Consider the following 42,147-nt stretch of genomic DNA (forward strand, 5'->3'; position numbering starts at 1 on the left):
CAAACAAAAGTGATAAATAGTATGGAAAATATTTTATCTCTCTAAAGCGAGGGTGTTTAAAAAGTATGCCTTTAGGGCTCTTCTTTGACAAAAACAAAGAAGAGCCCCTCGTTTGGTATAGCGGTTATATAAATCAAAAAATGCGGAAAAGAACGATTCTTTTTATAAGCATGATCGTATTATATGATCCAATGATTCTTACTATAAACCTAAAAAGTGTTCCCGAAAATTACTTATTTATCCCAGAATTCACTGCTTGGACGTCCTGCACGCTTGGTTAATTCGTCCCGGAGCGCGAAGTAGGCTGGCTTAGGCCGATAGCTTTCATCGAACGGAGTCGCGGCCCCCTGACCCGTGAACCAGCCGGGCACCCAGGAATGCGCGTCCGTAAAGCCCCACACTGTAAATGATTCACAACCCTTCACCCGCAGACAAGTGTCCATAAGACGCCCAAAGTAATCCTTTTGCTCAGCAAGCTTCTCATCTGTTACAGGTAGAGGCATGCGAACATCAACCTCGGTAAGAGATACCTTAAGCCCAAGATCGGTAAACCTCTGCAAGTTTTGCTGCATGTTTTCCGGGAACCCGTACTGTATGCCGAGATGTGACTGGAATCCTACACCGTCAATAGGCACACCACGCTCTTTGAGATCTTTGACCAGTTTATACATGGCATCGCTCTTAGGGCCTGTCCCCTCAATGTTGTAGTCATTGATGTACAACTTGGCATGCGGATCTGCCTCGTGCGCCCATTGTAAAGACTTGGCTATATAGTCAGGGCCCATGGCACGCAACCAAATGCTGTCGCGCAGGGTACCATCCTCGTTAAACGGTTCATTGACGACGTCCCAGGCCTGCACTCTGCCCTTAAAATGCTTCATAACATCAATTATATGCTTGTGCAGTATCTGCTCAAGCTCTTCATTGGTGAAGTTGCCGCCAGTAAGCCATTGAGGCAGCTGGTTATGCCATACCAGCGTATGACCGCGTACGACCTGACCATGACGGCGTGCAAAATTCACGAGTTGATCGGACGCAGTGAAATTAAGCTGTCCCCTTGTCGGTTCGATCGCTTCCCACTTCATCTCATTCTCTGGTGTAACGCTGTTAAACTCTCGAGCCAGCACCTTACGGTATTGCTGTTCATTGGTGAGCACGTTCACGTCAACAGCAGTTCCGACCTTGACCACACGCCGCTTTGCATAGTCCCGCAGGCCTGAGTCATGCTTACCCTTAACACCTTTATTCTCCATGGCCGCAATGGTGGTCGGACTGGCCATAATTGACAGAAGCAGAGCGGATGCAAGCAGAAATGAATGCGCTTTCTTTATCATGCATAAACCCCCTGTATTGATTTTTTACATATTAAGTGTAGCACCAAAAAAAGCAGAGGTAAGGTCACGGCCTTTGGATAAAATACCAAAATTTTTAGATAAGTATGCCCGGCCTTCACAGATTGCCGAACCAGGGGTTTTTTAACAAAATACTAACCATTCCATCACAGGCCAAATCAAAAGAAAAACCCCGATTCGCGAGATTGAAGAAAAATCGGGGTCTCTTTTATAAGCCCAAGTACTGAATCGTTTCTCCATTGACACTCTATTTTTGCTGTTTCCAGTAGTTTGATTGCAAATACCTATAGAGCCTTCTCTACAATGTGGTTTCCAGGAACAGCTCTTTTAAGCTTTGAGTCAAATCAGGGGTGACAGACAGGATCCCCTGCGCAAATAGAGATTCTTTGACCGCATCCTGCCCCGTTGTCCATGGGATAACATTTAATACGTAAACCAGCACAACAAAGAGCAGAAACGCTTGCAACAGGGCAAGCAGCAATCCTCCGGACCGGTTAAACAGGCGGACAACCGGAAGCTTCGCTGCCTGATTGATCAACGTTGCGGCAATCGAAAGGAGAAACTTGCACCCGACCAGCAAAAGGATAAACGCCAGTCCCGAATAGAGCAGTTTATCAATCGGCAGTAATGCCATCCAGCCACTGCTCACCGAGTCGGGCAGCGGCAGGATTTCACTTAAAACAGGTGCCAACTCATCGGTAAATTGATAAGCCGCCCAGATCCCGATAAAGAAACCGAGTAGAGAAGCGGCTTGTAAAATCAATCCCCGCTGGTATCCCCGGATGCACAAACCAATGAGCAGGAGTAAAAGAATAAGATCAAACAGATTCATCAAATCCTCCTCACGGCTGTTCATCTTCGACAAGATGCAAAATTTCATCAAATTCTTGTTTCAGCTTCAAATAGTCATCAGCAATATTTACTGCGGATAATACGGCCAGCCGGGTTGTATCCAGCTTGGGGTTCTTATCGGCAATTTGCCTCATTTTTTCATCGACATGACTGGCTACTTGCCTCATATGGCCAGGGCTTGCTTTCCCGATAATATGATACTGTTGCCCGTAGATCTCTACAGCTAATTTGTTCATGTCAGCGCCTCCTTCACGTGGTGAATGTATCACATTCCAACCCGCTCTTCAGGCGCACCACCCATTCGCAAAGGATCAGCGAAAAACATTCTTATTGTCTCAGTTTTGCTCCCAGGACGTCCTCCAGATAATTGACCACATGCCCATGAATTTCATGGACTTCTTCATCGGTCAGGGTTCGGTCCATCGCACGGTAAACGAGTGAATAGGCGATACTCTTCTTACCTTCTCCTACTTGTGCACCTGTAAAAACATCGAAGAGGGTTACAGACTCTAGTAATTCTCCGGCAACCTCACGAATTCCTTCCTCTACTTCCCCAACTGCCACATCTTTATCAACAACCATTGCCAGGTCACGGGTAACAGCAGGGAAACGCGGAATCGGCTGATAGGCCGTTTCGTCATTTACTGCGTCAAATAACTTGGCCAGGTCCAGTTGGAAAACAACACAGTCAGCTAAATCATGCTTTTGCGCCAGTTTCGGGTGGAGCTGACCCAGAAGGCCAATCACTTCACCATCAAGAACCATTTCAGCAGTACGGCCCGGGTGGAATCCCTTCGGGGCGGCTTCCCGATATTCCACATCCTCTACTCCCAGCCGGGCAAACAACGCCTCCAAAACCCCCTTGGCAGTATAAAAATCTTCAGCAGGGGAGCGTTTTTTCTTCCAGATCGTAGAATCCGGACCTCCTGTGAAAAGCCCCCCCAGTTCCAGACGCTCATCCGGCAATGCGGTCAATTTCTTTTCTTCGGTCAGATAGGTACGCCCAACTTCAAAGATGGCCACTCTGGAGATTCCGTGATTAACGTTGTATGCAGCCACTTCCAGCAGATGGGGCAACAAGCTAGTCCGCAGAACAGCACGTTCATTGCTCATCGGGTTAGCCAGGCCAATCGGCTGGGCGGATGAATGAAGTGACTCTATCTCCCGGTCCGCTTCCGGGGAAGTTAAACTATAAGTGACTGCCTCATGCATCCCCAGATTGCGCAGCATGTGACGGGTAATTCGGCGCAATTTTTGTTCACGGGTAAGCCCCCCCGGAGGTTGCTGTCCCCACGGCAATGTAGTCGGGATCCGGTCATAGCCAAAGATGCGTGCCACTTCTTCAATCAGATCTACCTCAAGCGCAAGATCGGGGCGGCGTGTTGGAACTTGAACATCGTAGACCCCTTCATTGGACTGCACCGGGAAATTAAGGCGGCGGAAGATGTCTAATACTTCATCCTCCTCGATTTGCACGCCTAATAGATTAACAAGCCGGTCATGGCGCAGGGAAATGACTACATCATCCACTTCGCCAATTCTTTCCTCAGTGATATCAGATCCTACTTCCCCTCCAGCAATTTGCTGCAACAGCTGAACAGCACGGGCCAAAGCAGGAATAATCCGTTCCGGGTCTACTCCTTTTTCAAAGCGGTTGCTCGCCTCAGAACGAAGGCCAAGCTTGCGTGCCGCTTTCCGGGTGATAAGGGGATCGAAAAAGGCGGATTCAATAAGTACAGAAGTCGTTTTTTCTGTAACTTCCGAGGACTCCCCGCCCATAATTCCGGCGATCCCGAGCGGCTGTTTTCCATCGGTAATCAACAGGGTTTCATCATCACAGGTACGGGTCACTCCGTCCAGGGTAACCAGGGACTCACCGGGATGTGCGCGGCGGACTAGAATATTACCGTCTGAAATCTGGTTATAGTCAAAGGCATGAAGCGGTTGTCCTGTCTCAATCATGACATAATTAGTTACATCTACAATGTTGTTGATAGGACGGATCCCGGCAGAGATCAACCGGTTTTGCATCCATTGAGGAGATGGCCCGATTTTAAGATTGTGAACCACTTGTGCCGCATAAAACGGACAATCCTCTTCCGATTCCAGGGTGATTTTCACGGGTGTAACATCATCATAAACAGATTGGATGAGCACGTCCGGCAAGCGAAGTTCCCGGTCAAAAATCGCGGCGATCTCATAGGCAACGCCAATCATGCTTAAACAATCGGAACGGTTTGGTGTTAATTGAAGTTCAATCACCTGGTCATTCATACCCAGGTAATTTTTCACATCTTCACCTACCGGGGCATCTGAACCCAAAACGAGAATTCCCTCGGTTTGCTCTTTCATCAGTACTTTATCCGGTAATCCCAATTCCTTGGCAGAGCAGATCATCCCATTGGACTCTACTCCTCTTATCCTCGCTTTTTTGATCCTCCCGCCGGGCAACTTCGCTCCCACCAGCGCAACGGGAACCCGCTGCCCTTTGGCCACATTGGCCGCACCACAGACGATCTGGAGTTGTTGTCCTTTGCCGACATGAACCATACATACATTCAAACGATCTGCTTCCGGATGGCGTTCCACTGACAGCACTTCTCCCACGACCACTCCGGAAACGCCGGCATCCCGGGTGTAGATCACTTCAACTTCAATCCCTGTCCGGTTTAACTCTTCACCAATATCTTCCGGGGAAATCCCCTCCAAATCTACGTATTGTGATAGCCATTCATATGATACTAACATGGTGTCAACTCCCCTCTCACACAGACCTGAACTGGCGTAAGAAACGCAAGTCGTTGTTATAGAAATGGCGGATATCTTCAATCCCGTACTTTAACATCGCGATCCGCTCAACTCCCATTCCAAATGCAAAGCCGGTGTAACGCTCCGGATTGTAACCCGCTTTTTCCAATACGCGAGGATGGACCATACCGGCTCCCAGAATTTCAATCCAACCTCTTTCCGGGTCATAGATATCCACTTCGACACTGGGCTCCGTAAATGGGAAATAGCTGGGACGCAAACGCATCTCCGTGCCCTCGCCGAAAATTTTCTCAATAAATGAAAGCAATACTCCGTTTAATTCGCTCATCGACACACCCCGGTCGACGACTAATCCCTCAATCTGTGTAAATTGGTGGGAGTGGGTTGCATCATCATCATCACGACGGTATACCTTACCCGGACAAATAATGCGAACCGGTACATATCCCTCTTTGGCTTCCAGGGTTCTCACCTGCACCGGGGAGGTATGGGTCCGCAATAGCATTTCAGGTGTGAAATAGAAGGAATCTTGCATATCACGGGCAGGATGATCTTTCAAAAAGTTAAGTGCTTCAAAATTGTAATAATCTGTTTCTATTTCGGGACCCTCCGCTACTTCAAAGCCCATTCCGACAAAGATATCCTCAATCTGCTCGATAATCAGGTTGAGCGGGTGCACAGACCCGACAGGGTGTGTAATTCCCGGCAGAGTCACATCAATCTTCTCTAAATGGAGCTTCTCCGAAAGCGCCTTCTCTTCAAAAGATGCTTCCCGTTCAGAAATCAACTCTTCCAGTTGGCCGCGAATGTCGTTGGCCAGGCTGCCGATGACGGGACGCTCTTCAGGGGACAGTTTTCCCATCCCCCGCAAAATGCCGGTTAATTCGCCTTTCTTTCCCAAATACTTCACTTTCAACTCCCGCAAGCTTTCGAGATCAGCCACTGTCTCAATCGCTTCGGTCGCTTCTTCCTTTAACGCCTGTAATCGCTCCCGCATCACAAACGCTCCTTTCTTCTTTATATGAAAGTGGGCTGTTTCAACCAATCATAAACGTTTTTAAGTATAAAATAAAAAAATCCCACGCCCTAAAGGGACGAGAGATTCGCGGTACCACCCTTTTTGAAAAGCAAAAATATCTATGGTTGCTTTTCCACTTCAATCGGATAACGGCCGAAAACCGATTCCCCCTAATGGTTGGTTGTACAACGTTCAAGGGACAGCTCCAGAGCGAACTTGGGCAGCCGGTTCCTTAGAGGTGCTTCCAGTCCCGGGCACCCCCTCCCTGAAAGGGCGTACTGCTTACTCTTCTCTATCATAGCACTTGACATATAGAAATTATTTCATATTATAGCCAATATCATTCAGACTTGCAACCATTACATATGCGGATATTGCTGTCGCAACCTTTCATATAACAGAACGGCACTTGTAATGGACACATTTAATGATTCCGTTCTCCCAGGCATCGGGATCTGGATTTCTGCATCAATAAATGAAGCAAAAGCCGGGTCAACTCCTCGCCCCTCGTTGCCGAGCAAAACGGCAGATCTGGCCGGAAACGGGTACTGAAAATGATACATTCCTGCACGCGGGGAAGTGCCGACGATGGTAACTCCTGATTCCTTTAACAGTGGAAGAGCCTGCTGAAGATCCATCCCCAGCATCGGCAACCGAAACAGAGATCCCATCGCTGCCCGGACCACTTTGGAATTAAAAGGGTCAACGGTCCCTTTTCCCAACCATAATCCTTTTACACCGGCTGCTTCTGCCGTTCTTATGATCGTCCCCAGGTTTCCCGGATCTTGAATGCTATCAAGAACCAAATAGGTGGCGGGTTGGTCCTGATCCTGCAAAAGTTCTTCTGTCGACCATACAGGCATTTCTATAACAGCTGCAATCCCCTGCGGCGTATCTGTTTCTGCCACAGATGCGAACAACGAAGGAGTTAACTCATATATCGGTACTTGTACGGGAAGCCCGCTTAAAATTTGCATCGCTTTCTCTTTATTGGCTGCGTCGACAATCAAGTTGCGAAACGAAACCCCTGCCTTCAAAGCTTCAGAGATGAGATGTTCTCCTTCAATCAAAAGGGATTGATAAGCGGCCCTCCCTTTTTTGGATTGCAGCTTTTTCCATTTCTTCAGCTGTTCATTTTTGAGTGAAGTAATTGGTATAAATCTATCCATCCCTGTCCGCCTTTTGCTGAAGTTTTTTCAGGTCATCATTGTGTCCGATCACAACCAGCATATCACCTTCATGGATGATATCCGTAGAGGCCGGAGCAATATTAAACTTTTCACCACTCTTAATCGCCATGACATTGCAGCCAAAACGCGCGCGAATATCCAGCTCTTGCAATGTTTTTCCATGAAAGAAATCCCGGGCAATAATTTCCACAATGCTGTAATCTTTGGAGAGCTCTACATAATCAAGGATATTGGGAGAGATTAAATTGTGGACAACACGAATCCCCATATCCCGTTCCGGGAAGACAACCCGGTCTGCACCAATCTTATAAAGGACTTTTCCGTGCAACTCACTTTGGGCCTTTACCACGATTTTATTGACGCCCATTTCCTTCAAGATCAAAGTGGTCATAATACTTGCCTGAATATCATCCCCAATTGCGACCACGATCACATCAAAGTTACGAATTCCCAACGCTTTCAGGGCATTTTCATCTGTGGAATCGGCTTCGATGGCATGGGTAACAATCTGTGATATATCTTGAACACGCTGGGGATTACGGTCTACAGCCAGCACTTCATACCCCATCGAGCTCAGCGTTTTGGCCACGCTTCCACCAAACCGTCCCAACCCGATAATGGCAAACGTTTTACTCAAGCGAAAGACACCTCCAACATCATGCAACATCTTCCTCAGCTAACCCATTTTAAGAATAAAGTATATTTCTCAGTACAACCTATTAGGGAAAGGAGGTAGCAGACATGAATATTAATATCCGCAATGCAGTCATTAACAACATTCATAACATGAACACACAAGAACTGCAAGATTTAGTTCAAGACTCCATCAAAGGGGATGAAAAATTACTTCCGGGGCTTGGCGTCCTGTTTGAGGTGATCTGGGAGAACAGCCCTCAGTCGGAACGAAATCAAATGATCCAAACACTGCAGCAAAATATCGCCGCCAATCCGAAACCATCCCCCTTTGCTTAATCTCATGAACAAAAAGATACACCGATGTCCCTTGATCGGTGTATCAGGTGTTTTATTTTACCCTATCAGCCGATTTTTACTATATTTCTCATTTCCAATGTATGTAATGTAATGGGAAAATAAACAAAGCCTGTTTATTTTACTGGAAAACAGGCCTTGTTTATATTTATGTTGGAGAGTGTTTGTCTGTACTCCCTTAAAACCCGACTCCGGGACCAAATCCGGGGCCAAAGCCAAGCCCGGCTCCCAATCCGAAGCCGCCCCACCAAAAGAAAATAAAAAACAGGAAGAGAATAACCAGTACAGCAATGACAGCCCACCAGCCGGACCCGCCAAACAGGCCAAACAGGCCCGGGAGGACACTAACTTTATTCATATTTCAGCTCCTTTCATCTGTCCCTTCCCTTATAATGTATGTGGCAAATAACAAGCGGGTTGGACAAATGTAATAACAAGGAGCCTAATTACGCTTGTGTGCCTGAGTTCTGATTACGCCCCAGCCACAGAAACAAAGAGATCAATATAAATGCAACCAGTGCCAAAAATGGGATGGTGATAAATCCAAGCCAGTTTATATACATCCCGGAACAGGGAACTCCCGTTTTACAGGGAGCCAGCGATGCCAATCCCGGAACTTTTTGCTGTAAGTAATGAAAAAGTGAAATACCGCCGCCGATGATTGAAAGAGGCAGGGTATATGGAATAATCGCTCTGTCATTGCGATAGGAAGCGATCCCCAGCAAAATGATGAGCGGATACATCAAAATTCGCTGATACCAGCACAACGAACAGGGGATAAAGCCCATCACCTCACTGAAATAAAGGCTTCCTCCCGTTGCCAGTAATGAGACAACCCAGGCAAAATAAAGTCCAAACTGCTGAAAGAGGTTCGCCGGTATCATTTTTTCTTCAACTCTTCATCAATCATTTTTTTAAGTTCCTCATAGCCAGAGATTTCTCCCACATTTTTGCCGTTGATAAAGAGTGCGGGAACACCTTCTATTTTTAAGGATCTGGCCATTTGGTTATCCTCCAGCACCGCTTTTTCATATGTCTTATTGTTGAGGTCTTGGCTCAGCTTATTGATATCTATATTCGGGACGTTTTTTTTCACCAGTTCCGTCAAAAACTCCGGGGTCGCCCAAACATCTGCTTCATTTCCCTGGTGTGTGTATATCGCCTCATAAAACTTCCAGAAGGCATCCTTATTTTGATGGTAAACAGCTTCCCCGGCCATGCCAGCCGTCACGGAGTCCTCCCCGATAAACTGATAATTGGTAAAAAACATCTGAACTTTCCCCGTATCAATATAATCTTTCTTTAACTGGGGGTAAATCTCATCATGAAAATATTTACAGGCCGGACACTTAAAATCACCAAATTCCATCAACTTAACGGGAGCATTGGGATTACCTGTACCGGGCTGCCCCTCATAAGAAATCTTTTGTACCGTTGCCTGATTTGCTGAATCATTTTTCCCGTCCGACCCTGGTTGAAAAAGGGCAAAAAACCCGAGTCCAATTGCCGCAAGGATCACAGTAGCCATGGTAATCGTGCTGATCAGATTTTGTTTCGCCTGCTGTTGTGCACGTTCTTTTTTATTTTTTGACACCGTTTCTCACTCCCATTTCGTCAAAGAAAAAACGAGGACAAATCATATAAGTTTATCATTTAATCAATAAAATCATATCAATTCGTGCATCAAATTTCATCCTTTATTTTTGAAGGAATGGTCGGGAGGTTCAGCGAGGAGTCAGATATGCAGATCGTCTCCCATAAATCTTTCAAATAAAGTTAATGATACTCCAGGAGCTACTTCTACTTCACCAACTTCGCTAAAGCCAAAGCGGCGATACAGATTCTTCGCCGGTGTATTTTTCGCTCCTGTGCTGACTACGGCTTTCTTCATATCCTGCTCCTGCTTCAGCAAACAGGTGATTAAGGCACTGGCAACCCCTTTTCTAAAAAAGGCGGGAGAAACAGCCAGCCGGTGGATATCAAGAGTTTTTCCATCTTTGACATAGGAAATAAAGCCTGCTAACTGGTCTGTAAAAAAATATCCCAAAAAGGTTTCATTGCATTGCATTAAACTTTCCAGTGTGTCGTGCAGAGGAGGAATCCCCTGAAAGCCAATTAAATCTGCTTCAACCTGGTATGAGAGTTTTTGAACCTTTAACACTTTTTGTGCAACTGTTCTATCTTTTACATCAAGCAATTGAATCAATGGTTAATCTCCTCCCGGTGTGTTGAAAAATGGCTACGACATGAAAAGTAACTAGAATCCACAACATCTGATCAAAGCCATGAGGATTGATCGCAGTAATCTTATCATTCATGAACAGCGATCCCAGAAAATGCACCAGTGATATTTGGAATAGTCCCATATAGCTGCCAACATCTTCTCTGGGAACATCAAGTAAACACTTACCGTCTGAGAAGGAACTAACATAGCATCACAGATCGCCTGTACTGATTGTAAAAAAAGAAACTCGTACCAGTTCCTCACCATTAAATTCACAAACATTGACAGTTTAAGAAAAATCTATCCCGTAAAATAAAGTTTATATGCACCATACCGGCCGCTGATTCGTCCAAAAAATACGAGATCCGTGTCAAACAGAGAAAAAAAGAATGTTTCTCCATTGCAGAGTTACATAGTTAATTTGGAAATCACGCACAATATCAGGAAATGCGTTGGACAACATAGCCCCGCTCATGACACCCGGAAAAACACCTAAAGATACTAACTTCCCTCATTCCAGCCGATATTCACAGTTTCATGCTCCTGTTGCACCGACCCGGGCCTTGCCAATTTTATGCGTAAACTGCTGCTTACAAAATCTATTAAATCACTCTCAAACAAAGTTTCAATCTTGAAATTTTATTATTTTTATGCTTGAGATTATAGCATGACCAGAGGCTAAAGCCAGGCAATGTTGAATCGGTGGGTGCATCTGCATGTGCCGAAAAAAATTAACATCGAAAGATTAGAAGCCCTCTGTGTGAATTTCTGTTACTATATTGCATATTGGAAAGATAGAGATATACAGGAGGAGAAGCCAAATGTCTTCAGTAGCTCGAGCCCTGACGATTGCTGGTTCAGACAGCGGAGGAGGAGCGGGAATTCAAGCTGATTTGAAAACGTTCCAGGAGCTCCGCGTCTTTGGAATGAGTGCCCTCACAGCAGTAACTGCACAAAATACACTGGGAGTCACCGGCATCTATGAACTGGAATCGGAAGCAGTTGCCACACAGATTGATGCCGTTGCCACGGATATTGGTGTGGACGCCGTGAAAACCGGGATGATCGCCAATATTCAAATTATGAAAACCATCGCTGCCAAAATTGAAGAACATTCCATTCCCAATCTGGTCATTGATCCCGTGATGATCGCCAAAAGCGGGGATTCACTGTTAAACTCCGATGCCCGGCTGGCTTTAAAAAAGTATTTAATCCCCCTGGCCACTGTCGTCACCCCCAACCTGCCGGAAGCAGAGGTATTAACCGGTCTCACCCTTGACAGCTTAGATTCACGCAAACAGGCAGCCCGGTTGATTGTGAGCATGGGAGCCCGTTCGGTCGTCATCAAAGGCGGGCATCTGGCAGGCGAAGCAGCAGAAGATCTGTTTTATGACGGAAATGAGTTCTCCATCCTTTCCGCTCCCCGTATCGAAACACCACATACACATGGAACCGGATGCACCTTTTCCGCAGCCATCACCGCTCATTTAGCGAAAGGCACATCCCTCCCGGCAGCAGTCCAACAAGCAAAAACCTTTATAACTGCCGCGATCAGCCATCCTCTTCATCTGGGGAAAGGACATGGTCCAACCAATCACTGGGCGCATCGTTTACAGGAGGGGAAATCATGACTTTTACCAGAGATAACCTTTATCTCTACTTCATAATGGGAAGCCAGGATTGTCCGAATCACAACCCGGTTGAAGTGTTAAAACAAGCGATTCAGGGTGGAATCACCTGCTTTCAGTATCGTGAAAAAAACTCCGGACTGAATATGAGGGAAACCGTCCGGCTGGGAAAAGAGTTGCGGAACATCTGCCGCCAACATAAGATCCCATTTATCGTCAATGACCGGGTTGATCTCGCTCTTATTTTGGAGGCAACTGGTGTACATGTCGGACAAGAAGATCTCCCCGCGGCGGAAGTGCGCCGCATCATCGGTCCCTCCCGCATTCTTGGTGTATCGGCGGAAACTCCGGAAGAAGCAAAACATGCTTTTGCGGACGGTGCGGATTACATTGGAGTCGGCCCGATGTTTTCCACATCGTCAAAACCTGATGCGGGCCAGCCAATCGGTCCCGCAGCCATAAGCCGCATCCGGAATCATTTGCCCTTCGGCTCCCTCATCGTCGGGATTGGCGGAATCACTCCGAAGCGGGCCCCGGACGTACTTGCTGCCGGTGCCGATGGTGTTGCCGTTATCTCTGCAATCAGTAAAGATAAACAACCTGCTCACGCAGCACAAGCATTTTTACAAACCATGCGCAACTCCACAAAATTGTAAACCTTGTTTTTCTAACTCTTGTACAAAAGTGGTACAATAAGGTCGGAACGATACCAGTTCAGGTTGGAAACGGGTTATTTTGCCTGTCTGCCGGAACACTGAATAGCCCCTTTTGATCATGCCTGCCCGATTTTCTTCAGCTTACTTTGCTGTTAGGTTGATAGATCTGCTTGTAACAAGAGCATGTACTTTATTTATTTGCACGTATAAGGAGGATCTCCAGATGAAATATCGTTCTATGCCCGGCATTGACCGTCCTGTCTCCGAGGTAGGCTTTGGAGTCTGGTCTGTTGCCACCCCATGGTGGGGCGTCAAAGATGAAGAACTGGGAAAAAGATTGCTGCGAAGTGCCTACGAAGACTACGGAATCACCTTTTTTGACACCGCAGATGTATATGGGCAGGGAAAAGGTGAAACCATTCTGGCCGAAGCTTTAAGCGGCATTCGTGATAAAGTCGTCATCGCCACCAAATTCGGCTATGACATCTATGCCAAACGCGGGGACCGCCACGGGGGGCACAGCGAACTTCCTCAACGCTGGGATGCTGCATCCATCCGCAAATCGTGCGAAGAAAGCCTGCAACGCTTAAAAACAGATTACATTGATGTATATCAACTTCACAATGCCCGGATGGAAGCAATCCGGAGTGATGAAGTGAAGGAAACACTTGAACGCCTCAAAGAGGAAGGAAAGATCCTCTCTTACGGTGTGGCTCTCGGACCGGATATCGGATGGAGAGATGAAGGACTGGCCACCATTGTTGAGCGCAAAATGAATATGGCACAAATCATCAATAACTTAATTGAACAAGATCCGGCCCGTGAGCTGATCCGCGCCGCTGAAGAGCATGATTGCTCTTTAATTGCACGGGTTCCCCACGCTTCGGGGCTGTTGGACGGGACTTACGATCCGGACAAGCACTTTGACAAAACAGACCACCGGAACCACCGCCCTGTCAAATGGATGCAAGCAGGCCTACAGGCGGTACGCGAATGGAAGTTCCTCTATGAAGGAACCGATCGCACCATCGGGCAGGCAGCCATTCTTTTCTCGCTGGCCAGCCCGGCCATAAAATCTGTTCTGCCGAACATCACTAATAAAGACAACCTGCGCGAATTTGCCCAGGCACCTGACAAAACCCCATTGTCCGAAGCAGAGTTAAAGAAAATCGAGCAGCTATGGGAAGGCGGGCAAAAAACCGCTTTGAAACAGCCGTTTTCCAACAGTAAGTCCAAACCGACCCCTGTAGCGTCCAGATAATCCGGAAATGAAACGCCCGGCGTTCCTTCAGGAATGCCGGGTGTTGATCATATTCTAAAGCTGTTTCACGAAAAACCAATTCTGCAGGTTTATGTCATCAATCTCCTCCTGTACCCAAACAAATACCTATTAAGTAAGAAAATCATAAAATGATATACTAAGGTTGCCTAAATGTAAGTATTTACATCAACCTGTGTTAATGATAATATGTACAAAAAATTAAATGCAATGAAGAGAAGAGTAGATAAATTAATTCTTTTCAGAGAGCCCTGTCAGCTGAGAATGGGTAAGAATTATTTATTGAACCAAGCCTCTGAGCATCACATTGGAACCTGCCTGCAGAGGGGGATAATGTGACAGGAGCTCCTGTTATAGAGCCAGGGTATTCGTTCCTTTGCATGCTGTACCTGTTAAGGTTAATATGGTGACATATTAATAAACTGGGGTGGCACCACGACTACAAAATCTCGTCCCCAAGACATAAGTCTTGGCGGCGAGATTTTTTTATTGCATAAAAATATTTGTTAACATTGAATATCTGACCAGATAATAACTAAACAGCTTCACCTAAAGGAGGAAAACTATATGAGCTTAAAAAAGTTATTGGGATCTTGGAAATATCCTTCGATCCTACTATTTGGAATGGGGGTTTCTAATATTGGTGACTGGATTTATCTAATCGCACTTAATTTAATTGTGCTTGATATGACAGGCTCCCCTCTTGCAGTAGCTGCACTTTATATTCTCAAACCTTTAGCTGTCTTATTTACAAATGTCTGGGCTGGCAGCGTTATAGACCGTTCAAATAAGCGTAACCTAATGATAACCCTCGATCTATTTCGGGCTATATTTATCAGTTTATTACCTTTCTTTTCTTCAATTTGGTCTATGTATTTAGCCGTCTTTTTAATCAATATGGCGAGTTCTATGTTTGTCCCGACATCTATAACTTATATTACAAAATTAACACCCCCTGAACAAAGAAAACGTTTTAACTCCCTTCGCAGTTTAATTGAATCCGGAGGTTTTCTGATTGGTCCGGCGGTCGCGGGGATGCTGTTTTTAATTGGTACACCAATATTTGCAATCTACATAAATGCAATTGCCTTATTTTTGTCAGGATTCGTTACTCTGTTTATGCCTAACCTTGAAAAACAAACTTTTGCTGACACAACTGATCAAAAAATATCTTTGGAACTTTTAAAAAGTGATTGGAAAATTGTTTTAAACTTTAGTCATCGACATGCTTATATTATGTTAATCTACTTTTTATTTAGTTGTATGATGGTAATGGCAACAGCTGTAGATTCACTTGAAGCTGCTTTTGCAAAAAAAGTGCTATATTTATCAGATAGTGATTATGGATTTCTTGTAAGTATAGCCGGGGCAGGAATCGTTGCCGGGGCTATTGTTAACACGATTTTTACAAAAAAATTAGCAACTTCTGTGCTAATTGGATTCGGTTCTTTATTTGTTTCTGTTGGTTATATCATCTACGCCTTTTCAAGTTCCTTTTTTGTAGCAGCTTTGGGGTTCTTTGTCCTTTCCTTTTCTCTCGCTTTTGCAAATACAGGATTTCTTACATTTTATCAAAACAACATACCTGTTGAGGTCATGGGGAGAGTTGGCAGCATATACAGGTTAATTGAAGCGATATTAATCATGATTACAACTGTTATTTTTGGAGTTGCAGCTCAACTCATTTCGATTAAGTTTATTGTGATCATCGGGACATTCGTAATGTTGTTGATAACAATGATACTATGCACATTCAACTTTCAACCATCAAAGAAAAAATATTATCAAACTGCAATCACAGATTCCAAAGGGTTTTAAATATATTTAGAGTTTTCCTGAACGGGAAGCGATTATTGAACAGAAAGATCCCATATTGATATGAATATCTGTTCACAAGACTACGAATCTGCATGAAAACATTTAAGGTTTCGTAACTTATGGATGCGGATAACAATTTTAGAAGATATTCAGTTACACTAAATACAGATCGCACAATTTGATTCTTATGTATCTGCGAAAATGAAATGGGTTGGTGACTGATATGATTGAAGACTGGTTAAAAGAATCGAAGTATACAGTTGTTTTTACCGGGGCCGGGATGTCCACGGAAAGCGGCTTGCCCGATTTTCGTTCCTCGGGAGGACTATGGGCCGGCAAAGACCCCATGGTGATTGCCAGTACGTATGCGCTTCAGAACAATCGTGATGAGTTTACCGATTTCTATCGGTCACGAATCAAAGAACTTTTAAAGCATAAACCGCATGAGGGCCATGAGATTTTGGCACGCTGGGAAAAAGAAGGCTTCGTTCATGGAATCATCACGCAAAATGTAGACACCTATCACCAGAAAGCTGGGAGCCAACATGTGGCAGAGATTCACGGCAGCCTTGGAACCGTGCACTGTTCGATATGCGGAACATCCTATCCCTTTGAATCTTACCTTGCCCCAAATGGAACCCAATGTACATGCGGGGGATTCATCCGCCCATCTATCGTTTTGTTTGGCGAATCCTTGCCCGAGGAGGAATTAACGAAAGCAGAAGAAATGATCTCAAAGGCTGAACTGTGTATCGTACTGGGATCTTCCCTGCAGGTAAGTCCCGCTAATTACTTCCCCATCACCGCCAAAGAGAATGGCGCAAAATTAGCCATCATCAATATGGAACCTACTGAATTTGATGATTACGCCGATTTAGTCATTAACGGCAAGAAAATAGGATCTTTCCTAAAAGAAGTAGATGAAAAGTTAAGAGAAGATCAATAGAAGTTTCCTGCAAAAAATCAACAGCAGGGGATGATGCCCCTGCTGTTTTGACTGTGAACAATTGAGATTAAAACATCACTTCCAGCGGAATCGAAGGTGTTGGTTCAAAATGCACCAACTCCTCCGCCACGCGGTCGCCAAACTCTTCGGTGCTTACCGCCATTTGTCCGCTCAACGCGATATCCGGTGTGCGATGTCCGCGTCTCAACACGGTTCTTACAGCATTTTCAATGGATTGGGCGGCTTCTTCATAACCGAACGTGTGACGCAACATCATAGCGGCTGACAGGATGGTGGCACTGGGATTGGCGACTCCCTGGCCGGCAATGTCGGGAGCCGAGCCGTGAACGGGTTCATAAAGTCCCAGTGAACCTTCCCCCAGGCTTGCAGATGGCAACATTCCAATCGAACCGGTTAGAATCGCCGCTTCATCGCTTAAAATATCTCCAAACATATTTTCTGTCACAATCACATCAAATTCAGCAGGACGGCGGACCATCTGCATGGCACAGTTGTCGACCAGCATATGCTCCAGTTCAACATCGGGAAATTCTTTTGCTACCCGTTGTACGACGGAACGCCAGAGTCTTGAACTTTCCAGAACGTTCGCCTTGTCTACCGAGGTGAGGCGCTTGCTCCGCCCCCGGGCAATTTGGAAGGCAAGCCGCACGATCCGCTCAATTTCATGTTCATGGTAGATTAAGAGATCAGTTGCTACTTCTCCTTCTTCCGTTTTCACCCTCGTCTTCTCACCAAAGTAGATGCCGCCAGTCAATTCACGCACCACCACCAGATCTACCCCGGCGATGACTTCCGGACGCAAAGTTGAACTCTTCTCCATCCCTTCAAACAGGGTGACCGGACGCAAATTGGAGTAAAGACCCAATCCCTTGCGCAGGCCGAGCAATGCTTTTTCCGGTCTCAGGTCAGGGGGATTCTCATCCCACTGCGGCCCTCCGACCGCTCCGAGCAATACGGCATCGGAATTCTTACACAAATCCAGGGTTGATTGCGGCAAAGGGGTACCCACCCGGTCAATGGCTCCCCCACCCGCCATCGCAAATTCAAATTCAAAAGAATAGCCAAACACTTCTTCCACCTGGCGCAATACTTTTACTGCTTCATCAACAATTTCCGGACCAATCCCGTCCCCTGGCAATACAGCTATTTTCTTCACTCTGCTCATCGGCTCCCTCTCCTCTCCACATCCTGCTTACACAGTTACTTTTTTCTGCAGTTCCCCTTTCTGGTCCGCCTCTTTCCTTTTGACCAACCGGTTGACCGCATCAAGATAAGCTCTCGCACTCGCCTCCAGCACATCTGTGCTGACTCCTCTTCCTCTTACCGATATTTCATTTTGTTCCAGCCGGACATGCACTTCACCCAGGGCATCTTTTCCCTGTGTAACCGAATGAATGCGATAATCGACTAACTCCGCTTTCTCCCCTGTAATGCGGTCAATCGTTTTAAAGATGGCATCTACGGAGCCATTCCCGCAGGCCGCCTCCTCCAGCAGCTTTCCGTGAGATTGATGCCGGATCCGCAGTGAAGCGGTAGGCAGGGAGTGGCTTCCGTAGGAAATGTGAATCGATTCCAAAGTGTAAACTTCAGACGCTTCTCCCAGCTTTTCTTCGACCAGGGCGATCAGATCATCATCCGTGATTTCCTTTTTACGGTCTGCCAACTCTTTAAACCGGGCAAACAAAACATTGATCTGCTCATCTGATTGAGGATAGCCCAGCTGAGTCAACTTGTCACGGAAGGCGTGCCGTCCGGAATGCTTACCGAGAATCAGACGGCTTTCGGTAAGCCCGATCGTTTCCGGTGTCATAATTTCATAAGTTGATTTGTGCTTTAATACCCCATCCTGATGAATACCGGCTTCGTGCGCAAAAGCGTTGGCCCCTACGACTGCTTTATTCCCCGGTACGAACATCCCCGTCAGTTTGCTCACCAAACGACTGGTCCGGTCAATCTCTTTCAAGTTTAATGTTGTTTGCACCTGGTACAAAGATTCTCTCGTTTTAATGGCCATGGCAATCTCTTCGATAGCGGCGTTACCGGCTCTCTCTCCAATCCCGTTGATCGTCCCCTCTACTTGCTCCACTCCTGCCTGAATAGCAGCTAAACTGTTTGCCACAGCCATTCCCAAATCATCATGGCAATGGGCACTCAAACGAACCCGGTCCACATTTGGCACGCGCTTGCGCAACTCGACAAAGATATTGGCATACTCCTCAGGAGTCAGGTACCCCACCGTATCCGGCAGGTTAATTACATCAGCTCCGGCTTGAATTGCCCGGTCAGCCACCTCGCACAAGAAGTCAATTTCCGTTCTGCCGGCATCTTCGGCCGAAAACTCAACAACCGGAAAGAACCGCTTCGCATAGCGGATGGCTTCTTCTGCCCGTTCCAGTACTTGCTCCTTGCTCATACGTAATTTATACTGGCGATGGATGGGTGAAGTGGCCAAAAAGATATGCAGATAAGGTGATTCGGCTGCCTGGAGCGCCTCCCAGGCTTGATCGATATCCCCTTGAACCGAGCGGGACAAGCTGCAGACAGAGCTGTTTTTCACCGTTTTCGCAACTTCCCGGACCGCCTGCAAATCTCCGGGTGAGGAAGCGGCAAACCCGGCTTCTATTACATTGACACCCAGTCTTTCAAGCTGAGTTGCAATTTCCACCTTTTCGGACGCACTCAAGTTGACTCCCGGTGATTGTTCACCATCACGCAACGTGGTATCAAAAATGTAAATGGTTCGCATTACCGCTTCCTCCCCTTTTTATCATCTTTTACTGTTTGACTGGCTCTTTTTGCCCTTTGTTTACCCATACCATCATCTCTCTCAGCTTTGCTCCAACTTGCTCAATCTCATGCTCTTTCTCTTTCTTTCTCATGCTTTCAAATTCATGGCGGCCATTTTTGTTCTCCTCGATCCATCTGCGGGCAAATGTCCCGTCTTGAACCTCTTTCAAAATCTCTTTCATCGCTGCGCGGGCCGGTTCGGCGATGACGCGCCTGCCACTGACATAGTCGCCAAATTCAGCTGTATCGCTGACGGAGTAACGCATTCCACCTAAACCTTGTTCATACATCAAATCCACAATGAGCTTTAACTCATGCAAACACTCAAAATAAGCGATTTCCGGTTGATAGCCTGCTTCGATCAGTGTTTCAAATCCGCTTTTGACCAGCTGGCTCACTCCACCGCAAAGGACAGCCTGCTCACCAAACAAATCTGTTTCAGTTTCCTCTTTAAATGTGGTCTCAATAACTCCCGCCTTGGTGGCTCCAATTCCCTTACAGTAAGCGAGGGCCAGCTGATGGGCCTTACCGGAGGCATCCTGATGGACCGCAATCAGTGCTGGTACACCAAAGCCTTCCTGATACACACGCCGAACAAGATGGCCGGGAGATTTGGGAGCAACAAGAATCACATCGACAGAATTAGGCGGAACAATCTGATTAAAGTGAATATTGAAACCATGTGAGAAAAAGATGGCATCTCCCGGTTCCAGATTTGGCTCCACTTGCTCTTTGTATACTTTGGCCTGATGTTCGTCAGGCAATAAAATTTGTACAACCTGTGCCTGTTTCACAGCTTCATCCACTTCATAAACATCAAACCCGTCCTGTTCCGCCTGGTCCCACGATTTCCCTTTTCTTAAACCCACTACAACCTTGATACCGCTGTCCCGCAGATTTTGTGCCTGAGCGTGTCCCTGGCTTCCATATCCGATAATTGCAACTGTCTTACCTTGCAATAAAGATAGATCTGCATCCTGTTCATAAAACATTTTTGCCATTTTTCCATCCTCCAATTGTTGTCGTTTTTTATGAGCTTATTGCTTTCTGTCTGGACATTCCCCTGGCCAGAGCCGTCACACCGGTACGGGCGATCTCTTTGATTCCATAAGGGCGGAGAAGTTCAATCATTGCATCCAGTTTGGACCGTTCGCCGGTGGCTTGCACCATTAAGGAACTGGGGCCAACATCCACGATAGATGCGCGAAATGGTTCTACAATCCCGGAGATTTCTGTCCGGGAAGCAGGTGAGGCACCAACTTTAACCAGCAATAGTTCCCGTTCAACCACAGAGTCTGCACTCAAGTTTTGAACTTTGATGACATCGATTAATTTGTGTAACTGTTTGGATACTTGTTCCATGGTATGTTTGTCTCCATTGGTGACAATGACCATGCGGGATAAACCCGGCTCTTCTGACTCCCCTACGCTGATACTCTCGATGTTAAAGTTTCTCTGCCCGACAAGACTTGCAACCCTTGCAAGAACCCGCGGCTGGTTATTTACGAGTACAGACAAGATATGCCTCATGCTTCCTCATCTCCCATCAACATCTCATCCAGTCCTGCTCCCGGGGCAACCATCGGATATACATTTTCTTGAGGAGTTACCCAAAAATCAACCACAGCCGGTCCGGGATGCCGAAGGGCTTCCTGCCATACCTGAATGGCTTCCTCCTGTGTGCGGGCTCTCCAGGCTTTCACCCCGTAAGCATCTGCCAATTTCACAAAATCAGGACCGCCGGATAAGTCAACATCACAGTACCGCTCCTTATAAAACACTTCCTGCCACTGGCGGACCATGCCCAAACATTGATTATTGATAATAGCCACTTTTACCGGGATGTTCTCTAATGCAACCACAGCCAATTCCTGTGCGGTCATCTGAAATCCGCCATCACCTGTCACAGCAATCACCGTCCGGTCGGGTACACCCAGTTGCGCTCCGATGGCGGCCGGGAAACCAAAGCCCATCGTTCCCAATCCCCCGGAACTGAGCAACGAGCGGGAATAGGCGAAGCGATAGTATTGAGCTACCCACATTTGATGCTGCCCTACGTCTGTAGTAACAATCGCTTCCCCGTTGGTTGAATGATACAGATGCTGAATCACCCACTGTGGCTTCAGGCTTTCTTCGGATATCTTATACACCAGAGGATAGGTTTGCTTCCACTCATCGATCTGTTTCACCCAATCATCAGACTGGCTCTTTGGTACTTTTTCATTGACCACCTCCAGTACTTTCTTCACATCTCCCACGATCGGAATAAATGTTTCAACATTTTTTCCGATTTCTGCCGGATCAATGTCAATATGCGCAATTTTCGCTTTCGTCGCAAATTTATCAATGCGCCCCATCGTTACCCGATCATCAAAACGGGCACCGATTCCGATAAGAAGATCGCAGTTTAGCAAAGCATGGTTAGCCGCATAAGTGCCGTGCATCCCGGGCATTCCCATCCACAGGGGATGAGTGCCTGAAAAACCACCGATTCCCATCAAGGTAGTCGTCACGGGAATCTGGGCTTGTTCTGCGAAGCGGGACAGCTGTTCAGCTGCACCGGATGTAACTACTCCGCCCCCTGCCAGTATCACAGGCCGCTTCGCCTGAGCAATGGCATCGTACAACTTTTGAACCTGTAGGGGATGGGGATCAGTCGTAGGTTGAAAGCCCCGGATATACACCGATTCGGGATAGTGAAAAGATGCCCTGGCGTTGGATACATCTTTGGGGATATCGATCAGAACCGGACCCGGCCGTCCACCGGTGGCAATGGTAAACGCCTCTTTTACAATTCGCGGCAGTTCCCGCACATCTCGCACAAGATAGTTGTGCTTTGTGATCGGCATCGTAATCCCTGTGATATCCGCCTCCTGGAATGCGTCTGTTCCCAGTAAGTGTTGGGCTACATTTCCGGTAATACAGACCAGCGGAACGGAATCCATCATCGCGGTAGCAATCCCGGTGACAAGGTTGGTTGCTCCGGGTCCGGACGTGGCGATCACCACCCCGGGTTTACCGGTTGCGCGGGCATAGCCGTCAGCAGCGTGAATCGCTCCTTGTTCGTGTCGGGCTAACAGATGCTTCACCTGTCCATCGTAAAGGGAATCGTAGATGGGTAACACAGCTCCGCCCGGATAACCAAAAATCACCTCAACTCCTTCTGCCACCAAACAACGGAGTAAAATTTCAGAACCTGTGTACTCTTTCTCATCTGCCTTCATCTCCACTAACTGACTCGTCATGGTTTCCAACTGGGGAGCCACTCATACTCCTCCTCTTTCATTTGATATAAGCAAAAGAACCTTTTTCACCCCGTTTCCTGACATAAAGCCAGTACGATTGGGGCGAAAAAGGTTCGCGGTACCACCCAATTTCATCGACTCCTCACGGCAATCGACCTCAGCGAGTATGGAAAAACGTTGTAATGACCAAACGTTGCCACACCCTGTCGATAACGGCGACCACCGGCAGTGTACTACTCAGCGCTTCAGCGCCTTTGGACACCCAACTCCGAGGTGAGAAAATAGTAAACCTGCGGTTCCGGTCTCAGCATCCCCGGACTCTCTGTATCGCACAAGTATACTATCGGTCCTCATCATCGTCATAACATATTGAATTTTCTGTGTTATAGAAATAATATCACTAGGTTCTGGCCGCAACGTAAGCTGCAGGGTTAAACCAGCTCCATCGACTCTTGTTTTTTCCGACTGCTTTGCCTAGTATTCAACTGATTTCGTTAATCATTTCGATTATTTAGATGTAATTATAGACAGCTTCTTTTTGCTCTGTCAACAGATTTCAACCACTTTTTTATTACAAAATTGGAAGCGGTTCCAAAACAATCCGGTGCAAACTCCCCAACCTTCCGGGGAGTTTTTAAATCTTACTTATAGCTCTTTTAAGACAGCCCCCGTATTGGCGGAGGTCACCAGATGGGCATAACGCCTTAAAAATGCTCCCTCCACTTTTGTTTTGGGCTGTGTCCACTGCTCACGCCGAACTTGCAATTCCTCTTCAGAAACCTCAAGATGAATAGATCCTTGCACCAGGTCAATCTCAATCAGATCTCCCTGTTGAACAAGAGCAATTGGACCGCCTTCTGCTGCTTCCGGAGACACGTGACCGATACTGATTCCCCTTGTGGCACCGGAAAAGCGGCCGTCAGTGATCAGTGCCACATCCTTACCCAGGCCCATCCCCACAATGGCTGATGTGGGAGACAGCATTTCCGGCATCCCCGGTCCTCCCTTAGGGCCTTCATAGCGTATGATCACCACATCTCCGGCCTTCACTTTTCCCAGAGCGATGCCGGCGAGGGCTGAATCCTGCGACTCAAATACCACTGCAGGGCCGCGAAACACCTTCACAGACGGGTCTACCGCCCCTGTTTTGATGACCGCCCCGTCCGGAGCCAGGTTCCCGTAGAGAACCTGAAGCCCGCCTGTCTCGCTGTAAGCATTGTCCAGGCTGTGGATCACCTCAGGATCAAGGACTTCTGCTCTCTCGATATTTTCTCCCAGTGTTTTTAAGGTAACCGTCGGGCAGTCCAGATGCAGCAGGCCTTCCCGTTTGCTTAACTCTTTTAAGATCGCACTGATTCCGCCGGCACGATCCACATCTTCCATATGCCATTTCCCGGCAGGGCTCACTTTACAAAGATTGGGAACTTTTTTGGATAATTCATTGATCCGGGATAACGGATAATCTACACCCGCTTCATGAGCAATCGCCATCGTATGTAACACGGTATTGGTCGATCCGCCCATGGCCATATCAAGGGTAAATGCATTATCAAGTGACTTCTCAGTTACGATATCACGCGGCTTTAAATCGGCTTCAATCAGTTTTATGATCTGCTGTGCCGCTTTTTTCGCCAGCTCCTCTCTCTCCTTTGTCGCGGCCAGGATACTTCCGTTTCCGGGAAGAGCCAGGCCGAGAGCTTCTGCTAGACAGTTCATTGAGTTTGCCGTAAACATTCCCGAGCAGGAGCCACAGCTGGGACAACCAAACTCCTCCAGTGTCTGCAATTCTTGATCATCAATTTTTCCGGCTTGATAAGCCCCTACGCCTTCAAAAACGGATGACAGGTCCACTTTTTGTCCGGAAGGGGTTACCCCGGCCGCCATCGGGCCACCGCTGATAAAAATGGTGGGGATATTGACCCTCATGGCTCCCATCATCATACCGGGGGTGATCTTGTCACAGTTGGGAATACAGATCAAACCGTCAAACCAGTGAGCCAGGGCCACGGTTTCCACGGAGTCAGCGATAATCTCACGGCTGGGCAAAGAATACCTCATTCCGATATGTCCCATCGCGATCCCGTCATCAACTCCGATGGTATTAAATTCAAAAGGAATTCCCCCCGCTTCACGAACCGCTTTTTTTACTGTTTCCGCAAATTTGTTGAGGTGCATATGACCCGGAATAATTTCCACAAATGAATTGCAAATCCCGATAAACGGTTTATCAAAGTCTTCATTTTTTAAGCCGGCAGCCCGCAGCAAACTCCGATGGGGAGCACGGTCTACTCCTTTTTTAATTTGATCGCTCCGCAAGCTTTTGCACCTTCTCTCTTTATGATTGTCCAAATGTTTTTCGTATCAGTTTATATCAAAATAATGTAATTGTCACTTATTTTTTTGAATATTCCCCTTATGGAAATTTTTAACATCGGCATTTTCTTGTCAGAGAATATTTTCTAGTTGCACAAAGCCCTGCACAGGTATATAATCTTCCTTAACTATTTAACCTACTGAAACAACTAAGTAGTGACCATATAGAGGGAGATGAAAATGTCAGATCGCTTAGATCTTATAATGGAGTTAGAACAGACGTTTTTCAACCTGGGCCGCCACATGCGCAAAGAGTTAGGAAAAATCTGGGGTGATACCCTTACCGGAGCCGAATTTGGCGTATTAAAACAACTCCATTTAAAAAGCCCGCAAATCGTAACCGCACTTTCCCATGAATTTGAGGTATCTGTCAGCCATATTACCCACGTTGCCGATCAATTGGAGAAAAAAAACCTGGCCTGCCGAAAAAGATCCCAGTTAGACAAACGCGTTGTAGAGTTGCACATCACTGATGAAGGTAAACAATTGGTGGAAGAAACATCCAAGAAAAAAACAGAGTACTTCCGGCAAAAATTTGAAAACCTAACCACAGAAGAAATTAAAACCCTTCTTCAACTGTTGCAGAAAATCGTATAATTCTCGAAATCAGCTCATTTCCTCAGGGGGATGAGCCATCGTTTTATTTTAATGTTGAGGCAAAAGTCCAGAGGGGTGTAGAGTGGAACATTTAAGTCATAAACAAAAGACAACAATCATGATCGCAATCGTTGCTTCCATGCTATTCGCCGCGCTGAACCAGACCATTGTAGGGACCATCCTGCCGCGGATCATCTCCGAGCTGAAAGGGATGGAATACTTTTACTGGGTTTTTACCATTTACATGCTATCATCCAGTATTACGGCTATTCTGGTAGGAAAGCTTTCCGATATTTACGGGAGAAAACCCTTTTTGCTCGTCGGAATCGGCCTGTTTGTCCTCGGTTCATTTTTATGCGGAACATCTGCAAATATTTTTCAGTTAATTACCTACCGCGGCATTCAGGGGCTGGGGGGCGGAATGGTCATGTCTACTGCTTTTACAGCAGTCGGGGATCTATTCTCTCCCCGCGAACGAGGGCGATGGCAAGGATTAATGAGTGCCACCTTTGGATTAGCCAGCATCCTTGGGCCCATGCTCGGCGGCTACATTGTGGATCACATGGATTGGCACTGGTGTTTCTGGATCTTTTTGCCGTTTGGCATCATCACTTTTGCTTTGATCTGGAGATTGTTTCCACAGGCACCGCGAAAAGATAAACAACCGATTGATTACTTTGGCTCCCTCTTTTTAACATTGACGATGATTCCCATGTTGCTGGCATTTACATGGGCGGGCAGCAAGTATGCATGGACATCTCTGTGCATTCTCGGTTTATTTGCTGCATCCGCCGTTGCACTGCTTATTTTTATCCTGATTGAAAGAGCTGTTAAAAGTCCAGTTTTACCGTTAGCATTGTTTAAAAATTCGATTTTTAGCCTGTCCAACTTAATCAACTTCATCCTTGGTGCAGGAATGTTCGGAGCCATCATGTATACGCCGTTTTTCATTCAGGGAGTGATGGGTCAATCGGCTACCCATTCCAGTTTTATCATGATTCCGATGACACTTGGCTTAGTCAGCGGGAGCATCCTCTCCGGGCAGATTACCTCCCGTACCGGAAAATATAAAGTTTTAGCCCTGTCAGGGCTGATTGTCATGTCAGTGGGCATGTTCTCCATGTACTTTATTGATCCGGATATATCTGTACTTCAGCTTGTCTTGCACATGCTTGTGATCGGAATCGGGTTGGGCGTGAGTTTCCCTATTTTTATGCTAACTGTTCAGAACGCCGTCGATTACAGGCATCTGGGAGTAGCCACCTCTTCTTCACAATTATTCCGGCAGTTGGGCGGCACAATCGGCGTTTCAATCATGGGAACAATCATGACTACCACTATGAAAAGCGAATTGGAAAAACTGACCCCTGCAGGCCGCGCAGACATGTTGGCACAAAACCCGGAAGCCGCCGAGAAACTCGCCTCCCTTAGAAACCCGCAGATTCTAATGAATCACGAACAATTGGCCGCAATCAAGAGCCGTCTGCCCGAACCGCTTATCTCCACGTTTGATCAGACCATTCACATATTAAAAGCAGCTTTAGCCACAGCGATTAACCATGTCTTCCTGGCAGGGAGCATCATACTCGCAACCGGATTTATTCTCACCTTATTCCTTAAAGAAATCCCGTTGCGGACAAGTAATCAGCAAATAAACAAAGAAGAAGATGAAAGTAATCAGGTATTACGCGAAAGATTAAACTAAAAATGACAAGCACTCATAAAAAAGATGAGTGCTTGTTTTATCCCAGCAATACAGGACACCATCGGTTATCATTTATTTAATTGAAAATCTACTAAATCAGCAATCAAAAGATAGCGTTGTGGGGAAAAGCCTATATATGAGAAAGGATAACAAGTGGATACAGTTAGCTGTGGTTTGGGATAGGTAGAAACAATTGCCTTTCGATCATGCTGATCAACAATACGGCTTTTTTTCACCTGATAAGTAAATATACCAGCTTCAGTTTGTACAATGAACTTATCACCGATCTTTATTTCACCCATGCGCCGAAAAACAGTATCCCTGTGTCCCGAAAGAAGTGAATTGTCCTTTTCTCCAGGCAAAACACTTTTTTTGTAATGGCCAACCCCTCTAGCCAATTGGCTCTCTGATGTCCCATGAATAATGGGCAATTTGGCTTTCAGTCTGGGAATTTCCAGAACTCCGATGGTTTCCCCTACCTTCGGCTGCTTCTTATACAGAGGCCCCTTGGGCAGTACAAGCGGTTTATCTTTTGGCTGGGAACTTTTCACTGAGGAAGCCGATGAATAAACAGGCAGTGGGGCAACTTGATTAAGTTCGCCCCACCATTTCCAACCGCCATAAGCGATTAAACAAATTCCTAACAAGTAAAACCAAAAATGAGCCTTACGCCACATGATTCCTTCTGCGAATGAGATGGAAAATGGCCCCGATCACAAATAAGAGCACTCCGCCAAACATAATGTTCGGATATGGAGTTGCTGTTTTTGGCAGTTCCCCGCCTTCCTCAGTTTTTTCCAATGGTCCGGCAGGAAGGTTAACCACATGTGTCCCTTCATCCAGATCGTCCGGTTCGGGTTGCGGTACTGTCCCAGGAGGGGTGCCGCCGTCGCCAGGTTCACCATCGCCAGGACCGCCGTCACCAGGGCCGCCGTCACCAGGGCCGCCGTCACCAGGGCCACCGTCATCAGGACCACCATCGCCAGGGCCACCATCGCCAGGACCACCATCGCCAGGGCCACCATCGCCAGGGCCACCGTCACCAGGACCACCATCGCCAGGGCCACCGTCACCAGGACCACCATCGCCAGGGCCACCATCGCCAGGGCCACCGTCACCAGGACCACCATCGCCAGGACCACCGTCACCAGGGCCACCATCGCCAGGGCCGCCGTCACCAGGGCCACCATCGCCAGGGCCACCGTCACCAGGACCGCCGTCACCAGGGCCGCCGTCACCAGGACCGTCGTCGCCAGGGCCGCCGATACCACCATCAACTTCACCGCCGATAACTGCTCCGACTTGACCACCGATGTTGTCGTCACCTTCACCGCCGATACCAACGCCAACGCCAACACCGACGCCAACGCCGCCTTGGGCAACTTCGACTCCATCGCGATCAAGGGTACGGGCATCAGGGGCACCTGCCATATCAGGTTCATTCGATGGTTGCACAACTACTTTAGTGCCAATACTGCCATCGATCCCGGTGTTGGCTGATGCATCAGTTCCGGCACCAAACGCTGCCATCGGAGATGCAAAAACAGCCAGGCCAAAGCAGACTGCACCAAGTCCGCTCGCCTTTGCAAAGGATTTTTTGTTCATAGCAACCCTCCTGATGTCAATGCATTATTAAATTTTTGGAGATACTGATAACTCTTATATATTAACATAGTAAAAGTTCCCAAGGCAAGCAGTCATTTTTAATTATTCATTTAATTTTCAAATTATGGATGGTTGATTCTTTAACTATAAATTACGAAATATATAGTACATCTGATTTGGGTTCGTGTTAAAATAAATTAGCAATGGCAAGCAAATACAATCCCTCAAGCATTATATATCACTTCGCTTGATATATAAATGAATCAAAGAAGAAAGTATGAGGAGTAATTCAAAGAGGGGCGAACAGAATGTTTTTGAAAGAAAAAGGTCAATGGATCAAACAGTACTATGTGATGAATCGTTTCCCTTTTGTTGAGGGAATGCTTTATTACGTCGCTCTGTCTCCCGATTCTCAAGATAACAGCGAGGAGTCGGGCATGTCGACCCGCTTTATTCATGCCCTCGACAGTAGCACCTTACCGGAGAATCTGGATCTGGATTCACTGTTTCAACGTAATGAAGATGTGTTTTTTCCAATTGAAGAGGTATTTGTAGAAGATGATATACTTTATCAAGTATTCACAAAAATGGAAGGGACATTATTTGCCTTTTATCTGAGCCAGTCGGCTCCTCTTTCACTGGCAGAGTCCATGAATTTATTAAAAACGATCTGTGACCAGCTCATCCAGCTAAATGAAGAAAATCAATTTACACTGGTCCACCCCCAAAATATGTTTCTTGATACAGGAAATCGGATCCGCTTTTTGTACGGGGGAAATGCAACTCTTTCCCTTAAGCCGCTGCAAGAGCCGGAGATCGTATTTCAAGTAGGCTCCATGCTATACACGATGCTTACTAAAAAGTGGATTGAGGCAAATGGAGAAATTGAACGCCCCCGCAAGAGCCGCGCCGATATTCCGCTGGAACTGGAGAACATCTTGATACGCTCTCTTTCGCCCGATCCGAGCAAACGGCCCAACATTCAAGAACTTTCCAGAATCGCTCACTATTACAGCCATAAGGCTCCCAAAAAGCTGCCGGAAACAACATCGGCTGAAATACCTGCCCCACAATGGGTTTCAACTACTCGGGTAACTGACAAAACAATGATCACAAAGACAGGCCTGCTAAAAAAGCTGACACGGCGAAAAAAGATTGTTTTGGCCGTCGCGGGAAGCCTTGCTTTCCTCATTATCGGAGCTGTTATCATCACTTCTCTCTTCTCCAGCGCAAGGGCTGATTCAACTCCACAGCAAAAAGCGGCCGCCTGGTATCAACAGGCACAGCAGGAAGTCAAGAATCAGCATTTGGATAAAGCGATTGAACTGGGCGAAAAAGCAGTTCAAGCAGACCCGCAAAAAAAATATTATATCTATTTGGCCAACCTGTACCGGGCCTCTCAAAAATATGATAAAGGAATCGAACTATTAACCGAAGCAACAAAAAAGTACCCCAAAGACCCGAGGATGTTCTATGAACTTTCTGTGCTCGCCTATTACAGCAAAGATTATGAAACAGCAAATGAAGCGATTCAAACAGCGATTCAACTAAGTGATAACAAAGTGTCCGGATATTTTTATATGCACGGAAAAGTTCTCATTGCAAAGAAAGAGTATACGCGGGCCGTCCAAACATTGAACCGGGCCATTGAGTTGAAAGGAGACCGGGCTACCTACTATCATGAACGGTCTATTGCCCTTTATCGCAACGGCAAATTGGATGAGGCCATCAAAAATGAGCAAAAAGCAATCCAACTTGAACCGGAGCAAGGAAAATATGATTTCACACTGGGAATCATTTATCTGCAAAAAAGAGAAGAAGCCAAAAAGGCAAAAAATGTTGCTGCAAATACAAGGGAAAAACAGATGGACAATTGGACACAAAAGGCGCTTACTTCATTTGAGGAAGCTGCCAAGGATCTGCCGCGAGATCCCGATGTCCATTACTATCGTTCAGTCGCCTATTTTTATCAAAACAAGTTTGAACCCTCATTAAAGGCAGTTGATCAAGCGATTAAATTTTTGCCGTCCAACGCGCTTCTCTATTACCAAAAAGGCCTCGCCCATCTCGGTTTGAATCAAAAAGATGCAGCGGCAAAGGCATTCAAAAAAGCAGTGGAGCTTGATCCGCAATCCAAATTATATCAGGAGGCCTTAAATAAGGCACAGAAATAAACACACAAACCCACCTGCTCCCCACATACGGGGGACAGGTGGGTTTGTTTTCCTCCATTATTTGACATTGATCTTTTGTTTACTTAATTCCATCGGAGACATCTCTCTGGTAATCGGTTTGAGGCGGTAGCTGTATGAATAGGACTTATTGGCGTAAAGAGTAAACTCCGGATGGGGTCTTGCCCCCCAGCTGTTATCTCCACCCACGCCCATCTGCTTATAGTTGAGATTTAAGATGATATCATCCATTTTTGTCAACTCGTAAGGATGTTTTACCGATTCCAATTGATCTTCCGTATAATGGAGGGCATTCACTTCCAGTAACGGAAGGCCGGCAGCCATTAGTCCCGTTCCGTTTTTATCCGTTAATGTCACCCAGCGCACATCTGTCTTGTTTCCGGTTTCCTGCGGCTCCACATAAGGGAAGAATTGATCATCCACGGTTCCGCGATAAACTCCGACATCGGCACCCGTATTTCGATCCCAATAGTTTTCCTGTGGCCCCTTTCCGTACCAGCTGATGTTCTCAAATTCTTTCGGGATCATTAATTCCATCCCAACAGCCGGTATTTCCGGGAGATTTTTTCCGGGAGTCAGAGTATTATTCACAACAATATCACCACTGCCATAAATGAAATAGGAAACCTTGTAATTTGATTTAGTTGTAGTTGGAAGGGTCGCATCAACATCGATCTGGACGGCGTTATTTCCAACTGCGGTAACTTTTACATCATCAACCTTCATATCCCGGCCCGCATTTCTCCAGGTTCCGGTGCGGTTTGGCATTCCATTCCCTTTATCATTATCATTGGGCGATCTCCAGAAGTTGGGAACGGGTCCGGTTTTAAACATTTCCCGCTCCTGGTATTTAAAAGATGAAATTGTCCCCTTCACCTTGTCAAAAACGAGTTGAAAATCTGAACCCGAAACATTCACTTTCTGTTCTGTTTCTTTTATATCCAAAGGCGGCATTGTGGACGGATCAAGAGCAGGCCCTTCCGGTGTATTATAGGGCATTTTAAACTGCTCTTTTGCCACTTCATGCCCTTTGGAAGCCCAGGCAGTTGACTTGGATAATTTAAAACTGATATCCAGCCAATATTCGGCTCCCGGTTTTAAGTTCGGCTTTTGAATCGGAAGAGTGACCAGCTTCTTTTGGCCCGGGGCAATATTCATCCTGCCTAAAGATCCTTTCTGAAGAGTTGTATTATCCTCCTTCAGGGTCCATTTGCCTTCAAACTCGTTTAAGTTGGTAAAGAGATAGTTGTTGGCAATTTCCACTTTGCCATTTTTAAGATCAGAGGGTTTGATCTTGATATTTTGATAAACTTTCTTTACTTCCCACAGCTCCGGTTGGATGGTGCGATCCGGGGATACGAGACCGTTGGCGGAGAAATTGCCGTCGTTGGGACGATCTCCCCAGTCTCCTCCGTAAGCAAAGTATTCTTTTTGAGCATACTCTTCTTCTTTATAGTTATCAAAGTCTAGCCAAAGGACCGTATTTTCATCAGGAACCCGGTTTATATCATTCAGTTCTGTTTCAGACAATGCCCTGTTATAGATGCGAACGTGATCAATTTGTGCATTTGAAAGGCGGTCATTCTCGGCATTGCGCCCGATATTTACCGGGTAATTGTTGCCGACAATGGCCCCTGAATATTCTTTTTCCGCTTTCAATTGACCGTCAATATATAACTTTAGTGAATGCCCGTCATATACACCGGCTACCTTGTGCCAATTCCCAACCCAATTTTCCGGAATCTTTGTTTCCGCTACAATCCAGGGATACGAAGCGGTCCGGTCATAAATAAAGAATTCGATCCGGTCATTATTCTGTTTGATGGCAAACTGAGTATCACCTTTGGTAATAAACGGGCTGTGTGTGTTAGTCGGCTGCGGTTTTACCCATGCTTCCAGCGTAAGCTGTTTACCGGTCACATTTAGTTCCGGTACATTCGGCAGAGTGACGTAACCATTTATGGCTTTACCATCTATCCCCTCGACAATTTCACCATAAAGTTGTCCCGTTAATTCATGTTTGCTTTCGTCGTTTACCAGAATTTTTTTCGGTGTGGGCCATCGTAATGCTTGTTCCACCCAGTCCCAGATAAACCCGCCCTGAAGATTGGGATATTTCTCAATCACATCCCAGTATTTATAGAGGTTTCCGACACTGTTCCCCATCGCATGAGCATATTCACAGAGAATGTATGGTTTTTTGTTTCCGGATTTTCCGTAGTTTTCAACGCTCTCTACACTGGCATACATATGGCTTTCCACATCCGTCCAGCGGTTGTCCCCTTCATAATGCACAATACGCGTCGGATCAGCCTGGCGAACCCAGTCGGCCATTTTCTTGAAATTATCACCTCGTCCGGCCTCATTGCCAAGTGACCAGATGAGGACAGAGGGATGATTTTTATCTCTTTCCACCATGCTTTTGACCCGGTCTAACACAGCACCGGTCCAGCGAGGGTCACTGGCTGGGAGGCTGTCTCTGACACCGTGCGATTCCACATTGGCTTCATCGATCAGATAGAGTCCGTATTGGTCGGCGAGTTCATACCATTTCGTTTGATTGGGATAGTGAGAGGTTCTCACCGCATTGATATTAAACTTTTTCATCAACTTGATGTCTTGAATCATACTTTCTTCGGTAATGGCCCGGCCACGGTCAGGGTCAGTTTCATGACGGTTCACGCCTTTAAAGACAATCGGCTTCCCATTGATGTGCATCTGCCCGTTTTTAAGTTCAAACTCCCGGAAACCGATTTTCGCGCTTTCCGTCTCTACGATTTTACCTGTATTATCTTTTAGAGAGAGGACGAGAGTATAAAGGTTGGGGTGTTCAGCTGACCACTTGAGCGGGTTTTTAACCAATTGCTCCGCTTGAACAGCGGTTTCATTTTTCCCCGGCACCTGTATATCCATCGAAACAGGCTCGTTTAGCACCGGTTTTTTGTGTGCATCATAAACCATTGCTTCCACTTTATAATTGGCAGCTGTTTCTTTGCCATAATTTTTAACATTCACTTTTAGGTTGAGATTGGCATTTTGATAGTTATCATCAAGATCGGTGCGGACCCTGAAGTCACGCATATGAATTTTTGGAGTGGAAAAGAGATAAACATCGCGGAAGATTCCGCTCATGCGAATAAAGTCCTGGTCCTCAAGCCAACTGCCGTCCGACCAGCGGTATACTTCAACAGCCAGGGTATTTACTCCGGGTTTTAAGTATTTTGTGATATTAAATTCCTTAGAGGTATAGCTGTCCTCACTATAGCCGACTTTTTGCCCGTTTACCCAGACATAAAACGCCGACTCCACCCCCTGGAATGAGATGAAAATCTCCTCTCCTTTCCAGCTTCCCGGCACGGTAAATGTTCGCTTGTAGGAACCAACCGGATTATAGACTGTCGGAGCTTTTGGAGGGGCCGGATTTTCATAACCAGTCCAGGGATAGGTAATGTTTGTATAAATCGGATAATCATATCCCTGAAGTTGCCAGTTTCCCGGAACCTCAATCTTTTTCCAATTACTCACATTATAATCTTGCCGGTAAAAATCAACCGGCCGCTCACTGGGATTTTTCGACCATTTGAAATGCCATTTTCCATTCAGCGACTTATAGTGCCGGGACTTTTCGGGTTCTGCATCCAGTGCAGACTTCACATCATCGTACGGCATCAAAGTGGCATGTGCCGGCTCCCGGTTCACCTGAAAAATTTCCGGATGGTTGTTCCATTCAGCATCACTGTTTTCTGACTGTGCGAAAATTGGGATAACGGGGCTCAGAATCATGACCCCTGACAAAAACGCAGTAAGGATTTTACACTTCAATGGATATTCACTCCTTGATCATATTTCACCCTATTTTTCTTCTTCTGACGCTTTTGCCTGTCCGCTTCCGCTCTTTGCCCCCCATCAATTAATTAATTTAATAAATTATTCACACTTTAGGCAAAATAATTATATCACCATATCATTCTCATATTCAATAAATTATTAGTTAATTGCAAAAGTTATTTATATTATTAATCCCCGCTTCCGGGACTGATAAAAAGCTTTCTCATTTACAAAGCAAAAAGCCTGCACAGCACATTTTGCAGGCTTTTTGCTTTGAATTTATGATTACTTCGCGTTTTTAGCAAGGTTTGCCAGCTCAGCAAAAGCTTTCTCATTGGAGACAGCCAGCTCAGCGAGCATTTTGCGGTTAATGTCAACGCCGGCCACTTTTAAGCCGTGCATAAACTTGTTATAAGACAGACCGTTCATGCGCGCTGCCGCATTGATCCGGGTGATCCACAGTCTGCGGAAGTCGCGTTTGCGCTGACGACGGTCACGGTAAGCGTACATCAAGGATTTCATCACTTGTTGTTTCGCTGTACGGAACAGTCTGTGTTTAGAACCGAAATAACCTTTTGCTAATTTAAGTACCTTTTTGCGACGAGCGCGAGTTACGGTACCTCCTTTTACTCTTGCCACAGTGAATCCCTCCTGAACTTAAAACATCTCTTTCTCTCCAAAAATCTTATTTGTATGCGATCAATTGTTTAATGCGTTTAACGTCACCTTTGGACATAATCGCGCTCTTGCGCAAATTGCGTTTGCGTTTGGGGCTTTTACCTATGAACATATGGTTCATAAAGGCATGGTTGCGTTTCACCTTGCCGGTTCCGGTCTTTCTGAAACGCTTTGCTGCAGAGCTTTTCGTTTTCATTTTTGGCATAGAGTTTTCCTCCTCCGACTACTGCTTCGGTGTTAAGATCATAATCATTTGACGGCCTTCAAGCTTTGCGTGCCGCTCGATTTCCGAGATATCCTTTACTTCGCTGGCCATGCGGTCCAGAATTTTACGGCCTAGGTCCTGGTGAGTGATTTCCCGGCCGCGGAAACGAATGGACAATTTCACTTTATCGCCCTTTTGCAAGAACTTCTTCACATTCTTCAGCTTTGTCTGTACATCGTTTTCCTCAATGGACGGGCTGAGCCGAACTTCTTTCACCTGAATAATCTTTTGGTTTTTGCGGGCCTCTTTTTCGCGCTTGCTCTGTTCATAACGATACTTCCCGTAGTCCATGATCCGGCAAACAGGGGGTTTTGCCTGGGGAGCTACATTGACGAGATCCAGATTTGCCTCCTGAGCCAATCTCAGTGCTTCACGCAGCGGTTTAATCCCTAACTGATCGCCATTAACTCCAATTAAACGAACTTCCCGGGCACGAATGGACTCGTTGACCTGGTGTTGGTGTTCCTTGCTGATAACCTGCCACCTCCGAAAATATTTTTATAAAAATTAAAAGTGTGGGCGCAAGCGCCCACACTAAGTTCCCGGAATTTACAGATGGAAATTAGTATTTCATAACCTGACAACTGCCATAAGCGTCGATCAGGTGAGAAGCGGGCGCCTCTTCTTGGATGGATAGATATATCCTAACATGAAGGAAAAATCATTGTCAAGACATTGGAATTGATCTGCAAAATGCACTTGAATCATATACGGGAGATCATCCGCGAAGTCAAGATACCATCCTTATAGGATGATTTCTTCTTCACAGAGAGCGAAACAGTCTTTACTATCTTTGAATGACAATAAACCTGGAAATAAGCCTGGTTGGTGTTGCAACTTCATCATAATCATACCATATTTTCACTTTGCTACCTTTTTTCAAATCTGATTTACTCCCTTGTTTCAGATCATCCCCTTCCTGAATCCAGTAATGGATTGAATCTGCCATTTCTGTTTGGACAGTTTTCTCCAGTTGCGGATGATTGGGATCCCTGTCCAGCAAGATACGATTATTTTTGGAATCAATTTGTGTCACCACACCTGCATAGTTTGGTTTACCCAATGGTTTAAACTGTTTGATTTCCTGCGGATGATAGATAACATGTACAGCCGGCCCTTTGCCCGGATAAGAGTAAGCAAGCAGACCATCATACCAGACATCTACCTTCATCCCCTTTTTTAATGCAGACCGGCTTCCCTTCATCAGTCTTGTCCCCTCTCTCGTCCAATATTTTGTTTCTTTAGAAGTAAGCGAATACATCTTGGAGTGATTCCCCCATTTTGCAGGATCTTCTTCCACATAGAAAACAGAAGGTTCCAGGGATGTGATATAGCCGGCAATATGAGGCTTGCCTATCGGCCCGGAGTTAACGTCATTGACAGAATAAACAACATAACTGGCAGTCGCCTTCATCGGATAGGATTCCATCATGGCACCCGCATACCAGACTTCTACTTTCATGCCATGTTTCAGGTCGCTTTTTTTCCCCTGGTTAAAACCCAGTCCATCCCTTATGAGATATTTTGTTTTACTTGTTAACGCACTGTCGATTTTATTGGTGCCACCATCACGATGATCATCTACTAACATTCCCGTTTCATTAATATCCGCAATATAACCAATGATTGTGGGCACTCCTTGTGGATATTTACTATTTGTTTTCTTTAGAGTGGTGTCCATCGAAGGTTCCGCGTTCGTTCCACATCCAGTCAGCAGAACAATCAATAACAACAGCGAAAAACGAGTGAACATGTGCAATCAGTCCTCCTGCCATCGAGTTCTGTTAAAGAAAAGACATGATTTCCAGTGGAAAAGTTGCAGACATCCTAAAAAAGGCCTTATGCATACGCACAAGGTCCCCCTGATTTATCGTTTATCTTCTTTCTTTCATCTCTTTTTTCATTTCCGCAATCAGATCATCAATCGGTTTGGACTCTTGTTCTTTTGAGCCGCGCATCCGGACATTGACCGTACCCGCTTGAACTTCTTTTTCACCGATCACAATCATATAGGGTACTTTTTGCACTTCTGCTGTGCGGATTTTATAGCCGACTTTTTCATCCCTGGCATCCATTTCAGCACGAATACCGGCTTCCTTCATCTGATCGACCACTTTTCCGGCATGGTCATAAAACGTACGGGAGATGGGGATCACTTTGGCCTGAACAGGCGCCAGCCATAGCGGAAAAGCCCCGCCATAATGCTCTGCCATCACCCCGATAAAGCGGTCAATGGAACCAAAAACAGCACGGTGAATCACAACCGGGGGATGCCGCTCATTATCCTCACCGACATAAGAGAGATCAAACTTCTCCGGCATTTGAAAGTCGAGTTGAATCGTGGCGCATTGATGGCTTCGCTTCAAGGCATCGCGGATATGGAAATCAATTTTAGGCCCGTAGAAGGCTCCGTCCCCGTCATTGATCCGATATTCCACCCGTGAGCGGGCCAGAACATTTTTTAATGCCGTTTCCGCTTTTTCCCACAATTCGTCTGAACCCATGGAATTTTCAGGCCGCGTGGACAGTTCCACCCTGTATGGGAAGCCGAACACGGAGTAGATCTCATTCACCAGCTTCATAGCGGCACTGATCTCTGCTTCGATCTGATCCGGGCGAACAAAGATATGGGCGTCATCCTGGGTAAATGTACGTACCCGAAGCATGCCGTTTAAAGCACCGGATAGCTCATGGCGGTGCACCTGCCCAAATTCAGACAGACGAAGCGGCAGATCGCGATAAGAGCGGAGTTCATTTTTAAAAATCAGCATATGACCGGGACAATTCATCGGTTTCAACGCAAATGGAACATCATCTGCTTGCGTAAAGTACATGTTATCACGGTAATGGTCCCAGTGCCCCGATTGTTCCCACAAGCGTCGGTTCATCATCAACGGAGTGAGGACTTCTTCATATCCGGCTTTTACTTGCAATTCGCGGGAGAGTTTTTCCAACTCGTTGCGAATGATCATGCCGTTCGGGAGATAGAAGGGCATTCCCGGAGCCTCTTCAGAAAACATATACAATTTCAGCTCACGGCCGATTTTGCGATGATCCCGTTTTTTTGCTTCTTCAAGAAAATACAGGTATTCGTCCATCTGGGATTTTTTTGGCCAGGCCGTTCCGTAGATGCGTTGCAGCATCTGCCGGTCCGGGTCTCCTCGCCAGTAAGCCCCCGCAATGCTGAGCAGTTTAAACGCTTTGATTTTTCCCGTCGACGGAAGATGGGGACCACGGCACAAATCAAAAAATTCCCCTTGCTCATAGATGGTGATGACGGCATCTTCCGGCAGATCACGGATCAGTTCCAATTTTAGATGGTCGCCCGCTTTCTCATAGATGGCGGACGCTTCCTCGCGGGAAACCACTCTGCGGACAATCGACAGATCCTCTTTGATGATCTTGTGCATCTCTTCTTCAATTTTCGGCAGATCTTTCGGTGTCAGGCGAACAGAGAGATCAACATCATAGTAAAAACCATCTTCAATTACGGGTCCGGTCCCCAGTTTGGCATCGGGATACAGTCGTTTTAGCGCCTGGGCCATCAAATGGGCCGTACTGTGGCGATACACTTCCAGCCCTTTTTCATCTTCAAGTGTCAATATTTTCAATTCAGCGCCATCGGGCAATTCAGCGGATAAATCCACCATTTGTCCGTTTACTTCCCCGGCTACTGCATCTTTCAACAAACCTTTGCCAATTGATTCAGCAACATCTTTGACCGAAACAGCTTCATCATATGCTCTGACTGAACCATCCGGCAGTTTAACAGCTACACCCATTTCGTATCTACTCCTTTTTATTGAAAATAAAAAACGCCCGTTCCCCAAGGGACGAGCGTATGTGTCGTGGTTCCACCCTATTTCAACCTTGCCGTACACAAAATGTGGGACAGTTCAAGGTTCTCTTCAGCACGCTTAACGGTGTGCAACCGGTAACAGATACTGCACAAGGCATGTTCCCTGTTACAGCTCGAAGGTGGTAAATACTTTTCCAGCGGGTAAAGGGGCTTGCAGCCGATGACCCCTATTCTCTGGTACCATAGAAAAATATTCATGTCCCCGTCATCGCCGTTGTTTTCAGCTTCTTTTATTAACGGTATTGACGAACTTCTTCTTCTAAATCACTGGCAAATTGTTCAAGTGGCCGGCTCCCTAAATCACCTTCTGAACGTTTTCTGACAGCAACCGACCGCTCTGTTTGTTCTTTGTTTCCGACTACAAGAACATAGGGGATTTTATTTAACTGGGCTTCACGGATTTTATAGCCCAATTTTTCGTTTCGTTGATCCAGTGAAACACGGAATCCTTTCGATTGCAAAAACTCCAGCACCTCATGTCCGTATTCCAGGTAAGGCTCGGAAACCGGAATCACTCTTACCTGCTCAGGCGCTAACCAGGCAGGGAAGTTACCTTCATAATACTCAATCAGAAACGCAACAAACCTTTCCATCGTACCTACGATCCCGCGATGAATGACCACCGGTCTGTGTGCCTGTCCATCTTTGCCAATGTACTCCAAATGAAACTTGTTGGGTAAATGGAAGTCTAGTTGCACCGTTGAAAGTGTCTCATCTTTGCCCAGGGCAGTTTGTACCTGAACATCCAGCTTCGGCCCATAAAAAGCGGCCTCTCCTTCCGCCTCCACATACTCCAGTCCCATTTCGTCCATCGTCTCTTTCAGCATGGCTTGGGACAGATTCCACATTTCATCGTTATCCACATACTTTTTCTTGTTTTTGGGATCGCGATATGACAACCGGAAATAATAATCTTTGATCCCAAATACTTCATAGACATGGAGAATCAGTTCAACCACTCGTTTAAATTCGGATTTAATCTGTTCCGGCAGGCAGAAGATATGTGCATCATTGAGTGTCATGGACCTTACTCTTTGCAATCCGGATAAAGCTCCTGACATTTCATAACGGTGCATGGTCCCTAATTCGGCAATTCGCAAGGGCAGATCCCGATAACTACGTATTTCGTTCCGGTAGACCATCATATGATGGGGGCAATTCATAGGCCGCAATACCAGCTCTTCATTGTCCATTTTCATCGGCGGGTACATGTCATCATGATAATGGTCCCAGTGCCCGGAAATTTTGTACAATTCCACACTCGCCAAGTGGGGAGTATACACATGTTGATATCCTAACCTTTCTTCGAGATCAACCATAAAACGTTCAATGGTCCGGCGTATTTTGGAACCATTGGGAAGCCAAAGGGGCAGTCCTTGACCCACCTCTTTCACCAGTGTAAAGATCCCCAGGTCTTTTCCCAATTTACGATGATCACGTCTTTTTGCTTCTTCCAGCCGGTCTAAGTATTCATCGAGCTGGGATTTTTTTGGCCAGGCCGTTCCGTAGATGCGTTGCAGCATCTGCCGGTCAGAGTCTCCTCTCCAGTAAGCCCCCGCAATGCTGAGCAGTTTAAATGCTTTGATTTTCCCCGTAGACGGGAGATGGGGACCGCGGCACAGATCAAAAAATTCCCCTTGCTCATAGATGGTGATGACGGCATCCTCCGGCAGATCACGGATCAGTTCCAATTTTAGATGGTCGCCCGCTTTCTCATAGATGGCGACCGCTTCCTCGCGGGAAACCACTCTGCGGATAATCGGCAAGTCCTCTTTGACGATCTTTTGCATCTCTTCTTCAATTTTCGTCAGATCTTCCGGCGTCAGACGGGCCGGGAGATCAACATCATAGTAAAATCCGTTTTCAATCACGGGTCCGATCCCCAGTTTGACATCGGGATACAGCCGTTTTAGCGCCTGGGCCATCAAATGGGCCGTACTGTGGCGATACACTTCCAGCCCTTTTTCATCTTCAAGTGTCAATATTTTCAATTCAGCGCCATCAGGCACTTCAGCACTCAAATCAACCACTTGTCCATTTACTTCCCCGGCGACCGCTTTCTTTGCCAGCCCTTTGCTGATCGACTCAGCAACATCTTTGACCGAAACAGCTTCATCATATGCTCTGACTGAACCATCCGGCAGTTTAACAGCTACACCCATTTCGTATCCACTCCTTTTTATTGAAAATAAAAAACGCCCGTTCCCCAAGGGACGAGCGTATGTGTCGTGGTTCCACCCTATTTCAACCTTGCCGTACACAAAATGTGG

The 42,147-nt window shown here is 46.3% G+C and carries 36 protein-coding genes and 3 other annotated features; of the genes, 9 read left to right on the plus strand and 27 right to left on the minus strand.

The features are described from left to right. Positions 1-233: 233 nt before the first annotated feature. The 7 genes from I8U27_RS09660 to I8U27_RS09690 form a co-directional block, all read right to left on the minus strand. Positions 234-1,334, minus strand: coding sequence for an endo-1,4-beta-xylanase (locus I8U27_RS09660; protein WP_198065864.1), 1,101 nt, complete (start codon positions 1,332-1,334; stop codon positions 234-236). Between the two features lie 316 nt (positions 1,335-1,650). Then, positions 1,651-2,184: a CvpA family protein gene (locus I8U27_RS09665; RefSeq protein WP_181751791.1), complete on the minus strand. Its 534-nt coding sequence runs from the start codon at positions 2,182-2,184 to the stop codon at positions 1,651-1,653. A 10-nt stretch (positions 2,185-2,194) separates the two neighbouring features. Continuing rightward, positions 2,195-2,440, minus strand: a complete 246-nt coding sequence (gene zapA / locus I8U27_RS09670; RefSeq protein ID WP_181751790.1) for a cell division protein ZapA — start codon at positions 2,438-2,440, stop codon at positions 2,195-2,197. Positions 2,441-2,531: 91 nt separating this feature from the next. Then, the gene (gene pheT, locus I8U27_RS09675) at positions 2,532-4,952 is read right to left on the minus strand and encodes a phenylalanine--tRNA ligase subunit beta (RefSeq protein WP_181751789.1); all 2,421 of its coding nucleotides are present in this window, start codon (positions 4,950-4,952) and stop codon (positions 2,532-2,534) included. A gap of 16 nt (positions 4,953-4,968) precedes the next feature. Beyond that, positions 4,969-5,970, minus strand: coding sequence for a phenylalanine--tRNA ligase subunit alpha (gene pheS / locus I8U27_RS09680; protein WP_181751788.1), 1,002 nt, complete (start codon positions 5,968-5,970; stop codon positions 4,969-4,971). A gap of 90 nt (positions 5,971-6,060) precedes the next feature. Continuing rightward, positions 6,061-6,299 (minus strand) — a binding site (T-box leader). A gap of 51 nt (positions 6,300-6,350) precedes the next feature. Continuing rightward, positions 6,351-7,160, minus strand: coding sequence for a TrmH family RNA methyltransferase (locus tag I8U27_RS09685; RefSeq protein WP_181751787.1), 810 nt, complete (start codon positions 7,158-7,160; stop codon positions 6,351-6,353). Further along, positions 7,153-7,818 carry a potassium channel family protein gene (locus tag I8U27_RS09690; RefSeq protein ID WP_181751786.1) on the minus strand — a complete coding sequence of 222 codons (666 nt, stop codon included), beginning with the start codon at positions 7,816-7,818 and terminating at the stop codon, positions 7,153-7,155. Before I8U27_RS09690 ends, I8U27_RS09685 begins: the two co-directional genes overlap by 8 nt. A gap of 104 nt (positions 7,819-7,922) precedes the next feature. Here I8U27_RS09690 and sspI point away from each other — a divergent pair, with 104 nt between their 5' ends. After that, positions 7,923-8,153, plus strand: coding sequence for a small acid-soluble spore protein SspI (gene sspI / locus I8U27_RS09695; protein ID WP_181751785.1), 231 nt, complete (start codon positions 7,923-7,925; stop codon positions 8,151-8,153). A gap of 196 nt (positions 8,154-8,349) precedes the next feature. On the opposite strand, the gene I8U27_RS09700 is transcribed toward sspI, so the two are convergent. The 5 genes from I8U27_RS09700 to I8U27_RS20995 form a co-directional block, all read right to left on the minus strand. Next, the gene (locus I8U27_RS09700; protein WP_181751889.1) at positions 8,350-8,529 is read right to left on the minus strand and encodes a sporulation protein YjcZ; all 180 of its coding nucleotides are present in this window, start codon (positions 8,527-8,529) and stop codon (positions 8,350-8,352) included. An 88-nt stretch (positions 8,530-8,617) separates the two neighbouring features. Then, positions 8,618-9,055 (minus strand): disulfide oxidoreductase, encoded by a 438-nt coding sequence (locus I8U27_RS09705; protein WP_181751784.1) that lies wholly within the window; start codon positions 9,053-9,055, stop codon positions 8,618-8,620. Then, positions 9,052-9,765 carry a DsbA family protein gene (locus I8U27_RS09710; RefSeq protein WP_181751783.1) on the minus strand — a complete coding sequence of 238 codons (714 nt, stop codon included), beginning with the start codon at positions 9,763-9,765 and terminating at the stop codon, positions 9,052-9,054. Before I8U27_RS09710 ends, I8U27_RS09705 begins: the two co-directional genes overlap by 4 nt. Before the next feature lie 141 nt (positions 9,766-9,906). Then, positions 9,907-10,377, minus strand: a complete 471-nt coding sequence (locus I8U27_RS09715) for a GNAT family N-acetyltransferase (RefSeq protein WP_181751782.1) — start codon at positions 10,375-10,377, stop codon at positions 9,907-9,909. Next, positions 10,361-10,489, minus strand: a complete 129-nt coding sequence (locus I8U27_RS20995; protein WP_258567768.1) for a hypothetical protein — start codon at positions 10,487-10,489, stop codon at positions 10,361-10,363. Before I8U27_RS20995 ends, I8U27_RS09715 begins: the two co-directional genes overlap by 17 nt. A gap of 727 nt (positions 10,490-11,216) precedes the next feature. Here I8U27_RS20995 and thiD point away from each other — a divergent pair. The 5 genes from thiD (at position 11,217) to I8U27_RS09740 (ending at position 16,722) form a co-directional block, all read left to right on the plus strand. Further along, entirely contained in the window at positions 11,217-12,026 is an 810-nt protein-coding gene (gene thiD, locus I8U27_RS09720; RefSeq protein WP_181751781.1) for a bifunctional hydroxymethylpyrimidine kinase/phosphomethylpyrimidine kinase, read from the plus strand. Next, positions 12,023-12,679 carry a thiamine phosphate synthase gene (gene thiE, locus I8U27_RS09725; RefSeq protein WP_181751780.1) on the plus strand — a complete coding sequence of 219 codons (657 nt, stop codon included), beginning with the start codon at positions 12,023-12,025 and terminating at the stop codon, positions 12,677-12,679. Before thiD ends, thiE begins: the two co-directional genes overlap by 4 nt. A gap of 223 nt (positions 12,680-12,902) precedes the next feature. Beyond that, the gene (locus I8U27_RS09730; protein WP_181751779.1) at positions 12,903-13,940 is read left to right on the plus strand and encodes an aldo/keto reductase; all 1,038 of its coding nucleotides are present in this window, start codon (positions 12,903-12,905) and stop codon (positions 13,938-13,940) included. Between the two features lie 219 nt (positions 13,941-14,159). Next, positions 14,160-14,418, plus strand: a binding site (T-box leader). Positions 14,419-14,525: 107 nt separating this feature from the next. After that, entirely contained in the window at positions 14,526-15,776 is a 1,251-nt protein-coding gene (locus I8U27_RS09735; protein ID WP_181751778.1) for an MFS transporter, read from the plus strand. A 223-nt stretch (positions 15,777-15,999) separates the two neighbouring features. Continuing rightward, positions 16,000-16,722, plus strand: coding sequence for an NAD-dependent deacylase (locus I8U27_RS09740; protein ID WP_181751777.1), 723 nt, complete (start codon positions 16,000-16,002; stop codon positions 16,720-16,722). Between the two features lie 67 nt (positions 16,723-16,789). Here the strand turns inward: I8U27_RS09740 and leuB are convergent, their stop codons facing one another. From leuB to ilvD, 6 genes are all read right to left on the minus strand, one after another. After that, entirely contained in the window at positions 16,790-17,908 is a 1,119-nt protein-coding gene (gene leuB, locus I8U27_RS09745; protein ID WP_181751776.1) for a 3-isopropylmalate dehydrogenase, read from the minus strand. Positions 17,909-17,935: 27 nt separating this feature from the next. Next, positions 17,936-19,489 (minus strand): 2-isopropylmalate synthase, encoded by a 1,554-nt coding sequence (locus I8U27_RS09750; protein WP_181751775.1) that lies wholly within the window; start codon positions 19,487-19,489, stop codon positions 17,936-17,938. A gap of 28 nt (positions 19,490-19,517) precedes the next feature. After that, a complete protein-coding gene (gene ilvC / locus I8U27_RS09755) occupies positions 19,518-20,546 on the minus strand; it encodes a ketol-acid reductoisomerase (RefSeq protein WP_258567767.1) in 1,029 nt (342 codons plus the stop codon). Between the two features lie 13 nt (positions 20,547-20,559). After that, positions 20,560-21,060: an acetolactate synthase small subunit gene (gene ilvN / locus I8U27_RS09760; RefSeq protein ID WP_181751773.1), complete on the minus strand. Its 501-nt coding sequence runs from the start codon at positions 21,058-21,060 to the stop codon at positions 20,560-20,562. After that, on the minus strand, positions 21,057-22,775 hold the full coding sequence (ilvB, locus tag I8U27_RS09765) for a biosynthetic-type acetolactate synthase large subunit (RefSeq protein ID WP_181751877.1): 1,719 nt from the start codon (positions 22,773-22,775) through the stop codon (positions 21,057-21,059). Before ilvB ends, ilvN begins: the two co-directional genes overlap by 4 nt. A 645-nt stretch (positions 22,776-23,420) precedes the next feature. Further along, complete coding sequence (ilvD, locus tag I8U27_RS09770; protein WP_181751772.1) at positions 23,421-25,091, minus strand: dihydroxy-acid dehydratase; 1,671 nt, start codon at positions 25,089-25,091, stop codon at positions 23,421-23,423. Between the two features lie 237 nt (positions 25,092-25,328). Between ilvD and I8U27_RS09775 the strand changes: the two genes are divergently transcribed. Both I8U27_RS09775 and I8U27_RS09780 read left to right on the plus strand, forming a co-directional pair. After that, a complete protein-coding gene (locus I8U27_RS09775; protein WP_181751771.1) occupies positions 25,329-25,745 on the plus strand; it encodes a MarR family winged helix-turn-helix transcriptional regulator in 417 nt (138 codons plus the stop codon). An 82-nt stretch (positions 25,746-25,827) separates the two neighbouring features. Beyond that, positions 25,828-27,450 (plus strand): MDR family MFS transporter, encoded by a 1,623-nt coding sequence (locus I8U27_RS09780; protein WP_181751770.1) that lies wholly within the window; start codon positions 25,828-25,830, stop codon positions 27,448-27,450. Positions 27,451-27,518: 68 nt separating this feature from the next. Here I8U27_RS09780 and I8U27_RS09785 read toward each other — a convergent pair whose 3' ends face one another. Further along, positions 27,519-28,127, minus strand: coding sequence for a class D sortase (locus tag I8U27_RS09785; protein WP_181751769.1), 609 nt, complete (start codon positions 28,125-28,127; stop codon positions 27,519-27,521). Positions 28,128-28,163: 36 nt separating this feature from the next. After that, complete coding sequence (locus I8U27_RS09790) at positions 28,164-28,865, minus strand: hypothetical protein (RefSeq protein ID WP_181751768.1); 702 nt, start codon at positions 28,863-28,865, stop codon at positions 28,164-28,166. Positions 28,866-29,363: 498 nt separating this feature from the next. On the opposite strand from I8U27_RS09790, the gene I8U27_RS09795 reads away from it, so the two are divergent. Then, a complete protein-coding gene (locus tag I8U27_RS09795; RefSeq protein WP_181751767.1) occupies positions 29,364-31,229 on the plus strand; it encodes a tetratricopeptide repeat protein in 1,866 nt (621 codons plus the stop codon). Positions 31,230-31,286: 57 nt separating this feature from the next. On the opposite strand, the gene I8U27_RS09800 is transcribed toward I8U27_RS09795, so the two are convergent. The 7 genes from I8U27_RS09800 to thrS (I8U27_RS09830) all read right to left on the minus strand — a co-directional run bounded on the left by I8U27_RS09800 (position 31,287) and on the right by thrS (I8U27_RS09830) (position 42,039). Continuing rightward, positions 31,287-35,069, minus strand: coding sequence for a glycoside hydrolase family 2 TIM barrel-domain containing protein (locus I8U27_RS09800; RefSeq protein ID WP_181751766.1), 3,783 nt, complete (start codon positions 35,067-35,069; stop codon positions 31,287-31,289). A gap of 291 nt (positions 35,070-35,360) precedes the next feature. Next, positions 35,361-35,714, minus strand: a complete 354-nt coding sequence (rplT, locus tag I8U27_RS09805) for a 50S ribosomal protein L20 (RefSeq protein ID WP_181751765.1) — start codon at positions 35,712-35,714, stop codon at positions 35,361-35,363. A 46-nt stretch (positions 35,715-35,760) separates the two neighbouring features. Continuing rightward, the gene (gene rpmI, locus I8U27_RS09810; RefSeq protein ID WP_181751764.1) at positions 35,761-35,958 is read right to left on the minus strand and encodes a 50S ribosomal protein L35; all 198 of its coding nucleotides are present in this window, start codon (positions 35,956-35,958) and stop codon (positions 35,761-35,763) included. An 18-nt stretch (positions 35,959-35,976) separates the two neighbouring features. Then, entirely contained in the window at positions 35,977-36,492 is a 516-nt protein-coding gene (gene infC, locus I8U27_RS09815) for a translation initiation factor IF-3 (RefSeq protein ID WP_181751876.1), read from the minus strand. Between the two features lie 27 nt (positions 36,493-36,519). Further along, positions 36,520-36,651, minus strand: a sequence feature (ribosomal protein L20 leader region). 154 nt (positions 36,652-36,805) lie between these two features. Next, on the minus strand, positions 36,806-37,771 hold the full coding sequence (locus tag I8U27_RS09820; protein ID WP_181751763.1) for a DUF3221 domain-containing protein: 966 nt from the start codon (positions 37,769-37,771) through the stop codon (positions 36,806-36,808). A 121-nt stretch (positions 37,772-37,892) separates the two neighbouring features. Then, positions 37,893-39,800 carry a threonine--tRNA ligase gene (thrS, locus tag I8U27_RS09825; RefSeq protein WP_181751762.1) on the minus strand — a complete coding sequence of 636 codons (1,908 nt, stop codon included), beginning with the start codon at positions 39,798-39,800 and terminating at the stop codon, positions 37,893-37,895. A gap of 310 nt (positions 39,801-40,110) precedes the next feature. Next, complete coding sequence (gene thrS, locus I8U27_RS09830; protein WP_181755129.1) at positions 40,111-42,039, minus strand: threonine--tRNA ligase; 1,929 nt, start codon at positions 42,037-42,039, stop codon at positions 40,111-40,113. Between the last annotated feature and the right edge of the window lie 108 nt (positions 42,040-42,147).

Origin of the sequence: Paenactinomyces guangxiensis (genome assembly GCF_016055185.1) — a bacterium.
Lineage (GTDB): Bacteria > Bacillota > Bacilli > Thermoactinomycetales > Thermoactinomycetaceae > Paenactinomyces > Paenactinomyces guangxiensis.

Bases quoted from the DNA above. Each gene is read 5' to 3' on its own strand.
- I8U27_RS09660 (WP_198065864.1), bottom strand. From the start codon at position 1,334: ATGATAAAGAAAGCGCATTCATTTCTGCTTGCATCCGCTCTGCTTCTG.
- I8U27_RS09665 (WP_181751791.1), bottom strand. From the start codon at position 2,184: ATGAATCTGTTTGATCTTATTCTTTTACTCCTGCTCATTGGTTTGTGC.
- zapA (WP_181751790.1), bottom strand. From the start codon at position 2,440: ATGAACAAATTAGCTGTAGAGATCTACGGGCAACAGTATCATATTATC.
- pheT (WP_181751789.1), bottom strand. From the start codon at position 4,952: ATGTTAGTATCATATGAATGGCTATCACAATACGTAGATTTGGAGGGG.
- pheS (WP_181751788.1), bottom strand. From the start codon at position 5,970: ATGCGGGAGCGATTACAGGCGTTAAAGGAAGAAGCGACCGAAGCGATT.
- I8U27_RS09685 (WP_181751787.1), bottom strand. From the start codon at position 7,160: ATGGATAGATTTATACCAATTACTTCACTCAAAAATGAACAGCTGAAG.
- sspI (WP_181751785.1), top strand. From the start codon at position 7,923: ATGAATATTAATATCCGCAATGCAGTCATTAACAACATTCATAACATG.
- I8U27_RS09700 (WP_181751889.1), bottom strand. From the start codon at position 8,529: ATGAATAAAGTTAGTGTCCTCCCGGGCCTGTTTGGCCTGTTTGGCGGG.
- I8U27_RS09705 (WP_181751784.1), bottom strand. From the start codon at position 9,055: ATGATACCGGCGAACCTCTTTCAGCAGTTTGGACTTTATTTTGCCTGG.
- I8U27_RS20995 (WP_258567768.1), bottom strand. From the start codon at position 10,489: ATGAATGATAAGATTACTGCGATCAATCCTCATGGCTTTGATCAGATG.
- thiD (WP_181751781.1), top strand. From the start codon at position 11,217: ATGTCTTCAGTAGCTCGAGCCCTGACGATTGCTGGTTCAGACAGCGGA.
- thiE (WP_181751780.1), top strand. From the start codon at position 12,023: ATGACTTTTACCAGAGATAACCTTTATCTCTACTTCATAATGGGAAGC.
- I8U27_RS09730 (WP_181751779.1), top strand. From the start codon at position 12,903: ATGAAATATCGTTCTATGCCCGGCATTGACCGTCCTGTCTCCGAGGTA.
- I8U27_RS09735 (WP_181751778.1), top strand. From the start codon at position 14,526: ATGAGCTTAAAAAAGTTATTGGGATCTTGGAAATATCCTTCGATCCTA.
- I8U27_RS09740 (WP_181751777.1), top strand. From the start codon at position 16,000: ATGATTGAAGACTGGTTAAAAGAATCGAAGTATACAGTTGTTTTTACC.
- leuB (WP_181751776.1), bottom strand. From the start codon at position 17,908: ATGAGCAGAGTGAAGAAAATAGCTGTATTGCCAGGGGACGGGATTGGT.
- I8U27_RS09750 (WP_181751775.1), bottom strand. From the start codon at position 19,489: ATGCGAACCATTTACATTTTTGATACCACGTTGCGTGATGGTGAACAA.
- ilvN (WP_181751773.1), bottom strand. From the start codon at position 21,060: ATGAGGCATATCTTGTCTGTACTCGTAAATAACCAGCCGCGGGTTCTT.
- ilvB (WP_181751877.1), bottom strand. From the start codon at position 22,775: ATGACGAGTCAGTTAGTGGAGATGAAGGCAGATGAGAAAGAGTACACA.
- I8U27_RS09775 (WP_181751771.1), top strand. From the start codon at position 25,329: ATGTCAGATCGCTTAGATCTTATAATGGAGTTAGAACAGACGTTTTTC.
- I8U27_RS09785 (WP_181751769.1), bottom strand. From the start codon at position 28,127: ATGTGGCGTAAGGCTCATTTTTGGTTTTACTTGTTAGGAATTTGTTTA.
- I8U27_RS09790 (WP_181751768.1), bottom strand. From the start codon at position 28,865: ATGCCCGTACCCTTGATCGCGATGGAGTCGAAGTTGCCCAAGGCGGCG.
- I8U27_RS09795 (WP_181751767.1), top strand. From the start codon at position 29,364: ATGTTTTTGAAAGAAAAAGGTCAATGGATCAAACAGTACTATGTGATG.
- rpmI (WP_181751764.1), bottom strand. From the start codon at position 35,958: ATGCCAAAAATGAAAACGAAAAGCTCTGCAGCAAAGCGTTTCAGAAAG.
- I8U27_RS09820 (WP_181751763.1), bottom strand. From the start codon at position 37,771: ATGTTCACTCGTTTTTCGCTGTTGTTATTGATTGTTCTGCTGACTGGA.
- thrS (WP_181751762.1), bottom strand. From the start codon at position 39,800: ATGGGTGTAGCTGTTAAACTGCCGGATGGTTCAGTCAGAGCATATGAT.
- thrS (WP_181755129.1), bottom strand. From the start codon at position 42,039: ATGGGTGTAGCTGTTAAACTGCCGGATGGTTCAGTCAGAGCATATGAT.